We start from the raw sequence: 54,961 nt of genomic DNA, 5'->3' as shown, positions 1-54,961 counted from the left end.
AGAAGCTGATGGAGACGGCGCTGGGCGAGGCGGCTGAACCCTTGCAGGTGCAGGGCTTCGGACTGTTTCTGCACGGGCAATGGCTGATCAAGCCGCCGCTGCCGGACGAGCATTGCGAGGCCGTGAAGCTCCGAGCGGAGAGTCTGATTGCCGGCGACGTTCTCTGCAGCCATCGCCTTTGCGAGCTCGGGTCAGGCGATCCGGATGCTTGGGCGCCTTGGGGCGGCGCCATGCTCGCGACCTTGTCCGGTGAGGCCCACAGCTTCCTGCTGTTCCTGCGCAAGCAGGTTGTCAGCCAGGTTCGTTGGGCAGGCCAGCCGCTGAAGCAGCTGATGCCGCAGTCCGGGGGGGCGCTGGCCTTTGGGCCGCGCACTTCGTTCGATATCTGGACCGAGCAGATCAAGGGCGAGAACACGCCGTGGGAAGCCGAGGAGCGCCAGTGTGGTGCTGAGCTGGCCGGCCTGGTGGTGTCGGTCTACCAGCGTCACAGCACCCGCCAGCTGAAGCAGGAGCTGGGTCTGCTGGGCTCTTGCATGGCGCATCTGAACGACATGGTGCTCATCACGGAAGCGGGGACGAACGACAGCCCCGGCCCGCGCATCGTCTATGTCAATGACGCGTTCGTCCGGACGACGGGCTACTCGCGCGAAGAGGTGCTCGGCAAGACCCCGAGGCTTCTCCAGGGGCCTGCCACCGAGCGCGCGCAGCTCGATCTGGTGCGGATCGCGCTCAGCACCTGGCAGTCCACCTGTGTCGAGGTGATCAATTACCGCAAGAGCGGCGAGCCCTACTGGGTCGAGATGAGCCTCACCCCTATTGCCGACAGCTCCGGCTGGTTCACGCATTGGGTCGCCATCGAACGCGACATCAGCGAGCGCAAGCGCATCGAGCAGGAAGTCCAAAAGCTCGTCTACTTCGATGTGCTCACCGGCCTGCCGAACCGGCGGCTGTTGATGGATCGGCTGCGGATGGCGCAGGCATCGAGCGCCAGATACAAGCGAACCGGGGCGCTGATCTTCATCGACCTGGACCACTTCAAGAATCTGAATGACTCCAGGGGCCATCAGCTGGGCGATGAACTGCTGATGCAGGTGGCACGCCGGCTGGTCGCGCTGGTCCGGGAGGAGGACACGGTGGCCCGTCTGGGCGGCGACGAGTTCGTTGTCATGCTCGAAGAGCTGAGCGAGGATGGCATGGAGGCTGCTGCGGCGGCGCAGGTGGTGTCTGAGAAGATCGTCAGCACACTTGCCGAGCCCTACAGCCTGGCAGGCCAGCGATATCTCTGCAGTGCCAGTCTCGGCGTGTGCCTGTTCCGTGATCACGAGCAGTCGATCGAGGATCTGCTCAAGCGAGCCGACTTCGCGATGTACCAGTCCAAGTCAGCCGGGCGCAATGCGTGGCGCTTCTACGACCCGGCAATGCAGGATGCGGCGCTCGCGCGCGCGTCACTCGAGTCAGACCTGCGCGAAGCCGTGGGTCGGGGTGAGCTGGAGCTGCACTATCAGGCGGTCGTCGACAAGCAGCGTGTGCCTGTGGGCGTCGAAGCCCTGTTGCGATGGCGGCACCCGACGCGTGGCTGGGTGCCGCCGCTGGAGTTCATTCCATTGGCCGAGCAGTCGGGCCTGATCCTGCAAATCGGCCACTGGGTGCTGACGCAAGCCTGCCGGCAGCTCGCCGGCTGGGCCACGCATCCGACCGCCAGCAACTGGACGCTGGCCGTCAACATCAGCAGCTGCCAGATGCGGCAGCCGACCTTTGTGGCCGAAGTCAGCCGCGCACTTCAGGAGTCCGGCGCCAATCCGCGCAAGCTGAAGCTCGAACTGACCGAGAGCCTGTTGCTGCATGATGTTGAAGGCTCGATCAGCAAGATGCGCGAGCTGTGCAAGCTGGGCGTCAAGTTCTCGATCGACGACTTCGGCACGGGCTACTCGTCGCTGACCTATCTGCAGCGCTTGCCGGTCAGTGTGCTGAAGATCGACCGCTCCTTCGTCAAGGAGATTCACCACGCCAGCGGCGACGCGGCGATCTGCAAGACGGTGATCGCACTCGGCAAGACCCTGGGCTTGAAGGTTGTTGCCGAGGGCGTCGAGTCCGACGAGCAGTTCGAGTTGTTGTCCTTGCTGGGATGTGAGTTCTTCCAAGGCTACTTGTTCAGCAAGCCGCAGAACATCAAGCAGATCATGCACAGCTTCATGCCTACCTGACTCCTGAGGAGAAGTTCATGCGCGACAACGGACCCATCACCGGACATGAATATGCATTCCCAGACGGGATGACGCTGGTCTCGACGACCGATCTGAAGGGGCGCATCGTCTACTGCAATGCGGCCTTTGTGGAGGTCAGCGGCTATCAGCGCGCGGAGCTGCTGGGCCAGCCGCACAACATGATCCGACACCCCCACATGCCGGAAGAGGCCTTCCGCGACATGTGGAGCACCATCAGCGGCGGCCAGCCCTGGAGCGCCATCGTCGTGAACCGCAGAAAGGACGGCGGACATTACTGGGTCAAGGCGAACGTGACGCCCCTGTTCGAAGGCAATCAGCCGGTGGGCTTCATGTCCGTCCGCACCAAGCCCGAAGCGGCGGAAGTCAGGGCCGCTGAGGCCGTCTATCAGCTCATGCGCAGCGAAGAGAACGCCGGCTCGGCCTTGAGTCTGAGCCTCAGGCAGGGCCAGCTGCAACGCAATGGCTGGGCCGGCAGGGCACAGCGGCTTATGCCCCGGTTGCTCGCACAGCGGCATGCGCTCATCCCCTTGGCAGTGGCCGGCAGCGCCTACTTGATGGGCGAGTTGTGGTCCCATCAATGGTGGGCCATGCTGGCAGTGGCAATGGCGGCCGTTCTCGGGCATCTGCTGCTGCAAAGGCTGACGCAGCGCCCGCTCGACGAGCTGGTCGACTTCTCGAACCGCATGGCGGCAGGCGACCTGACGCAGCGGCTGATCGGTGATTCTGGCGATGCCATCGGCCGCTTAAAGCGTGCCTTGAACCAGCTCAACGTGAATCTGCAGTCCATCGTCGGCGATGCGCGCAGCGAGGTGCGGAACATCGAGACGGCGATTGAGGAGATCGCGGCCGGCAATGAAGACCTGTCGGGCCGCACCGAGTCGCAGGCGGCCAACCTGGAGCAGACGGCTGCCTCGATGGAGGAGCTCACCGGCACCGTGCGGACCAACTCGGACGGCGCCGCCGCAGCCGCCAATCTGGCCATGCACACCGCTGAAGACACCTCCAAGAGCGCCCAGGCCATGACCGAGATGACGACGACGATGCACACCATCCGGGACGCATCGCGACAGATTTCCGAGATCACGCAGGTCATCGATGCAATCTCGTTCCAGACCAACATCCTGGCGCTCAATGCCGCGGTGGAAGCGGCGCGGGCGGGTGACGCCGGGCGCGGCTTCGCCGTGGTGGCTGCCGAGGTTCGCGCGCTGGCCCAGCGCACGACGGCGGCGGCGAAGGAGATCCGGGTGCTGATCGACAACTCGGAGCGAACCGTGGCATCTGGCGTGTCCCAGGCCGAGCGCGTGTCTTCGATCATTGGCACGACGCTGCAGAACGTGAAGCGCGTGTCCGAGGTCATCAGCGAGATCAGCCTCGGCTCGCATGAGCAGCTGAAGGGCATCTCGCAGGTCAACGAGGCCGTCGCCCAGCTGGATGGCATCACGCAGCAGAACGCGGCGATGGTGGAGCAGCTGTCGGCCTCCGCCGGGGCCTTGCGCCAGCGTGCCGAGCTGCTGGGGGATTCGGTCAAGGTCTTTCATCTGGATGGGCAGGGCCATGCCCTGCCTGATGCTGTTGAGCTCAGGCGCCAAGCCAAGTCGGGGGGCTGAGCCCTGGATTCTCGGACGCGCACTACGGTGGCCCTGAAAGCAGGTGCTGCCATCCGTGCAGGCGCGCCGTAGCTCCGGCCCATGGTGGACTTGCTGCGCAAGGTGGCGTCCCGGGTGGGGTGCGAACTGGCGTTGCAACGCATGCCGCTGGTGCGCGCCTTGGTGGAGCCGGATCAGGGGCACTTCGATTTCGCGGTACTGGTGGCCGGGCACGTGCTCAAGATGCTGTGCTCTTCCGGACGAACGCCCCTCGGGGTACCTCGCCATCGTGGCGGCCATCCGGCTGAGGTCGCATTGCGCGATCCCAAGCCACTCCTAGCTCAGGCGCTGAGCGCGCGACGAGGCCAAGGGTGCGGCCTTCATCGCCCTGGGCTAGCCCTGGAAGAGCGGCATTATGGAGAGATTCAACCGCAAGTAGCGCGACCAGTTGCTCAAGCGGGAATGGTTCGACACGCTGGCCGGGATGAAGGCGCTGATCGAAGCATGGCAGCAGTTCTGCGAGGAGCGCCGGGAGTGCAACGCTCTGGGCGACCGGCCACCAGCTGCGCTTCGCCGCGCCGGGTCCGACACTGCAAACATCAATCCGGGTCCCACCGCCTGTGTGGCTGCGAGTTGCGTACTCAGGTCACTGGGTGTCAACTGCATGAACAGCTTGTGTTCCTGGGAGGTGTCTGGCGAAATCCAGCTGCCGGCCGCGATCGCGAGTCTGGTGCAAGCTTGACGCGCAGTGTCAGATGCTGAAGTGCGAGTGCGCCAGCGCAGCCGGGTCGGCGGCCGCCAGGATCTTGTCGACATGCGTGGCGTAGGGGTTCACCAGCCGCTCTGCCTCTTCCTCCCCTTGACGGGCGTCGAGCTCATGGATCCGCTGGGCGAAGTCGCGACGCAGTGCCTCATCGATATCTGACACGCGCATCGCCAAGCTGAGGCTGGACCGCTCCAGCCGGCTCAGCTTGAGTTCCCTGGCCATGCTGATGGCATTCAGCAGGCGCTCCAGCGGCAAGGCCATGGAGCGCTGGTGCAGCACGTGCAACTCGCCGATCAAGGCCTTCAGGTGCAGCAGCCGGTAGCCGCCGTCCATGGCGATACTCTGCGCTTGCCGCAGGTCGGTCAGCCCCTTGTCGAAATTGCCGCTGCTGCACATCACCTTGCCGGCATTCGTAAGCAGCGCCGCCCGCACGAAGCCGCTGCTGGCACTTCCGGGCTGGCTCATTTCATCCACGATGCGGGCAGACTCAACGGCCAGTCGAAGGATCTCTGTCTGCGGCGGAGTCAGGGGCTCTGCGGCGCGGGCCTCCCGGATGGCGACTGCTGCAAGCAGCAGGCCGTTGTGGACACGCAGGATATCGAGCACCCGGCGCGAGGCTTCGGCGCGAGACAGGGCCTTGAGCAGCACCAGATGGCCGGCGTCCGCCCGGCCGATCTCAGTGAAACCGACGCCGATCAGCACCAGTGCCTGTGTCATGGCTCGGCTGTCCCTGGCGAGCACGGCGCTGTCGAAGCCCTTCAGTGCCAAACCCAGCGACGATTTGTAGAGCCCGAACTCCCGGCAGTAGAGGGCGACGCTGAGGAAGGCCTCGCGCAACTCGTCGGCCGGGCAGGAGCTCTCAATCTGGCCCAGGGCCGTCACGCCCTGTTGAATGGCGCTGGCGACGTCGCCTTGCATCCAGCTTGTTTCCGCGCGGACCATTGAAGCGGGCCTATCGGGTGGGGTCGCCTGCATGCTCAGGCTGGGCTCGGCAAAACTATGGGGGAGGGTCATTGATGCACAGCCTGGTACGGCTCAGGCAGTTCATGGGTGACGAAGGGATGGCAGCGAATCAGTCGGCACTGACGAGTCCTGAAGCAATGGCGAATCGCACCAGCGCGGGCAGGTCTTCGACGCCCAGCTTGGCCATCAGCCGGCTGCGATAGGTCTCGACGGTCTTTGGCGAGAGTCGGATGCTGTTGGCGATGGCAGCACTGGTATGCCCGTGCACGACCAGCTCGAGAATTTGCCGTTCACGCACCGACAGCGTGTCGATGGCCGCGCTCTGTCCAGCCAATGACATGCCTTGCATGGCCAAATCGGCAACGCGAGTGCCGAAGTAGCGCATGCCCGCCTTGACGCTGTCGATCGCTGCGAGCAGTTCACGGGAAGATGAGCCCTTGAGCACATAGCCCATCGCGCCATTGCGCATCGCCTCGGCCACATGCCTGGGCTGGGCCGACATCGTCAGCACGATGGTGCGCAGCGAGATCTTGCGACGCTCAAGTTCCATCAGGAGCACCAGGCCCGATCGGTCCTCGAGGTTGACGTCCAGGAGAAGAATCTGCGGCTGCAGGCTCACGATCTCCCGGATTGCAATGTCCGGGTCTGCCGACTCGCCCACAACCTCGTGGCCTGCCATTTCGAGCACGCTTCGCAGCCCCTCCCGGACAAGGGCATGGTCGTCCATCAGATAGATTCGACTCATGGCTTGGGCTCCCATCGCAAGCTGACTCGAACCCCCTCGCCGGGCGTCGAGTCCACGTCCAGGCGAGCCCCAATGGCTTGAGCCCGCTCACGCATGCCTACCAGCCCAAGGTTGCCTGAACGGCCCATCAGTCCCTTGGTCTGGAAACCGATCCCATCGTCGGTGATTTCCAGCATTAGGCCCGAGCCACTCGCATTCAACGTGACTTGAATCAAGGAAGCCATCGAATGCTCGAGTGCGTTGGCAACGGCCTCCCGGGCGATCATGAAGCAGGCGTATTCGACATCGCTGGGCCAGCGGAGTTGGCCCACCTGATCGTCGAGCAGCAGCATCAAGTCGACTGAGCTCCGCTGCAAGGTTGGATTGGCGATCTCGTTATCCAGTGCGGCTGCCAGGCCTAGGTCTTCCAGGAAGGGTGGGCGCAGATCCTGGAGCACATCGTGGATCAGCGAGGTTGCCTGCTCCAGCAGGGCATCCATGCGTTGGACATTGCGATCACCGGCCATGTCAGCTGCGGCGCCGAGGCTGGCATCGAAGCTGAGGCGCAAGGCGGTGAGCGTCTGTCCCAGATGGTCGTGCAGTGTCAATGCGATGCGGCTTGTGGTGCGCCTCTCCTGCTCCAGCAGTTCATGGGCCAGTTCGGACAGCTGGCGCTGATGACCGAGCAAGGCTTCATGGGCCCGGCGTTGTTCGGAAATGTCCCAGTTCACGCCGAGAAGCGAGGTGGGTGTGCCATTGGCATCGAGCAAGGCCTTGCCCTTGGCAACCATCCAGCGGGTTTCTCCATTGGGCCAGCACAGTTCGAATTCGATGCTGCCGCCCTCACCGCTTGCCAGCGTGGACAACAACCACTTCCTGGTGCGAAGAAACTCGCCATGGCTCAGAGAACATCGGTAGATCTGCTCGGGCAGCAAGGGGGTCGTGGGCGAGTAGCCATACGAGCGATAGGCCTCGGCATCCCACACGGCCGATCCATCAGGAAACATCTCCCAGGTGCCGATGCGCGCTGCCGAGGTTGCCAGCGCCAATCGCTGCTCTGTGCGTTGGCGCCCAAGGGCTGCCAGGTGGTCATCGTGGATGTCGTCGATCGTTCCCGACAGCCGAAAGGGCTGCCCGCTGGCATCCCAGGTCGCCTGCGCGCGTGACTTGACCCAGCGATAGGTGCCGTGTGCGGTCAGCAGGCGCAGGTTGATGTCGAGGCGCTCCCGGGTCTGAAAGTGCGCCTGCAGCGCCTGGTTGACGCGCTCCTTGTCGTCCGGATGGCAGAGGCCGAAGGGCGTGTCGGCGGTGTTAGGCAACGCGGAGACCTCGTAGCCCAGCAGGGTGGCCCAACGCTCCGAGTAGTAGAGCTCGCCCGTGCGGATCTGCCACTCCCATTCACCTTCCGCCGATCCCTGCAATGCACGTGCAAGGCGCGCTTCGCGGAGCGCCAGCGCGGCTTGTTCGCGCACCTGCGATGTGATGTCCTGGTAGGTTGCCAGCAGATGGGGGATGCCATCGAGGTTGACGATCGCGATCGACAGCATCACGTCCCGCGCTTGACCGCCCGCCCCCAGGATGCGTGTTTGGTGCAGGCGCACGGGCTTGCCGGACAGCACCTCGCGGATCAAGGCTGAGCGATCCATGGGCTCTAGCCAGATGGATAACTCATTTGTTGTGCGTCCCATGACCTCGTCCCGGCTGCGCCCCAGCATGTCCAACAGCACCTGATTGACGTCGACAAACTTGCCGTCCGCCAGGGTGCCCAGTGCCATGCCCATCGGTGCGCCGTCGAAGACGGCCCGAAACTTCATCTCGCCCGGCGGTTCCTGCGTGCCGTTCGGATCCAGAGTGCCGGGCGATGCCGGGCTCTGCGCTGAAGTGCTCTCGCACGCATCGGCGCCAAGGACGAAGGCTGAGACCAGGCTCAGGCGTTCGGCACCGGCCAGCAGGCTTTGCCGCAGCAGCGCGACGTGGACCAGGCCCCGGCTCTTGCTGCGCAGCCAGAGCCGGGGAGCGGCCTGCGCCGCATCGAGTTTGGGCAGCGCTGCGCCGGACGGCTCGGCGAGTTGTTCGAAAGTGAGAGCCTTGAATTCGTCATCGCTGTAGCCCAGGGTGTCACTAGCCGCGCGGTTGGCGCCGAGGATGGCGCCGTTCAGGGTCACGACCCAGGCGGGCAAGGGTCCGCCCGAGAACAGCGGGTCCGCGAGCAGTTCGGCCAACTGAACAAAAGAGAGGGGAGGTGATTCAGTCGATGCAGACATCAATCGCTACAAAGCTGTGGCGACCCGGAGGTCCATTTCATCCTGCGTGGCGCTGGCGCAAGCGTGTCCAGTCCGAACGGGCCGGCGGGATCGATGCGCGCTTGATTAAGCACGACAGTCTGCGCCGTTGGAATGAGTATGCCCTGGATGCCGCGGGCTGTGCCGATCAAAAGGACCGTTGCCGGACTGTCCCCTCAGCAACTCTCAAACTTTCCCTACACGCAAGCGGCTTTCGCCGTTGACTCCACGGCCGCCGCACTTCTTGCTGCGCCCGATTGAGCTCAGCAGAGTGACGGCTGGATTGCCGCGAGGACCGAAGCGGCCCAGGGCAGGAGCTACTTGCCGATGCAGAAGCTGCTGAAAATCACGCCCAGCAGTTCGTCGGCTGAGAAGGCGCCGGTGATCTCGCCGAGTGCGTCGTGCGCGAGACGCAGCTCCTCGGCCAACAGGTCCAGTGCTGGCAGGGCTTGCGTGACCAGCTGGTTCGCTAACGCGAGATGTTCGCGCGTTCGCTTGAGTGCCTGCACATGGCGCTCGCGGGCGATGAACTGGCCTTCGGGCGTGGCATGCCAGCCGACCTGCTGCAGCAGGCGCTGGCGCAGCGCAGCCAGCCCGTCGCCGGTCTTGGCCGAGAGCGTTATCGCATCCGCCGGCAGCGCGTGCGGCGCGCCGGCATCGGCCTTGTTGAAGACCTGCAGGATGCGGCTGGCATCGATGCCGGCCAGCCGGGCGTTGATCAGCGCATCTTCGGCTTCGTAGTCGGGCTGGCCCAGGCGGGTCAGGTCGTGCAGGAAGAGCACGACGTCGGCGTCGGCAATCGCGTCCCAGCTGCGCGCCACGCCGATGCGCTCCACCTCATCCTCGGTTTCGCGCAGGCCGGCGGTGTCGCTGATGTGCAGCGGCACGCCTTCGATCTGTATGGTCTGGCTGACCTTGTCGCGCGTGGTGCCGGGGATGGGTGTCACGATGGCCAGCTCAGCGCCGGCCAAGGCGTTGAGCAGCGAGCTCTTGCCCACATTGGGCTGGCCGGCCAGCACCACCTTGATGCCTTCACGCAGCAGCGCGCCCTGGCGGGTGCGGTCCAGCACCGCGTCGAGCTGGGCGGTGAGGCGCTGCAGCTGGCCCAGCGCGTCGGCCTGCTGCAGGAAGTCGATCTCCTCCTCGGGGAAGTCCAGCGTGGCCTCGACCAGCATGCGCAGCTTGATCAGCGCGTCGCGCAGCGTCGTCACCTCGGCCGACAGCGCGCCGGCCAGCGCGCGGCTGGCGCTGCGCGCGGCGGCCTCGGTGCTGGCGTCGATCAGGTCGGCCACCGCCTCGGCCTGGGCCAAGTCGAGCTTGCCGTTGAGGAAGGCGCGTTGCGTGAATTCGCCGGGCTCGGCCAGGCGCAGGTGCTTGAGCGCGCCGGCGGCGGCACCGGCTTCCAGGCAGCGCGCCAGCAGCAGCTGCAGCACCACCGGGCCACCATGGGCCTGCAGCTCCAGCACATGCTCGCCGGTGTAGGAATGCGGCGCCGGGAACAGCAGCGCCAGGCCATGGTCGATTGCTTCGCCATTGGCGGCGCGAAACGGCAGATAGGTGGCTTCTCGGGCTTTCAGCGCGCGGCCGCACAGGGCCATCACCAGCGGGGTCAGGTCTTGCGGTGAGGACACTCGCACGATGCCCACAGCCCCGCGGCCGGGGGCGGTGGCGATGGCGGCGATGGGGTCTTGGTGGCGCGCAAGCATCGCGCGATTCTCGCTGATGCTCGGCAGGTGTATGGCGCGGGGGAGGCCGGGCACAGCGCTCTCGTGAACCTGTGCGTCGGGCCGGTGTCCCGCGCCGCTTGCTGCTGGTGCGGCCGGGAGCTCTCTGCCCCGCATGTGATGCATTTGAGTCCCGGCAGCGCCAAGAAAAAAGCCCCCAAGCAGGGGGAACTGCCAGGGGGCCGTGATCAATTTGGGGGATTTCGCCTAGTGCTTGATGCCCAGCTGCTTGTTGATCATCCATTGCTGGGCGATCGACAGGATGTTGTTGACCAGCCAGTACAGCACCAGACCTGCCGGGAAGAAGAAGAACATGAAGCTGAAGGCCAGCGGCATGATCCACATCAGCTTGGCCTGCATGGGGTCCGGCGGGGTCGGGTTCAGCCAGACCTGCAGCAGGCTGGACAGCGTCATCAAGATCGGCAGCACGAAGAACGGATCCTTGGCCGACAGGTCGGTGATCCACCAGATCCACGGCGCATGGCGCATCTCGACGCTGGACAGCAGCACCCAGTACAGCGCGATGAAGAAGGGCATCTGCAGGAGGATCGGCAGGCAGCTGCCCAGCGGATTGATCTTCTCTTCGCGGTAGATGCGCATCATCTCTTGCTGCATCTGCTGCGGCTTGTCCTTCAGGCGCTCGCGCATCTCCATGATCTTGGGGTTCACCGCCTTCATCTTGCCCATGCTGCGATAGGCGCTGGCGTTGAGCCAGTAGAAGGCTGCCTTCAGCAGCACCACCAGCGCAATGATGGCCCAGCCCCAGTTGCCCAGCAGGGTGTGCAGCTGGTCCAGCAGCCAGAACAGCGGCTTGGACAGGATGGTGAACCAGCCGTAGTCCTTCACCAGCTCCAGGCCCGGAGCCAGCGCGGCCAGCTTCTTCTCTTCCTGCGGTCCGATGAAGAGCTTGTCATCGGCGGTCACGGCAGCACCCGCGGCCACCTGGGCCATTGGGAACACCATGCCGACCGAGTACAGATTGGCATCGACCTTCTTGGCGTAGAACTCGCGCGGGCTCTGCGCGGTGCGCAGCCAGGCGCTGGCGAAGTAGTGCTGGACCATGGACACCCAGCCTTCATTCGCACTCTTCTCGTGCTCGGCCTTGCCCTTTTCGATGTCCTTGAAATCGATCTTCTGGAACTTCGCCTTGTCGGTGTACAGCGCCGGGCCCGTGAAGGTGAAGTAGAAGCTCGACTCGTTGGGCGGCGGGTTGCCGTCACGCACCAGCTGCACATACAGCTGCGGCGTCACAGCGGCCTGGCCGACGTTCTGCACCTCGTGCTTGACGTCGACCGTGTAGTCGCCGCGCTTGAAGGTGTAGGTCTTGACCAGCTTCAGGCCGCCCAGCTCGGGCGACTCGAAGCGCACGGACAGGCTCTGCTCGCCATCCTTCAGCTCGCGGCTGCCTGGCACCAAGGTCATGGGCGTCAGGTGGTTCGGCGCGCCGGCCACACCCACCAGGCCGGTCTGGGCCAGATAGGTGCGCTGCGCGCTGCGGTCCAGCACCACCACATTGCCGCTCGGGTCGGTCTCGTCCTTGTGCTTGAGCAGCTCGACGCGCACCAAGCTGCCGCCCAGGCTGTCCAGCGTGGCCTTGACGACGTCGGTGCTGATGGTGACCTTCTCGCTGGTCACACCGGCGGCGGGTGCCGTCGGGGCGGCGCCACCGGGGGCGGCCGCCACTGCGCCGGGCAGGGCGGCGGGTGCGGGCAGGCCCGCCGGCGCCGAGCCGGCCGCTGCCACGGGCTTGGGTGCCGCCGGGCTGAACATCGACGGGTGGCCATTGTGCTTTTGCCATCCGTCCCACAGCAGGACGAGTGACATGGTGAACACCACCCACAGTACGGTGCGGCGTATATCAGTCATGGGGAAGCTTCAGGATTGGAGGTAGAGGGTCGAGCCTGTCCACCGCAGCCGAGGCGGGTGAACAGGCCGGGCGCATTGTCGGGCACAGGATCATGCCCGCCACAGCTCAGGGGGTTGCAGCGCAGGATTCTCGCTGCAGCCAGATAGGTTCCGGCACAGGCGCCGTGCTTTTCAAGCGCCTGCATGGCATAGGCCGAGCAGGTTGGCGAGTAGCGGCAGCCGGCATTGATCCACGGGCTCAGCAGCAGCTGATAGCCGCGCACCAGCCCCATCAGCAGGCGCTGCGGCAGGGTGCGTTTGATCGGCTTCGGCGCGTCCATGGTGCGGCTCGCTCAGGTGGCGCCGGACGTTGCAGGTGCCGTGCGCCGCAGCAGCTTGGCCACCAGCTCTGCCAACTCAGCGCGCACGGCCGCATTCAAGGCGTCAGAGGCTGCGCTGGGAAACTGCTTGGGCTCGAACGGCGCGCGCAGCCGCACCACCCAGAGGCCGGGCGGCAAAGCAGCGGCAGCCGCCGAGCCGAAGGCCGAGCGGATCTGGCGTTTCATCAGCGAACGGGTCACCGAACGCTTGGCATTGCGCTTGGGCACGACGCAGCCCAGCCACATGCGGTCGGGCGCGAGGGCGACCGACGGCTCGGGCTGTGCGTTTTGCGCTGCGGCCGCAGGCGATCCGTCCACAGGGCTGTGGACTGCCGGTGCATCAGTTGTTGATAACTGTGCTGAGGCTGTGGAAAACCTCTTGCCCGGGACGCTGGGCCTGGCCGTGATGTGATGCACGGCGAAATGGGCGCTGCGGGCGCGGCTGGGGCTGCCCAGCACGCGCTCAAAGTCGGCCGATCGCTGGATGCGGCCGATCATGTCTCGCGATCCGGCTTAGACAGCCAGGCGCTTGCGGCCCTTGGCGCGGCGCGCAGCGATCACGGCGCGGCCGCCACGGGTCTTCATGCGGACCAGGAAGCCGTGGGTACGGGCGCGACGGGTCTTGGATGCTTGGTAAGTACGCTTCATGCTGAACCTCTTCTAGAGCAAAGTGCGCCGCGAGCGCCCTGGAAGGCGTCTTGGCAAATGTGGGCACATCGGTCAGGTGCTGACCCTGTTTGGCCGCCAGCACCGCCCGACCAAAGTCGAGCCGTGCCTGACCGCCACCGATGTGCATCGCGCTGACACGGCACATCGCTTCAGTCTTTCTTGCATTCGCCTGGAGGCATGGGCAGAGCCCATGCGCCCAAGCGCAAGCCGTCCAGCGCCCGGAAAACCCGCGATTACACCAAAGATCTGCACTCGGGTCAAACCCGGGGAATCAGAAACTGGGGATTCCCGGGGCTTGACCCCGCAGAAAAATCTGTGGATAACCTGCTCTTTCGCGGCCGCCGATGGGTACAATTTGGCCGCTCAAGAACAAGTTTTCCACAATGAGCGCAGAGATGTCTGGGGCGGAACTATGGCAGCGCGGCTGTGAGCGGCTGGCGGCTGAAATCCCCGAACAACAATTCAATACCTGGATCCGTCCGCTGCCGCCTGCAGACGTGGCGGAGGCCGCAGGCCAGAGCGGCGAGCACGGGCTGGTGGTGTCGCTGCGCGTGCCCAATCGCTTCAAGCTCGACTGGATCCGCAACCAGTATGCCGGCCGCATCGAGACCATCCTCAGCGAACTGGCGGGCCGCCCGGCCCGGCTGGAGCTGGCGCTGGCGCAGCGAGAGGCTGTGGGCCGCGTCCCTGCCTTGCCGTCCAATCAGCCGATTGCCGTCGGCCAGGTTTTGCACAACGGTCTGCGTCCGGTGTCGCCACCTGTGCCTGCTGCTGCAGGGGAAAAGCCGGCAGTGGCCTCGCCTCAGCCGTCCGGCCCGGCCGCGCTGGGGCCGCCGCCCAGCGCGTCGCGCCACCGCATCAACCCGGCCCTGACCTTCGACACGCTGGTGCCTGGCCGTGCCAACCAGATGGCGCGCACCGCAGCCTTGCATGTGGCCGGTGCGCCGGGCCAGATGTACAACCCGCTGTTCATCTACGGCGGCGTCGGCCTGGGCAAGACCCACCTGATCCACGCGGTGGGCAATGCGCTGCTGAAGGACAAGCCCGATGCGCGCGTGCTGTATCTGCACGCCGAGCAGTTCATCTCGGATGTGGTCAAGAACTACCAGCGCAAGACCTTCGATGAATTGAAGGCCAAGTACCACTCGCTGGATCTGCTGCTGATCGACGATGTGCAGTTCTTCGCCGGCAAGGACCGCACGCAGGAGGAGTTCTTTAACGCCTTCGAGGCCCTGCTGGCCAAGCGCGCACACATCATCATGACCTCGGACACTTATCCGAAGGGCCTGGTGGACATCGACGAGCGCCTGACCAGCCGCTTCGACGCCGGCCTGACGGTGGCGATCGAGCCCCCCGAGCTGGAAATGCGGGTGGCCATCCTGATCAAGAAGGCGGAGGCGGAACAGACGCCCATGCCCGAGGACGTGGCCTTCTTCATCGCCAAGAACGTGCGCGCCAATGTGCGCGAGCTCGAAGGCGCGCTGCGCAAGGTGCTGGCCTACAGCCGCTTCTCGCACAAGGAAATCAACATCCAGCTGGCACGCGAGGCCCTGAAAGACCTCTTGTCGATCCAGAACCGCCAGATCTCGGTGGAGAACATCCAGAAGACGGTGGCCGATTTCTACAAGATCAAGGTCGCCGACATGTACAGCAAGAAGCGCCCGGCCAGCATTGCGCGGCCGCGCCAGATCGCGATGTACCTGGCCAAGGAGCTGACGCAGAAGAGCCTGCCCGAGATCGGCGAGCTGTTCGGCGGCCGCGACCACACTACCGTGCTGCACGCGGTGCGCAAGATTGGCGGCGAGCGTCAGAAGAACACCGAGCTGAACCAGCAGCTGCACGTGCTGGAGCAGACGCTGAAGGGGTGAGCCGCCGCGGGCTGCCCAAGCGCGCCAGCGGCGTGCTGCTGCCGCAAAGACATGGTTTCCACCCCCGGGAATTACCCCATTCCTGGGTGAAAATGCGCGGTGTTTCTCGCGCGCGCGTCATTCCTTGATCGGGCGGGGCTGCAAGCGAGGCGCGTAACGCCCTCAGAACAAGTGGAGAGAGGTTGACATGATTGTGTTGAAAGCCACCCAGGACAAAGTGCTTGCCGCGCTGCAGGCCGTGTCCGGCATCGTGGAGCGCCGCCACACCCTGCCCATCCTGGCCAATGTGCTGATTCGCAAGCAAGGCTCGCAGGTCGAGCTGACCACCAGCGACCTCGAAATCCAGGTGCGCACTACCGCCGAGTTCGATGGCGATGCCGGCAACTTCTCCACCACCGTGGGCGCCCGCAAGCTGATCGACATCCTGCGCTCGATGCCGTCCGACCAGACCGTCAGCCTGACCAGCAACGCCAGCAAGATGACGCTGCAGGGCGGCAAGAGCCGCTTCACACTGCAGACCCTGCCGGCCGATGACTTTCCGCTGGTGCAGGAAGCCGCTGACTTCGGCCCTGCCTTCAGCGTGCCGCAGAAGACGCTGAAGGCCCTGATCAACCAGGTGCACTTCTCGATGGCGGTGCACGACATCCGCTACTACCTGAACGGCATCCTGTTCGTCGCCGAAGGCAAGAACCTGACCCTGGTGGCCACCGACGGCCACCGCCTTGCGCTGGCCCAGGCCACGCTGGAAACCGACATCCCCAAGCAGGAAGTCATCCTGCCGCGCAAGACCGTGCTGGAGCTGATGCGCCTGCTGAAGGACGGCGGCAAGGATGGCTCGGACGATCAGCCCATCGAGATGCGCTTCGCCGGCAATCAGGCCAAGTTCACTTTCTCGGGCATGGAGTTCGTCACCAAGCTGGTCGAAGGCAAGTTCCCCGACTACAACCGCGTGATCCCCAAGAACCACAAGTTCCGCGTGACGATGGGCCGCGCGCCGCTGCTGGCCAGCCTGCAACGCGCTGCCATCCTGACCAGCGAGAAATTCAAGGCCGTGCGCCTGTCCTTCGAGCCGGGCCTGCTGAGCATTGCCTCCAGCAATGCCGAGCAGGAAGAGGCCAAGGAAGAAATCGAGATCGACTACGGCGGCGACCTGATCGAGACCGGCTTCAACGTGACCTACCTGATGGACGCGCTGCAGAACATGAGCCAGGACATGGTCAGCATCGACCTGAACGACAGCTCTGCCAGCGCGCTGATCACCATCCCTGAGCAGACGGGCTTCAAGTACGTCGTCATGCCGATGAGGATCTGAGGCCTGCCTCAGATCCTCATCGGCGGTGCCCCTCCCTGGGCACCCCCCTGCCCCCCGCCGAGCGGGGGGTTCTAGTTTGAAAGTTGTAGTGGCCGCCTCGCGGCCTTGAGACCTGCCCCATGAGCGACAACACCACACCCGATAGCAACCCCGAAGGCCTGACCGACAAGCAGCAAGCCGCTGTGTCAGCGGAAGCCGCATCGGGTGCGGTCTACGGCGCAGACTCGATCCAGATCCTGGAAGGCCTGGAGGCGGTTCGCAAGCGCCCGGGCATGTACATCGGCGACACCTCGGATGGCACCGGCCTGCACCACCTGGTGTTCGAAGTGGTGGACAACTCCATCGACGAATCGCTGGCCGGCCACTGCGACGACATCATCGTCACCATCCACACCGACAACTCGATCAGTGTCATCGACAACGGCCGCGGTATCCCCACCGGCGTCAAGATGGACGACAAGCACGAGCCCAAGCGCAGTGCGGCTGAAATCGCGCTGACCGAGCTGCACGCTGGCGGCAAGTTCAACCAGAACAGCTACAAGGTCTCGGGCGGCCTGCACGGCGTGGGCGTCTCCTGTGTGAACGGCCTGTCCAAGTGGCTGCGCCTGGTGGTGCGCCGCGATGGCAAGGTGCACCAGATCGAGTTCAAGCAAGGCATCCCGCAAGACCGCCTGATCGAAGTGGTGGACGGCTTCGAGACCAGCCCCATGCGCATCGTCGGCGAGACCGACAAGCGCGGCACCGAAGTGCACTTCCTGCCGGATACCGAGATCTTCCAGCAGAACAACGACTTCCACTACGACATCCTGGCCAAGCGCCTGCGCGAGCTCTCGTTCCTGAACAACGGCGTCAAGATCCGCCTGGTCGACGAGCGCAACAACAAGGAAGACAACTTCGCCTATGCCGGCGGCGTGCGCGGCTTTGTTGAGTTCATCAACAAGGGCAAGACCACCCTGCACCCGAACATCTTTCACGCCCAGGGCGACAAGACCTCGGACCAGGGCACCAATATCGGCGTTGAAGTCTCCATGCAGTGGAACGACGGCTTCAACGAGAACGTGCTCTGCTTCACCAACAACATCCCGCAGCGCGACGGCGGCACCCACCTCACCGGCCTGCGCGCCGCCATGACCCGGGTGCTCAACAAGTACATCACCGACAACGACCTGGCCAAGAAGGCCAAGGTTGAAGTGGCCGGCGACGACATGCGCGAAGGCCTGGCCTGTGTGGTGTCCGTCAAGGTGCCTGAGCCCAAGTTCAGCAGCCAGACCAAGGACAAGCTGGTCTCCAGCGAAGTGCGCGGCCCTGTGGAAGACATCGTCGCCAACAAGCTGACTGACTGGCTGCTGGAGAACCCCACCGATGCCAAGATCATCTGCGGCAAGATCCTCGACGCCGCCCGCGCCCGCGAAGCCGCGCGCAAGGCCCGCGAGATGACCCGCCGCAAGGGCGTGCTCGACGGCCTGGGCCTGCCCGGCAAGCTGGCCGACTGCCAGGAAAAAGATCCCGCCCTGTGCGAGATCTACATCGTGGAGGGCGACTCCGCCGGCGGTTCCGCCAAGCAGGGCCGCGACCGGAAGTTCCAGGCCATCCTGCCGCTGCGCGGCAAGATCCTGAATGTCGAGAAGGCGCGCTACGAAAAGCTGCTCACCAGCAATGAAATCCTGACGCTGATCACGGCTCTGGGCACCGGCATCGGCCGCGGCGCCGGCAGCGATGATTTCAACCCCGACAAGCTGCGCTACCACCGCATCATCATCATGACCGACGCGGACGTGGACGGCGCCCACATCCGCACCCTGCTGCTGACCTTCTTCTACCGCCAGACGCCCGAGCTGGTGGAGCGCGGCCACATCTACATCGCGCAGCCGCCGCTCTACAAGGTGAAGGTCGGCAAGCACGAGCAATACCTGAAGGACGCGCACGAGCTGGACGCCTTCCTGCTGAAGGTGGCGCTGCAGGACGCCGAGCTGCACACCGGCAGTGGCGCCGTGCTCAAGGGCGAAGCCTTCGAGACCCTGGCGCGCCAATACGTGCTGGCCGAAAACGTCATCAACCGCCTGGCCAACTGGATGGACTTCGAGGCCCTGCGCCTGCTGGCCACCGGCCTGAGCATCAACCTCGACAACAAGGAAGCCGCCGAAGCCGCTGCCACTGCGCTGCAAGGCGCGCTGCACGACGCCACCGTGACGAGCGAATACGACGCCCGCACCGACAAGCTCTTCCTGCGCATTGCCCGCAAGCACCACGGCAACACCCGCGCCAGCATCATCAATGCCGACTTCGTGCACGGCGCTGATTACCAGGTGCTGTCCGCCGCCGGCACCACCTTCAAGGGCCTGGTGGGCGAAGGTGCACTGGTGCGCAAGGGTGAAGGCGAAAAGGCCAAGGAATCCAAGGTGGCCGATTTCCGCGGTGCCATGGACTGGCTGATGCAGCAAGCCGAAAACTCGGTGGGCCGCCAGCGCTACAAGGGTCTGGGCGAGATGAACCCCGAGCAGCTCTGGGAAACCACCATGGACCCCAATGTGCGCCGCCTGCTGCGTGTGCAGATCGAGGACGCCATCGAGGCCGACAAGGTCTTCACCATGCTTATGGGCGACGAAGTGGAGCCGCGCCGCGACTTCATCGAGAGCAATGCGTTGAGGGCGGGGAATATCGACGTTTGACGTCTTGTAGACGTAGGGCGCCAAGTTAATTGCGACTCGCGCCACAGTTCTGCGACTGGCGGTCGCTAGTTAATGCGACTGGCCTAATCTCCCCACGGGGCTGGTCCCCTCGGACGGCGCAGGTGTAGGTCGGGCTCTCTGTGGTGCGCTGCGCGAGTGAACTGGTCGTGTCTGAGTCGCCGCCCTTACCGTCTTGAAGATCAAAGGCCCAGCACCGCTGGGCCTTTGCTTTTGGGCGCCTGGTAAGCCCCGGGCTTCGCTTGCGTCAAGCTCGTCCAGAATTGCCTTCTGAATTCGAGTCGCTTCTCATACCAATCAGGGAAGCTTGTGATCCTGTGAACCGTTGACCAACAAGCAGGAGTCAATTCGCGAGGTCTGCAAGCACCACAACACATCACCGACCAGTTCAGAGGTCGGCAGTGGCTTATCCGAACGACCGCCATCGCGTCCGGAGCTCGGGACAATCAAATGGTGCGATAGTTCCTCATGGTTCCAGAATGCCACTTCTACATGGACGACTCGGGGTCCCGAGACCCCGATCGCAAACCTACCGCTTCCAACGAGCCTGACTGGTTTGCGCTTGGTGGGCTGCTCATCAATGGCACCGACGAGCAGGCGGCCAAAGAACAGATCGCAGCGTTCCGCGCCCGATGGCCAGAATTGGGGCATGAGCCCTTCCGTTCGTACGACATTCGCCATCGAACCGAACGCTTCCGTTGGCTGGCGAGTTGCCAGGCACGCAGAAAGGATCAGTTCTACACGGAATTGACTGACCTGATTACCGGGTTGCCTATGCATGTGATCGCCTGTGTCGTCGACCGGCCGGGGTACAACGCGCGATATATGCAAGAGTACGGCCCACGTCGCTGGAGACTTTGCCGAACTGCTTTTGGGATCGTGGTCGAACGAGCTGCTAAGGTAGCCCGGCATCGGGACGCTAGGCTAAGAGTGTTTGCCGAACGGAGTGACAAACATACCGAGAAGCAATTTAAAGGCTATTACGACCAGATGCGAGAAGATGGATTGCCGTTCAATCCTCAAAATTCGCAGCAGTATGCTCCGTTGAGCGCAGAGGCGCTACGCGAGACCTTGTTCGAATTCAGAATCAAAACGCAAGACTCGGCACTGATGCAATTCGCCGATCTTGTACTCTGGCCAGTCTGCAAAGCGGGCTACGACAAAGAGAACCTGCCGTACCAATCACTCCTTGCGAGCGGCAAGCTTATCGACACACACTGCACCGAAGAAAACGGCCTTCTTGGCATCAAGTACAGCTGCTTCGCGGTCTAGAAATGCAAAAGCCCGCTTGCGCGGGCTCTTGACGGCCACCGAACTGCCAGGGGGTGACCTCGTAGGCTATGCCTGTCGGCAGTGTCCTACATATCCCGAACTACGGTCAAACATGTGCTTGACCAAACTTCACATTATAAGAAGTGCATCGCTAACCAGTTGATTTAATTGGATTTTCGCCAAATTAACCCTACATGTTTGTAGGTCTTTTTGGAGAGCATGGCAGCGGCGACTGCTACGCTCGCTGTAAGGAACGACCGTTTGCGAGCGTAGCGTTCGCCGCTGCCATGCTGTGTCCAACCTAGCTGACCTGCCCCCAGAACCCGTACCAGTCGATTTGAGGAATCCGCTGGGTTGATGGAGATTACTCCTGGGTCTGTAGTGGCGCCGGAACGGTGCCGCTGGTTTGTTGGCGATCGCATCGAACTGACCCATCGGGGATGCGGACAATAACTTGGACTGGTTATGCAGCGAGCCCCAGGCGCCGCCGATGCTCGGCGGGACTGCGGAAGCCCAGTGAACTCTTGATCCGAACCTTGTTGTACCAGCGGATGTAGGCATCCACCGCCGCGACGAACTCGTCGATGGTTGTCGAGAGCCAATCGCGGGCAAAGAACATCTCGGTCTTGAGCCGACCGAAGAAGCCCTCGCAGGCGGCATTGTCCGGCGAGCATCCCTTGCGTGACATCGAGCGGACCAGCTTGGCGTCAGCGATTCGAGCCAGCCAGCCTGGCCACCGATAGTGGCCGCCACGATCGGAATGCACCACGGGCCGCTCGCCACTGGCAGCGACTTTGTCGATCGCAGCGTCCAGCATCATGTTGACCAACTCGGCGTTGGGCCGCGTGCCGATCGACCAGCTCACGACCATGCCGTCGAAGCAATCGATCATGGGCGAGAGATACACCTTGCCCGCTGGGATCTGGAACTCCGTGATGTCAGTGAGCCACTTCTCGTTCGGCGCGCCGGCGCTGAAATCTCGGTTCAGCACGTTGTCGGGCGCCGGACTGATCTCTCCCATGTAGGAGCCGTACCGGCGGCGTTTGCTCGTCGCGACGACCAAGCACTCCTGCTTCATGAGACGGCGCACGACCTTCTCCGAGACGTTCACGCACTGCTCGCTCAGCGACGCGTGGATTCGCCGGTAGCCGTAGCAGTGGTAGTTGCGCTTCGAAGATGTTGGTCATGGCCTGGCGGACGTCTGCGTACTTGTCGGCGACCTCGAGTCGGGCCCGATGGTAGAAGTAGGAACTGCGCGGCAGGTTCAATCCACAGAGCAATTCCGTTACCGTGTAGGTCGACCTCAGGGCATCAACCAGCAGCGTCTTCTCCCGGTTCGTCAGGGGCTGCTGATCGATGCCCAGCTCTTTTTTTAAGAGTTCATTCGCCTTCTTCAGCAGGTCCCTCTCGAGCTGCAGCCGCCGGATGTCTTGTCGCAGCGTCTCGACCTGCTGTTCCAGGTCAGCTCGATCTGAGCTTGCAGGGGCGTCATGTTTGCGCGTCATGGATGCGGGTGCGTCGTGGCCGAGCAGTTGATTCTTCCACTTGTACAGCGAGCCCCGCGACACTCCGACCTCGTCGGCCACAGCCTGCGCGCTGGCCGGGCGCGTGCAGAAGGCAATCACAGCTGACTGCTTGGCTTCGGGCGCCAACTCATGCGATCGACCGACGACGCGCGTGCGCTGCGGATGAAGCTCTTGAAGCCAGGCGGACAGCAATGACCTGCAGGGGTAGCCCAGCGACCTGATCGTCGCCGCGATGCACTGGCCATGCGCAAGGTAGTACTCGACAGCCCGTTCCTTCTGGGCCTGGGAAAACTTCGCAGGCCGCTTGTAGCCGGCGCGCAGCTCCTGGCTAGATTCGTACTCGCGGTACCAGGTCTTGAGTGCGTTCTTCGTCGGATATCCCAGCTGCCTGATGGTCAAGCGGATGCGCTTGCCCAGTTTGATGTACAGCTGCACGGCTCGAAGCCGGTCCTCGTATGAATACATGAACTACCTCCAGGTAGTCCAAGAAATCGTCCGCATCCCCCCTCGCGACTTCGCTCACCACGGTCTGCCTCCGATCCACGGTAGGCACCCTCGGCAATGCAGCTCCCGGTAAGGCACCGGACCGTTACAGGCAAACACCGCTCTGCTGCTGGCGAAGCAAGGTCGACAGCAATTCGCGGCCGTCGCCACAGTCAACGTATTCACGAGGCTCTGCTCCGCCAAGAGCTGGTTGGGGCTCAGTCAGCCACCTCCCGAACCAGCGCGCGGCATCGAAGGCCACTTCGTCGGAAGACTCCAGCATGATCTGCTCCACTTCGCCAATGAGGCGAGCCAGGCCCAGCAGACGTTCTGCTTCGATGCAGGCCCGTCGGGCGCGACGGGCCGGTGGCCTCGACGAAAGAGACAGCCATTTGCGCAGTTTGGTCTTGGGAACTCCGAGGTCCTGGGCGAGCTGGCGTGTCAGGCTCACAGGAACTCCTGCTTTGACAAGCACGACACGGTCGATGGGCGCCATCGACCAATAGCTCAGGTAGCTCAGTGCCGGCCCGTCAACAGCCCTGGTACGGGTAGGTTGTGTCGAGGGACTGCGAGCTGTCGGTTGGTTCATGGCGCCATGCTGCTCCAGCGGCAGGTACGCCCGCGACGTGTCAGGCAGCCTTCTTGCCTTTGAGGGGGAGTTGAAGCTCCTCCACGTCCAGCGTGAAGTTGAGTGGGACCTGGATAGGAATCTTGCCGGGGTTCTTGCCGTTGTAGACGTCCACGTCGGTCTTCAGCTGAAAGCAATCCCCGACGATCTGCTGGCGGCGCTGCGCGAATGACCGGACGAAGTGCTCTCGGGGCGCCTTGTCGTCGTCAATATCCGCCCACAAGGACATCGTGCGCTCGCCCCTCTTTGAGCGGACCGCATGCTTGGCACGGTACCGCTGACCATCCTCGTTGGTGCGGTACTCCTCTCGGAAGAACTGAGCGATGTCCTGAGCGATGACGTCGACCACCGTGCGAACGCTTGGCCGGTGCAGGCCATTCTTGTACGCCCATGCTGCGACCGCATGCGGGTCGAGAAGCGCGTCGCCGCCCGTTTCGGCCTTGTAGCGCTCGATGTATGCCTTGACTTGGTTTCCTTACGCGGACATGAGAACCTCCAACGCTTGATGGCTATTCGGTGAACGATCCCCAACCATCAACACCCGCTGACGGTAGTACACACGCACGCACCTTCACCTGGTGCTTGCGCAGGAAGTCATGTCGCTCGAGGCGGCGCTGCAGTTGCCCAACCACCAGCCCCGGATGGACCTGGATGCGTTGTGCGAATCGCAGCACCCGTTCTTCCGAGAAGTACGGCTGCACCCGAGCGATGAAGTCATCCAACTCGCCCGTCGGGACACAGAAGTCAGCGCCCGCCGAGTTGGCCCGGCGCTCGTACTCCGGCAGTTCATCCTTCGAGTCACCCACGTCCGTGTCGATGACGGCTTGCTTCTCGGCCTTCCCGTCCTCTTGAAGCACGTGCTCGATTTCGTGGCGAAGCACGAACCAGAAGTTGTCGATCCGGTCAAAGCGCAGCGTCATGCCGATGACAGGCTTGGTGTCATCCAGCCAGAAGCAGGCGCCATCCATCTTGGAGCCTGCCAACGACTCGACAAATACCAGGCGGACACCCGCCTCCGCAAGTAGACGAGGGGCATGTCGTGCCTCCTCCGGTGCAAGCAGCAGTGCGCGAAGCTTCTCTACGGTCGAGACCAGCTTGGCCTTCGAGTAGGCCGGCACAAGCTGCTGGCTGGCAATCGCTCGCACCCGGAACAACCAGGCCAACTGCAATGGATTGGTGTCTGCGTTGGCGTGCGTCTTCTTGGCGTTGTGGCACAGCTGAGGTGCTACGTCGACGCTGGGAATGGCGAAGAACTCGCAGAAGCGCTGCTCCAAAACCTCAACGCTTTCGCTGGCGCGAACCCACCCACGACGGACCATCTCCCGTACGGGAAAGTGCGTGTACAGGCGTGCTTTGCGAGCGACGTTGTCGTTGGGGACGGTCACCTTGGATAGCTGGTACTGGCTCTCCAAGTTCATCCAATAGTCCGGCGACGTGCCGAAAGCCTCCGCGAGGCCCTTGGCCGTTTCGGGAGTGATAGCCCGCTTGCCAGCGATGAGTTCGCTGATAAGCCGTGGCGGGCGATCCAAGATGTCGGCCAGCTCCTGCTGGCTCCATTCCCGCGCTTCCAGCTCTTCCCGCAGGAACTCTCCCGGCGGGAACACTTCAGCAGGTACGCGTGCGTTCATGAGCTCTCCAAGCTTCTAGTGATAGTCAACGATTTCGACGATGCCCACGACTTTGCAGGGGTGGTCGCCTCTGATTTCCAGAATCAGCCGCCATTGCAGATTGAGTCGCACCGAGTGTTGCCCTACCCGGTCTCCTTTGAGCTTCTCGAAGTGGAGGGACTTCAGTTGCATGAAGTCGCGCTCGTCTCTGAAAGCTCGAATCTGCTGCATCCGTTTTCGATACGCCCTGACGACCTCCTGGGCGAAGCCCGCCGTGAATTGGGGGTCAGTCTCAAGGCGGTCCAGGTCGTCATCGTCGAACTCAACTTCCATCGAGGCAGTTTAGGCAAGATGGCATATGTCGTCAAGTCCACCTTTACACTTGATGTAAATGTGGTGCTTTTGGAAATGATGTTATGAATGGTTCAGGGGTTCCGCTGGTCGGCAGCGCGGCGGAGTGAGCTCCCCTAGCGTCAATCGAGGGGTCTCCCACGACACATACAGTGGCGCCCTCTCGCACTGACGAAATCCGCGGCCCTTCATCCAGCGTGCCGAACCATCCCCCATGAGAGCCCGAACTTCAATAGATGTTTCCGCAGTCGTGTTGTGGCCCGGCAGATGCCGGACTGGCGGCGGCAGCATGAAGTGCTCGAACGAGCGGCTTTTTGGGGATAGGGTTTAGGCCAGCCGTGCAGGCCCACTCAGCGGCAGCGCTGTCGCAGTTCCTCCTCCCCGCCGCCTGCTAAGCTCCCAAATCAGCGCCCACGCAGAGGGGCCTGTGCCGTTGGTGATTGCAATTCACGACAGGGAGGCCACAGACATGGGAAGCCCACGCAAGGGAAAGAGTAGTCCTGCCGAGGACTTGATGGATCTGGTGGCGATGCTGCCCTGGTGGGCTGGCGTGCTGCTGGCGCTGGTGTCGTATGTGTGGCTGCACCAGATCGCTGCCGAGCCGTTTACGCCCAAGCTCGCTCCTGGTGCGGCGGGTAGCGGCGTGGTGCAGATCATGGTGAAGGGCTTGGCAACGGGCGGGCAGTACATCCTGCCCTTGATCTGTCTGGCCGGTGCCGCTGTATCCGCCTGGCGCCGCCGCGATCGTCGCCAACTCGCTGCCGACGCGGCCGTCAAGGCCTCGGCTGCCGACGCGCTGGACGGCATGAGCTGGCAGCGCTTCGAGTTGCTGGTGGGCGAGGCTTTCCGCCAGCGCGGCTACCGAGTGCTTGAAAACGGCGGTGGCGGGGCCGACGGTGGCGTGGATCTGCTGCTGAGCAAGAGCGGCGAGAAGTTCCTCGTGCAGTGCAAGCAGTGGCGGGCCTACAAGGTGGGTGTGGATGTGGTGCGTCAGCTCTATGGCGTGATGGCTGCTCGCGGTGCGGCCGGCGGCTTTGTCGTCACCTCAGGCCGCTTCACGCAGGAGGCGCAGGAGTTTTCCCGTGGGCGCAATGTGGTGCTGATGGACGGGGCCGAGCTGCACCGCATGCTGCAGAGCGCCGCTGCGGGATCGACACCGACAGCGGCACAAGTGCAGCCGCAGCCCGCCCCCAAGCCTATGCCGGCCCCAGCGACAGCAGCGCCTGCCGAGCCCCTCTGCCCGAAATGCGGTCAGGCGATGGTGCAGCGCGTGGCCAAGCAGGGTGCCAACACCGGCAAAGCCTTCTGGGGCTGCAGCACCTACCCCGCCTGCCGAGGCACACGCGGGCTTGATTGAAAGCCACTTGCGCCTGGCCTGTCAGGCCTATCATCAACCGCATGATGCCCACTTGGCTTGCTTCTCCTCCTGCCGTTCTTCGCCTGGCCGCCACCGTCGCCGCGGCCGCAGCACTGATGGGGCTGGCTCAGCCCGCCAGCGCCACCCCGCCCCCTGACGACCCCAACCAGTCCGTCGCCGATTCGGCCCGCCGCCAGGCGCGCAGCACGGCCGAGTGGCTGGCGCGTGGCGTGGACGGCTGGTTTGGGGACAGGCCTTTCTCGGACGGCGGCAAGGTCAGTGAAGGCGAGCTGAGCCTGCGGCTGCTGAAGCGCCAGGATGACAGCCTGCAGCATGACCTGCGCTTCAAGGCGCGCTTTCGGCTGCCCAATCTCGAAGAGAACGCCTATGCCTTCATCGGCCGCGATGACCAGCGTGAAGTGGTGAGCGACAAGCCCAACGCCTTTACCAACGAGCAGCTGCTGCTGAAGGGCAATGCGGAAGACCGCTCCTTCTTTGCCGGCGTGGGCGTGCGCCTGCGCAACTCGGTGGACTTGCGACTTGGCCTGCGCGGTGGCTTCAAGCCTTATGCGCAGGCGCGCGTGGGCCGGCAGTTCTGGCTTAGCAGCCGCGATCTGCTGGAGTTGCGCGAGACGCTGTTCATCACCAGTGGCGACAAGCTGGGTTCCACCACGGCCTTGTCCTACGAGCACGCGGTGTCGTCCACGCTGGCCTGGCGCTGGCTCAATGCGGCCACCATCACGCAGCGTTCGCGCAAGTTTGAGTGGTCCAGCAGCCTGGGCGCCTACCAGTCCTTCGGCACGCAGCGCCTGCTGTCACTGGAGGGCCTGGTGCGTGGTGTGCAGAGCTCGGGCGTGCCAGTGGCGGATTACGGCCTGCAGCTGAAATGGGAACAGCCGGTGCACCGCGATTGGCTGATCGGCGAGGCCATCGTCGGCCACTTCTGGCCGCGGCCCGATGCGCTCAGTGAGCGCGGCCGCGCCTGGGCGGTGGGTGCCAGCCTGCGGATGAAGTTCTGAGGCGTTCAGCGGCCGCCGTTGCGCAGCAGCAAGACCTTCTGCGAACCCTGGTGGGTGCCCGCGCTATAGCGCAGCGCAAAGCCGCCGAGGTCCAGATGCCCCAGGCTCTCCAGCCCGCGGATCACGCTGGCACGGCTCAGCGGCTGCGCGGCGCGGCGCAGGCCTTCCACCAGCACGCGAGCGGCCACATAGCCTTCGAGGCTGATGCTGTCGAACTGGCGCTCGCCGTGCTCGCGCATGGCCTGCTGGTAGGCGGCCACCACGGGCAGGCTGGCGTCTTGTGCGTTGGGCACCACCTGGGCGATGGTCAGGCCCTGCATGTCTTTGCCCAACGCCGCCTGCAGCGGCTCCAGCCCGGCGAATGACAGGGTGTAGAAGCGCCCCTTGAAGCCCGCCTTGCGGGCCTGCTTGATGAAGGCGGCGCAGGTGCTGTAGGCGCTGACCAGAAAGATCGCGTCCGGCATTGCCTTGCCGTTCAGCAGGGCCTGCACAGCACCGTCCACCTCGGTGGTGTTGCGCTTCACCGTGGCGGCGGTCAGCATCTGCAGGCCTTCGGCCTGCCCGGCATCGCGCGCGGCCTCCAGGCCTGAGCGGCCGAACAGATCAGCCTGCAGCATCACGCTGAACTGCTGCACGCCGTCCGCCCGCGCGGCCTTCATCAGCTGGCGCGCTTCTTCGCGGTAGCTGGCCCGCACATTAAAGACGGTGGGGTGGTTCTGCGCTTCCCACAGCATGTCGGCGCCGGTGTAGGCGCCCAGAAAGGCAATCTGCGCCCGCTTCACCAGCGGCAGGGCCATCCGACTGGTGGGCGTGCCCACATAGCCGAACAGCGCCAGCACGCGGGCATCGGCAAGCATGGCCTGGGTGTTGGCCTCGGTGCGCTCGGGCTCGTAGCCATCGTCGCGCAGGTCCACCGTGATGCGGCTGCCCTGCACGCGGCCCTCCTGGCGGTTGACCTGCTCGAAGCAGGCCGCGGCACCGGCGTGATAGCGCGTGCCCAGCGCCTGGGCCGGCCCGCTGAGTGCGGCCGATGCGCCGATGCGCAGTTCCTTGGCCGAGCCCCAGACTGGGCCCGCGCCCGGGGCCAGCAGCAGCGTCAGGGTGCTGCGGCGGTTCAAGGCCGGGCTTGAGGTCTGGGGCGGGTTGTTCTTCGGCATGCTCGCCGTCAGTGTTACAGCTTGCTGGCGTTTGGGCAATCGCTGGCCTGGCTTCAGGCCTTGTTCGTGCGCGCCGTCAGCCCCTGCAGCCCGGCGCCGACCAGAATGCCCAGCAGCGCCACGCCGATCTCCCAGCCACCCGCGCCCAGCGCGGCGATGGCCGGCCCCGGGCACACGCCGCTGAGGCCCCAGCCGATGCCGAACAGCGCAGCGCCCAGCAAGGTGTCGCGGTCCAGGCGCGAGGGGCGCAGCTCAAACTCGACGCCCAGCAGCGGCCCGCGGGCCAGGGCCTTGCAGGCCCATTGGTAAGCTGGCAGCGTGACGGCGATGGCGCCGCCCATCACCAGCATCAGGCCCCAGTCCTGGAAGCGCAGAAAGCTCAGCACCACCTCTGGCCGGATCATCGTGGACCAGGCGAGGCCGAAGCCGAACAGCGCGCCGCACAGCAGCACGGCGATGAATTGCGAGGGTGTCATCTTGGTCATGATCAGCGGCCTCCCAAGGCCAGCACCAGATTGGCGGTGATGAAGCCGGTGCCCATGAAGGTCAGGACCGCGACCAGCGAGGGCAGCTGCAGCGACGACAGGCCGCAGATGCCATGCCCCGAGGTGCAGCCGTTCGAGAGCCGCGCGCCATAGCCCACCAGCAGCCCGCCCAGGCCCAGCTGCCACAGTGGCACCCCGGTGCTCAGGCGCTGCTCAGGCCCGAACAGCCACCACCAGACGGCGGCGCCCAGCACAAGGCCCAGCGCCAGCGCCAGCCGCCAGCTGCGGCTTTGCAGCAGGCGCGGCTGCTGGAAGAAGGGCCGCCGCGAGACATAGGACCAGACGGCGCTGAACACTGTGCTCATGCCGCCTATGCGGCCGGTCAGCAGGTAGAGCCCGCCGGTGGCCAGGCCGATCATCAGGCCGCCGGCCAGATAGTGGGCCCAGCCCAGGGGAAAGAGCTGTAGCAGCAGCGCGTCTTGCATCGTCGTGAACCTCTGAGGGCGCAGGTGGAGAGTCAGGCAGCCAGCTTAGCGGAGCCGGCCCGCCTGCTGCGCAATCCGCCAGCGCCAAAGGAAAAAGGGCCGGCTCCCCTGCAGGCGCCGGCCCCCGTTCGCTCTCCCATCAGAAGGGGTAGTGGCGCTCCGTCGTCTGCACCGTCACCCAGCGCAGCTCGGTGAAGGCATCCACGCCCGCCCGGCCACCAAAGCGGCCGAAGCCGCTGCCCTTCACTCCCCCAAACGGCATCTGCGCCTCGTCGTGCACGGTCGGCCCGTTGATGTGGCAGATGCCGGATTCGATGCGTTTGGCCACGTTCATCGCACGTGCAATGTCGCGGCTGAACACCGCGGCCGAGAGGCCGTACTCGTTGTCGTTGGCGCAGGCGATGGCGGCCTCGTCGCCGTCCACGCGGACGATGCACTTCAGCGGGCCGAAGGTCTCCTCGTGGTAGATGCGCATCTCGGGCGTCACATGGTCGAGCACGGTGGCCGGCATCAGCGTGCTGTCGGCGCGGCCGCCGCACAGCAGCTTGGCGCCCTTGGCCAGCGCGTCATCCAGCAGCGCATTGCAGTGCTCCACCGTGCCCATGCCCACCACCGAGCCCAGTACCACCGGCTGCGGGCCGCGCGGGTCCCCCAGCGGCAGGCTCTTGGCTTTCTTCGTGAAGCGGACCGCAAAGCCGTCGGCAACGCTCTTGTCCACGATGATGCGCTCGGTCGACATGCAGATCTGGCCCGAGTTGGCAAAGGCCCCGAAAGCGGCAGCGGCCACCGCGGCGTCGAGATCGGCATCGGCCAGCACCAGCAGCGGCGCCTTGCCGCCCAGCTCCAGCACGCATTGCTTCAGATGCTTGGCACAGGTCTGCGCAATCAGCTTTCCCACGCGGGTAGAGCCGGTGAAGTTGACGCGCCGCACCGCCGGATGCGCCACCATCGCCTCCACGATGGCGCCGGCATCGGCGGGTGCGTTGGTGATGTAGTTCACCACGCCCGGGGGCAGGCCGGCCTCCTGCAGTGCTTCGATGATCAGCTGGTGCGTGCGCGGGCAGTTCTCGCTGCCCTTGAGTACCACGGTGTTGCCGCAGGCCAGCGGCGTGGCGATGGCGCGCACGCCCAGGATTACCGGCGCATTCCAGGGCGCGATGCCCAGTACCACGCCGGCCGGCTGGCGCAGGCCCATGGCCAGCGAGCCTGGCACGTCGGACGGAATCACCTCACCACTGATTTGCGTGGTTAGCGAGGCGGCTTCGCGCAGCATGCCGGCGGCCAGGTGCACATTGAAGCCGGCCCACATCGCCGAGGCGCCGGTCTCGGCCGCCATCGCGGCGATGAAGGCTGGTGTCTTGGCCTCCAGCGCATCGGCGGCCTTGTTCAGCAGCGCGCGGCGCTCGCCGGGGCCGCTGTTGCCCCAGCCCTTGAACGCTTCGGCCGCAGCCTCGACGGCGGCCACCGCATCGCTGGCCGATGCGGCCGGTGCACGCGTGGCCACGCTGCCGTCCAGCGGGTTACGGCGCTCGAAGGTGGCGCCGCCGTGGGCGGAAACGGCCAGGCCGTTGATCAGCATGGTCAGGGCTTCGGACATGGCAGGGCTCTCCTTCGTCATTTCTTTATCGGGATTCTTGGCTGGGGCGGCCCCCAGATAGGCGTGGCGGATCACGCTGGAGCGCGCCAGCAGCGTGGCCGGGCCGCTGGCCACCAGGCGGCCGCGCTCCAGCACATAGCCGCGGTCGGCCACGGCCAGCGCCTTGCGCACGTTCTGCTCCACCATCAGCACGGTGGTGCCCTGGTCGGCGATGCGCCGCGCGATCGCCAGCAGCTCGTCCACCATGCGCGGCGCCAGGCCCAGCGAGGGCTCGTCCAGCATCAGCAGGCGCGGCGCGCTCATCATGGCGCGCGCCACCGCCACCATCTGCTGCTCGCCGCCGCTCATGGTGCCGGCCAGCTGGGCGATGCGCTGCGCCAGCTTGGGAAAGTCTTGCAGCGCCTGCGCCATGCGCTCTGCGCGCTGCGCCTTGGGAACCAGCCATCCGCCCAGCTCCAGGTTCTCGGCCACCGTCATCTGCGGGAAGAGCTGGCGGCCTTCTGGCACCAGCACCAGGCCGCGGCGCACGATGTCCGAGGTCTTGGCCTCGGCGGCGATCGCCTCGCCGTTGAGCACTACCTGACCCTGGCGCGGAATCAGCCCGGCGATGGCCTTCAGCAGCGTGGTCTTGCCGGCACCATTGGGGCCGAGGATCACGGTCAGGCCGGGCTTGGCCTCCAGCGTGATGTCGCGCAGCACCTGGAAGCCGCCATAGCCGGCCGACAGGCCCTTGATCTGCAGATGGGCCAGCGGCTGGCCCAGCCCGAGGCTGAGTTCGTTCATCTTCATGCCACCGGCTCCACCATCTCATCGCCCAGATAGGCCTCGATCACCTCGGCATTGCGCACCACTTCCTCGGGCGTGCCGTCGGCGATCTTGCGGCCCTGGTGCAGCACCAGCACGCGTTCGACATGGCGCAGCAGCGTGGTCACGGCGTGCTCGATCCAGATCACCGTCAGGTCCAGCTCCTCGCGCAGGCGGCGGATCAACTGGGCCATCGCCTCGACCTCGCTCTCGGTCAGCCCGGCAGCCACCTCGTCGAGCAGCAGCACGCGCGGCCGGGTTGCCAGCGCCATGCCGATCTCCAGCAGGCGCTGCTGCGAAGGCGTGATGGCCGCAGCCGGCAGGTCTTTCAGCCGCGCCAGGCCGATCAGATCGAGGATGGCGGCTTCGTCGACCAGCCAGCGTGGACGCTCTTGTGCCGCGCCAGCACGCCGGCCGGCGAACTGCAGGCCGAAGTCCACATTGGCGGCCACGCTGAGCTCGGCAAACACGCGCGGCGTCTGGAAGGTGCGCGCGATGCCATGCCGCGCAAAGCGGTGCGCGCCGGCGCCGGTGAGGCGCTGGCCCTGCGCGAACAGCTCGCCGGCGCTGACCGGAGTGACACCCGACAGCGCGTTGAAGAAGGTGGTCTTGCCGGCGCCGTTGGGACCGATGATGCCGACCAGCTCGCCCGCGCCAAAGGCCGCGCTGACCGCATCGACCGCGGTGAGGCCGCCGAAGCGCACCGTCAGCTCGCGCGCTTCCAGCAGGGGATGCGTCGCCCTCATGCCTGCCTCCTCCGCCACAGCTTTGTGGCAAAGGCCGGCAGGCGCAGCGAAGCCAGGCCACCCGGAAGGTAGAGCACGCACAGGATCAGCAGCAGGCCCAGCGACATCATGTACAGCTGTGGCATCTGCAGGCGCAGGGTCTCGGCAAGCAGGCTGAACACCACCGCGGCAATCAGCGGGCCCCACAGCGTGGCAGCGCCGCCGATCAGCGCGATCAGCACAGTCTGGAAGCCGATGAAGGGGTTGAACACGGTGTGCGGGTCGATATAGGTCCAGCGCACGCTCATCGCGGCGCCCACCGCGCCGGCGAAGGCGGCGGTCAGTGCGAAGCCGGCGATCTTGACCAGCCGCGTGTTGACGCCCAGGGTCTGCGCGCGCTGCTCGTCGGCACCGATGCCGGCCAGCGCCAGGCCGAAGCGGCTGCGGCGGATCAGCATCGCGCTGAGCAGGGCCAGTACCGCCAGGCCCAGCACAGTGAGGTAGACGGTGTCGGCCTCCGGCACCACCGTCAGCACACGGCCCACCGTGCCGCTGACCTGCTTTTCCCAGTAGCTCACCGCATGGCGGATAAGCTCGGTCAGGCCGAAGGTCAGCACCGCGAAATAGGTGCCGCGCAGGTGCAGCACGCCGGCGCCGATCACGACCGCCACGCCGGCCGCCACCACGGCCCCCAGCGCCACCACCGCCAGCCAGGGCAGATGCTCCAGCGTCAGCGCGCTGGCATAGGCACCCAGGCCGAAGAAGGCCGCGGTGGCCAGCGACATATAGCGCGTGCTGCCGCAGAAGCTGCTCCAGCTGCTGGCCAGCGCTGCATACATCAGGCAGGTCAGCGCCATCGAGCTGGCGAATTCGCTGCCGTAGTGCGGCACCGCCAGCGCCCAGCCGGTCAGCGCGATCAGGATCAGGAGGTCGTTTTTCATTTGCGCGTGAACAGGCCGTTGGGCTTCCAGAGCAGCACCGCGATGAAGATCGCGTAGGACAGCAGCGCCTTCAGCGAGGGATTGGTGAAGTGCATGCCCAGCGCCTCGATCACGCCCAGGCCCAGGCCGCCGACCAGCGCGCCGGTCATGCTGCCGAAGCCGCCCAGCGTGATGACGATCAGCGCTGTCACCGTGTAGGGCTCGCCCATCGACGGCGAGATCGTGTAGGTCATTGACAGCAGGCAGCCGGCCACGCCCGAGAGGCCCAGGCCGAGGCCGAACATCAGCGGGTGCAGCTTCTGCGTGTCGATGCCGACCAGCTGCGCGCCGGTGGGCGACTGCATCAGTGCGCGCACGCCCTTGCCCAGCAGCGTCAGGCGCAGCAGCGCGATCAGCGCGCCGCTGATGGCCAGCGCCAGCGCCAGCAGCAGCAGCTTGTTGGCCGCGAACTGCGCGCCGCCGATGGCCACCGGATCGGTCAGGTAGTCATAACCGCGCAAGTCGCCGCCCCACACCGATTGCGCCAGGTTCTGCACCAGGAACATCAGGCCGAAGCTCACCATCAGGCCGCGCGCCTCGAACACGTCCAGATTGGGCGAGCTGCGCGTCAGCTTGGCGAACACGAGCTTGTGGATGGCCAGGCCGGACGCGCCTAGCAGCACGAACGCCAGCGGGATCATCGCCAGCGGCGACAGGCCCAGCGTGGTGTGCGCCGCCCAGGTCAGGAAGGCGCCCAGCATCAGGAACTCGCCATGCGCGATGTTCAGGATGCGCATCAGCCCGTACTGCAGGTTCAGGCCCAGCGCCACCAGCGCGTAGACCCCCCCGGTGATCAGGCCGGAGGCGATCAGCTCCAGCCAGCTGCCCAGACTCATGTGCGGCTCACCAGTTCGGTTTGGCGATCAGCGCGGCGGTGGCGTTGGCCTTGGGCCAGACCACCTCGAACTCGCCCTTCTGCCACTGGCCCACGGTGCCGGGCGTGCCGGTGTTCTCGCTGCCAGCGAAGCGGATCTTTCCGAGGATGGTGTCGTGCTCGGTCTTGGCGATGTAGTCGCGCAGCGCCTTGCGGTCTAGGCCGATCTTGCCTACCGCGGCGGTCAGGATTTCCAGCCCCGCCCAGGTGGCGCCGCTGGCCCAGCGGTCGGGTTCCTTCTGCGCGCCGAACTTCTTCACATGCGCGTCGAAGTAAGCCTTGGCGCCTGGGCTGGTTTTGCTGTTCCACGAGCCCATGCCCAGCACGCCCTCGGCGCCTGCGCCCATCACATTGCGATAGAGCTGGAAGGCGGTGCCCACCGAGGCGTAGAAGAACTTGGGGTTGAAGCCGATCTCCTTGGCCTGGCGGCTGGCGAGGATGGTGTCGGGCGGGTAGGTCAGGCCGATGAAGGCGTCGGGGTTCTTGTCCTTCATCGAGCGCAGCACCGGGCTCAGGTCCTTGACGCCCAGCGGGTAGCTTTTGTCCTCCACCAGGCTGATGCCGCTGCCCTGCAGCGCAACCTTCAGCGCGGCGTAGTTTTCCAGGCCGAACAGGTCGTCCACATAGATGGTGGCGACGCTGCGCACGCCATTGGCCTTCAGCATGTCGACCAGCGCATTCATCATCGGCGCCGGCTGCTGCAGCAGCGAGAAGAAGTAGGGCAGCTTCATCTCGATCAGGCGCCGGCTCAGCGCGGTCGGGCCCAGCAGCGGGTAGCCGAAGCGAGTGGCCAGTGGCGCAACCGCGAAGTTGGCATTGCTCCCCCAGGGGGCGAGGATCAGATTGACCTTGTCGCTGCCCATCAGCTTCTCGTAGCTGCGCACGCAGGTCTCGATGTCGCTGCGGTCGTCGGACGAGACCAGTTCGATCAGTCGGCGTTGGCCTTTGACGTTGAGGCCGCCGGCTGCGTTCTGCTGCTCGGCCCACAGCAGGTAGTTGGGCTCCTGGCTGACCTGGGCGCCGGTGGTCCAGGGGCCTGTGCGGGCCATCGTGTAGCCGATGCGCACCGGCGCCGCCTGGGCACGCACGAGGGCGGGGAAGGCCAGCGCGGCCGGCGCGACGGCGGCGGCCTGGACGAGGGTGCGGCGCTTCAGGCCGGCGGCTTCAGCGGTTTTGCGGCTCATGGGGTTTGTCTCCTGTGTATGTCTGGGCACGGGGCCACGGCCGGCTGTTGCCGCCGGTCGAGCGCATTGTTCGGCGCACCGCGCGGCGCCGCTTGACCCGGCGTGCACGCGCGCTTGCCGTTCTGTGCAGCAGGCATCGGGGCTTTCCCTGCTTCGGTGCAGGCGCGCTTGAGCCGCGAGGGCTGGCGGCATACGCTCGCGCCTTCAGCCGCCACACAGAGCGGCGCGTCAACAAGACACGAAGCCATTGGAGACAACGATGGGCATCAGCATCCGGCAGATGGACACCGAGCAGGTCGCGCCCGCCGAGCGGGGCGGCTTCTGGTCGGACTGGATCGGGCGCCTGTTCCTGGGCCTGCACAACGACAACTATGGCGACCGCGATTTCGACGGCCGTATGTGCAGCGTGCAGGCCGGTGACGTGCTGCTGACCCGGCTGGAGGCCAACCGCCACCGCGTCACCCGCTCGGCCGGCCTGGCGCGCGGCAGCAGCGGCGATGCGGGCTATCTGAAGATCGTCGCGCCTTATGTGGGCTGCGCCGGCGTCGAGCAGAAGGGCCGCGAGGCCTGGGTCACGCCCGACCAATGGAGCGTCTACGACACCACCGACGCCTACGCGGTGGCCAACCCGGTGCGGGTCGAGCACCTGATCGTGATGCTGCCCAAGTCCAGCCTGGCCGAGCGCGGTCTGGCGCTCGACCCATTGATGGCGCGTCGCCTGGGCGGCAGCGGCGGCGTGGCGCGGCTGGCGCTGGAGACCATGCGCAGCGCCTACCGCGAGTTGCCGACGATGAACGAGCCGGCTGCACGCGCGGTGGGCGATGCGATCACGCAGTTCGTGCACCTTGCGATGCTGGATCTGGCCGGCGTGGCCACCGCGCAGAGCCAGCGCGAGGCGCTGCGCGAACGCATCAAGCAGCAGGTGGGTCAGCGCCTGGGCGACCCGGCGCTGACGGTGGACAGTCTGGCGCAGGCACTGAACTGCAGCCGCCGCCAGCTCTACAACGCCTTTGCCGAGGAGGCCGACGGTGTGGCCGGCTACATCCTGCGCCGCCGCCTGGAAGCCTGCCGCGCCGTGCTGGCCGACCGCAGCCAGGATCACCGCTCGATCACCGACATCGCCTTCGGCCTGGGTTTCTCGAACATGGCGCATTTCAGCCGCGTCTTCCGCGCCCACCTGGGCATGCCGCCCAGCGACTTCAGGCGCAGCGCGCTGGCGTCCTGAGGCGGCGCTGACACCGTGGTGAGGCGGCAGCAGCGCCGGCTCATGTGATGATGCGGCCCCATGCGCATCACGCCCTCTCATTCCGCCGGCAGTAGCGCGGCGCTTGTGGCCATGCTGGCCGCCTGCACGCTGGCGCCGCTGATCGCCTTCAATCTCACGCCCAATGCCACGCTGTTCAACCAGTTGGCCGCGCTGGCCGGCTGGGGCGTGGTGCTGATGCTGATGCCAATCGGCACGGCGCAGCGCGGCCAGGGCGGCGGTGCCGGTGCGGCCCAGCTCGCCACGCTGCTCTTGCTGGCCGCGGCGCTGGCATCGCCGCTGTGGACCGGCCTGCCGCTGTCGCTGGCGCTGTGCAGCTCCGCGCTGCTGGCGGCGGCCTGCTGGGTGCTGTCCGCTGCCAGCCGGCTGCGGCCCGCTGATGCGCTGCCCTGGTGGGCGGCCTTCTGCTGGGCCTTGCTGGCCGTCGGCCTGGCCAGCGTGGTGATCAGCCTGATCCAGGTTTTCTTCCCGAACCTGGCGGACGGCACGCTGATCGCGCGCTCCGGCATCGTCGGCCGCGCGGTGGGCAATCTGCGCCAGCCCAACCACCTGTCCAGTTTGATGATGTGGGCCTGCGTGGCCGCGCTGTGGCTGGCCGAGTCCGGCCGGCTGCCGCGCCTGGGCGGCAGCCGGGTGGCGCTGCCGGCTCTGCTGTTCGTCTTCGTGTTTACCATCATCCTGAGCGCCTCGCGCACCGGCATGCTGGGCGTGCTGGTGCTGGCGGCCTGGGGTGCGCTGGACCGCAAGCTGTCGCGCGCGGCGCGTCTGGCGCTGCTGGCCACGCCGCTAATGCTGGCCGCCGCCTGGGGGCTGATGTGGGCCTGGGCGCATCTGGGCGCGCATGCCTTCGGCGCCGAATCGCGCTTGGTCGAAGGCGCCGGCTCGCCCTCGCGCATGGCCATCCTGCGCAACAGCTGGGCGCTGCTGATGGCGCATCCTTGGACGGGCGTGGGCTGGGGCGAGTTCAACCTCGCCTGGACGATGACGCCCTTCCCCGACCGGCCGATTGCGTTCTTCGACCACAGCCATAACCTGCCGATGCAGCTGCTGGTCGAGCTGGGCTGGCCGCTGGGCGTGCTGGTGCTGGGTCTGCTGTCGCTATCGCTGTGGCGGGTCTGGCGTGCCAGCGTGCGGGCACAGGGCGAGCCGGCGGTGCTGCTGCGCAGCGCCTTCATGCTGGTGCTGACGATCGGCCTGCACAGCCTGCTGGAGTACCCACTCTGGTATGCCTACTTCCTGCTGCCCACTGCCTTTGCGCTGGGCCTGGGGTTGGCGCCGCAGGCGGAGGCGGGTGCGGCCGCGCGGCGTGTCGGGCAGGCTCCGTCGGCGCCGCTGTGGCGTGCGGCCGGCCTGCTGCTGGCGGCGGGCAGCGTATTCGCGGCCTGGGACTATCTGCGCGTGGTTGAGATCTACTCGCCGCCCGCCAATGCCAAGCCGCTGACTCAGCGCATCGAGCGCGGCCAGCGCAGCCTGTTCTTCTCGACCCAGGCCGACTATGCGGCGGCCACAAGCTTCGGCCCGGGCACCGAGGCTCTGGCGGCCACCCGGCGCACGGCGCACAACCTGATCGATGTGCGGCTGATGATGAGCTGGGCGCAGTCGCTGCAGGCCAGCGGCGATGTGGACCGCGCGCGCCATGTGGCGCAGCGCCTGCGCGAGTTCCGGCCGACCGGCGCGGGCGCCGACTGGCTCAAGCTGTGTGATGCGGTGGATATGGCCGATGTGGCCAAGCCGCGCCCTCTGCAATGTGAGCCGCCGCAGCGCGTCTACCGTTGGCAGGAGATGCGCTGAAGCCGCGCAGGCATCGAGTTCGAGCGGCTCTTACTTGATCGGGCCGTCCAGCGTGCCCGGCGCGGCGCCGGCCCACAGGCGCTTCAGGCGTGCCAGCTCGACGTCGTAGAGCCTGTTGACGCGCACCAGCTCGGCCTTCTGGTTGTCGATCAGCACGCGCTGCGCCTCGGTGGCCGCATCGTTGGCATCCAGCTGCTGCTTGAGCTTGGCCGGCAGCGCCTTGCCCTTGTAGAACTCGGCCTCGTCGAGCAGGGGCTTGCGTTCCTTGGCGAGTTCCTCGATGCGGCGCTCGGAGATCTGCATCGACTTCTTCACATCGTCCAGCGCCGCGTCGCGTGCCAGCTGGTGCGCGGGCTCGTCGCGGAAGCGCATCATCAGGTTGCGGTCGCGCCGCACCGCGTCCTGCTGGGCGGCGCGTTCAGCGGCCAGCTTGCGCTGGCGCGCCTCATGGGCGGCGCGCTCCTCTGGGGACATGGCCGGCGGCACAACAGCACGCAGCGAGCCGTCCGGGTTCAGGATGCGCTGTTCGCGCTCGTTGCACTCGTGGATCAGGCGGTCCGAGGTCAGACGCCGACCGTCTGCCGTGGTGCAGGTGAAGATCGTGCCGCCGCTGGCTGCCCAGGCCGGGAGGCTGGCACTGGACGCGGCAGCCAGGCACAGGGCCTGGACCATGGGGCGGCAGATCTGAGCTCGCATCACACTCCGTAGCGTTCGCGATAGGCCTGCACGGCGGCCGAGTGGCTGGCGGCGGCGGGGTTGCTGGTGGTTTGCAGATACTGCAGCAAGTCGGCCAGCCCGGCAATCGAGACAACCGGCAAGCCCAGTTGCTGTGTGACGTACTGCACCGCCGACCAGGCCATGTCGACACCGCCTTCTGCGGCCTTTTCCTGACGGTCCAGCGCGATGGTCACGCCGCAGGGCGTGGCGCCAGCGGCGGTGATCATCGCGATCGACTCGCGCACCGAGGTGCCGGCGGAGATCACGTCGTCGATAATCAGCACGCGGCCGCGCACTGGCGCGCCGACCAGCGTGCCGCCTTCGCCGTGGTCCTTGGCTTCCTTGCGGTTGTAGGCGAAGGGCTTGTTGTGGCCCAGGCGCGCCAGCTCGATGGACAGCGCCGCGGCCAGGGTGATGCCCTTGTAGGCCGGGCCGAAGATCATGTCGAACTGCAGGCCCGAGGCCAGCAGGCGCTGCGCATAGAACTGCGCCAGCCGACCCAGCTTGGCGCCGTCGTCAAACAGGCCGGCGTTGAAGAAGTAGGGGCTGAGCCGTCCAGCCTTGGTCTTGAACTCGCCGAAACGCAGCACGCCCGCGTCGACCGCAAAGGCAACAAAGTCCTGGGCCAGGGGGTCGGGCGATACAGCGGTGTTCATGGGCGTCGGGCAGAAGCAGATCAGGGTGCGCCGCATTGTAGGCGGCGCACCCTGGGCCGTTTCCGGTCTGACCCAACCCTCTTTTGGGGGTCAGGTCTTGCGGGGCTGCAGCGGCCTTTCTTTAGAACAGCGCCTTGAACTGCACGCCGACGGTGCGGGGGTCGTTGATGAAGCCGGTCAGGTTGTTGAAGGCGATGGCGCCGTTGACCACCACCTTGTTGGTGATGTTGCGGCCAAAGCCGGCGACTTCGTACTTGCCGTTATTCCAGACATAGCCCACGCGCAGGCCGCCTTCAAGCAGCGACTTGCCGGTGAATTCCACCGAGGGCAGCAGGAAGAAGTTGATCTTGGAGCGGTAGGCCCAGTCGGTATAGACGTAGACCTCGCTGCCGTCGGCCAAGGGCATGCCGTAACGGGCCGTCACGTTGGCGATCCACTTCGGCGCGTTGGGCAGCGGGTTGCCATAGAGGCTATAGCGACCCTGTGCATCAGGCTTGCCAATCGGGATGGCGCCGCTGCCGGGGCGAACGTCGAACAGGTTGGGATCCTTGATCTTGGTGTCGTTGTAGCTGGCCGCCAGGGTCAACAGCAGGTTGTCAGTGGGCAGCAGGTCCAGGTTGATCTCGAAGCCCTGGCCGGTAGCCTTGCTGGCATTCAGCAGGGTGTTGGTGTTGCTGGTCGAACCCACGGCGGTCAGTTGCTGATCGGTGACCTTGTAGGAGAAGACATTCGCCGACAGGCGGGCACGGCGGTCCCAGAAGTCGGACTTCACACCGGCTTCATAGGAAGTGACGTTTTCCGGGCGTGCCTTGCTCAGAGGACCGAAGCCGTCTGCCGGGTAGATCGACGCGGCGCGGAAGCCGGTGGCGACGCGCGCATAGAGGTTGGTGCCCTTGCTCAGCGCGTAGGTGCCCGAGACATCCCAGCTCACCTTGTTGTCGTCGGTGCTGGCAGCGGTGCCATTGCCGGTGTTGACGGTGCCGGACAGCAGAGCCAGGTCTTTCTTGTCCTGCGTGTAGCGCAGGCCGGCGCGCATATTGAGCTGCGGGCTGAGCTGGTAGTTGACCGAGCCGAACAGCGCCCAGGCCTTGTTGGTCTGGCGGGTCACGACGGTCGAGCTGGCCGGCGGGGCGAGGTAGTCCACCTGCACCATGTCATAGCGCTCGTCGAACAGGTACAGGCCGCCCTGCCAGCGCAGCGGGCCGGTGGCTGTCGATTCGGCGCGCAGTTCCTGACTCAGCTGGCGGTGGCCCTTGAGGGCGTCCGAGGTCTCGACCGGGAAGAACACCTCACCTTCCTTGTCATAGGGCGGCAGCTTGAAGTTGCTGGGGATGACGCGCAGGATGTGGCCGCCGTCCACGTCGGCGCGGCTGAAGGGCTGCACGGTCTCGATGGCTGTGATCGAGTTCAGGTTGAAGCCGTTGAAGGCCCACTTCAGCTTGGCACTGCCGCCGGTCGCGTGCAGTGTCTGGGTGTTGAGGCCGTCGAAATAGACCTTGGCGGGGTCGAAACCAGCCACCAGCTCGCTGTTGCTGCCCGGCTTGATGATGCTGGAGCGGAACATGCGCGGCGAGCCCTTGAGTTCGCGGTTGTGCAGGTTGAACAGCGCGCTGAAGTCCTTGCTCGGCTCGTAGAGGGCCTGGAGGCGCACGGCGCGGTCGTTGTAGCCCTCGGTCTCCTTGGTCGCCGCGTTGGGCACCTGGTTCTTGACCCAGTCGTCGCGTTGCTGGACCTGAGCCGAAATGCGGGCGGCCCAGTCGCCGCCCATCGGCAGGTTGAAGGCGCCTTCCACATTGGCTGTGCCGTAGGTGCCGTAGGAGACGTTGAAATAACCCTCCTGCTTCTTGGACGGCTTGACCGACTCGAACTTGATGACACCGGCCGGCGTGTTGCGGCCGAACAGCGTGCCCTGCGGACCGGCGATCACTTCGACGTTCTTCAGGTCGAAGGCCGGAAAGCCCTTCAGGATGGGGTTCTCCTGCACAACGTCGTCATAGATCAGCGAGACGGGCTGCGAGGCGTTGAGGCGGAAATCGGTGTTGCCCAGCCCGCGGATGTAGGCGCGCGGGAAGGCGCGGCCAAACGACGATTCGATGTTCAGACTCGGCACGCGGCCGGACAGGAAGCGGATGTCCTGGCCGCTGGAGTTCAGCACATCGAGCTTCTCGCCACTGAGCGTGGAGACGGCGTTGGGCACGTCCTTGATGTTCTCGGCGCGGCGCTCGGAGGTGACGACCACGGTTTCCAGCTGGCTCTTGTCAGCAGGTTTGCTCTCCTGGGCCAAGGCCTGAGTGGCGGGCCAGGCGGACAGCGCCATGGCGATGGCCAGGGCGACGGTGTGCGGACGGGGACGGGCGGGGCTGGACGGGCTGGGCATGGGACGGCTCCTAATGTGAGGCGCAAAAGTGACTGCAAACAGGCAGCAAACGTTTGCTAGCCTGATGCTGAGAATCTAGCAATTGACGTGCCGGGCTGCTACCCCAAGCCCGGATGAGACGCCGGGTTGTTGCCTTGGCGCCTCTCGCACTTGCGGTTTCGGCAGCGCTGCGATACTGCGGCCCCGCCCTGCGAACCCTCTGAACCCAGCACCATGCGATTCATCACCGCCAATCTCAACGGCATCCGTTCCGCTGCCACCAAGGGTTTCTTCGACTGGCTGCCGACGCAGCAGGCCGATGTTCTGGGTGTGCAGGAGGTGAAGGCGCAGGACGAGCATGTGGACGGCGTGTTCTGCAGCCCGGCCGACCTGAAGGGCCATTTCCACTACGCGCAGAAGAAGGGCTATTCGGGCGTGGGGCTCTATACCCGCGAGACTCCCAGCGACATCATCACCGGCATCGGAGTGCAGGAGTTCGATGACGAGGGCCGCTATATCGAGAAGCGCTTCGACAAGCCGGGCCGCAAGCTCAGCTTGATCAGCTGCTACTTTCCCAGCGGCAGCAGCGGCCCCGAGCGCCAGGAGGCCAAATTCCGTTTTCTGGACGCGATGTTCCCGCACCTGATGGCGCTGAAGGCCGAGCGCGAGTTCATCCTCGTGGCTGACGTCAACATTGCCCACAAGGAAGCCGACCTGAAGAACTGGAAGGGCAACCTGAAGAACTCAGGCTTCCTGCCCGAGGAGCGCGCCTGGCTGGATCAGCTGTTCGGCTCTGAGCAGGGCGGCTTGGTGGATGTCTACCGCCAGCTGCACCCCGACACGACGGACGAGTGCTACACATGGTGGAGCAACCGCGGCCAGGCCTATGCCAAGAACGTGGGCTGGCGCCTCGACTATCACTTCGCCACCCCCAAGCTGGCCGCGCTGGCCAGCAGCGCTTCCATCTACAAGGCACAGAAGTTCAGCGACCACGCGCCGCTGACGGTGGACTACGACTTCAAGATTTGAGGGCGTGCCGCCACCTGGGCGGCGGCCTTCACTGACCGACGCTCAGCAGGCTCTCATCCCAGGCCGGGTGCCGGTCGAAGCCCAGCAGGTTGGCGGTGGTGGCCGCGATATTGGACAGGCCGGCCTTGGGCGTCTGCTGCAGGCCCAAGCTCAGGCCCGGGATGTTCTGATACAGGATCAGCGGCACCGGGTTGAGCGTATGGGCGGTCTTGGCCTTGAAGCTGCCGTCCTTGTTCTGCGAAGGCTGCTGGGTCTTCTTGTCCAGCTCATACATCTCATCGGCATTGCCGTGGTCGGCGGTGATCAGCGCCACGCCGCCGGCGGCGTCCACCGCCTTCAGCAGGCGGCCCAGGGCCAGGTCCACCGCCTCCACCGCCATCGTGGCGGCGCGGAAGTTGCCGGTGTGGCCGACCATGTCGCCATTGGCGAAGTTGCAGCGCAGCACCTTGAACTTGCCGCTCTGCAGCGCCGCGATCATCGCGTCGGTAATCTCGGCGGCCTTCATCCAGGGGCGCTCCTCGTAGGGCACCACATCGCTGGGCACTTCGAGGTAAGTCTCGCCGTCGAACTTGCCTGAGCGGTTGCCGTTCCAGAAGTAGGTCACATGGCCGAACTTCTGGGTTTCCGAGCAGGCGAACTGGGTGATGCCCATCTTGCTGAACCATTCGCCCGAGGTGTTCTTGATCGCGGGCGGCGCCACCAGAAAGCGCGCCGGCAGCTTCAGGTCGCCGTCGTACTGCAGCATGCCGGCGTAGGTGACCTTGGGCGTGCGCTGACGGTCGAACTTGTCGAAGGCGGCATTCTCGAAGGCGAGCGTGATCTCGAGGGCACGGTCGCCGCGGAAGTTGAACAGCACGACGGCATCGCCGTCTTCGATCGTGCCAATCGGCTGGCCGTTTTCAGCGATCACGAATTCCGGCAGGTCTTGATCGATCACACCCGGGTGCTGTTCACGCAGGCCCTGGATGGCGGCGGTGGCATTGGCGAACTGCTGGCCCTGGCCCAGCACATGGGTCTTCCAGCCCTTTTCCACCATCGGCCAGTTGGCGTCATAGCGGTCCATCGTGATGTTCTGGCGACCGCCGCCGGAGGCGATGCGCGCATCGAAGCCATCGACGCTCAGCTCGGCCAGGAGGGCCTCGAAGGGCACGACATAGTCCAGCGCACTGGTCTCCGGCACATCGCGGCCGTCGATCAGCGCATGCACGCGCACTGTCTTGACGCCTTCCTGCTTGGCGCGCAGCACCATGGCCTTGAGGTGGTCGATGTGGCTGTGCACATTGCCGTCGGACAGCAGGCCGATGAAATGGATGCGGCCGTTGCCCGCCTTGGCCGAGGCCACGATTTCCTGCCAGGCCTGGCCCTGCCAGAGCGCGCCCGAGGCGATCGAGTCGGCCACCAGTGCCGCGCCCTGGGCATAGACCTGCCCGGCGCCCAGCGCGTTGTGGCCCACCTCGGAGTTGCCCATATCGTCGTCCGAGGGCATGCCGACGGCGGTGCCATGGGCGCGCAGCTCGATGTTCGGGTACCGGGCGAACAGGCGATCCAGCGTCGGCTTGTTGGCGGCTGCAATGGCACTGCCCACGCCGGTCTTGGAAATGCCGTAGCCGTCCATGACGATCAGCACGACGGGGCCGATGGAGGCGGCGGTCTTGGAGAGGGCTTGTTGTGTTTGCAGCATGGGGGTCACTTGGGAAATGGAGTGAGCGCGCGTCGCAGCAGACGGCCCAAACGGCAAGCTCCGGCGTCATCAGACGCATCAGAACCCGCTGCGACAAGCGCGCTATTGTCCAAGATGGCGTGGACGGTGCCATCGCTGGGCTGAACCGCTGTGCTGGGCCCTCACAAGGTCTCGGCCAGCAGGTCGAACACCATTCGGATGCGGCGGGACGTGCGCAGTTCGCGGTGGGTGACCAGCCAGATCGGGAACTGAACCGGGGGAACGTCGTCGAGCACGCGGACCACATCGGGGCATTGGCTGGCAATCTCGTCCATCATGGCGCCAATGCCCAGGCCCTGGCGCACCATGGCCCAGCCAGTGCAGGAATTCTCGGCGTAGCAGCTGAAGGCCTGATCAGTGAGTGGCAGGCCATGGGCTTGCAGATAGCCGAGGTAGCGATCCTGGCGGTCGGCTCCGATGAAGCGAGCCGTCTTGGCCTCAGCGGCTGCGCGTGGGTGGCCGTTGCGGCGCACCCAGTCCTGCGAGGCATAGAAGCTCGCGGTGGTTTCGCGCAGCAGGCGGCCAATCAGCTCGGGCTCGCTCGGCCGCACATGGCGCACGGCAATGTCGGCTTCGCGTCGGCGCAAGTCGGACAGCTCGTTGGTGGTGACGATCTCGATCCGCAGTCCGGGCGCCTGCTCCAGCAAGGGGCGCAGCAGCGGGGGCAGCAGCCAGGCCGCCACCATGTCGCTGGCCGAGATGCTGACCACGCCATCAATGGCCTTGGAGTGGCCGTTGGCGGCAAGACTCAGCTCCTCCGCCGCAGCCCCCATGCTGCGTGCGTACTCCAGCAGCGCCAGGCCGGTCGCGGTGGGCTGCAGGGACCGGCCGATGCGCTCGAACAGGGCCACGCCCAGGTGCTGTTCGATGGCGGCGACCTGCCGACTCAGTGTCGGTTGCGAGAGGCCAAGCTGCCGCGCCGCGGCCGACATCGAGCCGGCGTCGGCGGCATGAAGAAAGGCACGAAGCTGATTCCAGTCGATTTGATCCATACAAAAACGTATTTGAAAGATTCAAAAACAACGCCAATGTGATCATTCTTGCATGGATAGCATCGGCATCAGCAAAGGGCCGGCGTTGCGCCGGCGCCAGCCGTCTTGTTCAACTTCGTCGCCGATTGCCACCATGCATCCACCCCATCCTCTTCCCAAGCCCCACCCTCGATCACTGCTGCGCCATGGGCTGGCGGCCGCACTGCTGGGGCTCTTGGCTTCGCTCGCCGCCTGCGGTGGTGGTGGCGGCAAGGACAGCGCAGGGCCTGACCCCGTCACGCAGACACTGTCGGTCAGCGTGAGCGGCACCGGTGCGGTGACCAGCTCCTCGGGCACCATCCAGTGCGGCAATGGCGGTACAGCCTGCAGCACCAACATCCCCACCAACACCGACATCACGCTCACCGCTACGCCGGCCGCCGGCCATGCATTGCAGGCCTGGGGCGGTGCGTGCAGCGGCAGCGCAGCCACTTGCACCGTGGGCATGAAGGAGGCGCGACAGGTGACGGCCAGTTTCGTGGCCGTGCCCACCCGTCACAAAGTGACCGTCAGCACCAGCGGGCTGGGCACGGTCACCTCGCAACCTGCGGGTATCTTGTGCGGCCGCACCTGCATTCTGGAGCTTGATGCCGGCACCCAAGTGGTGCTGACGGCGACGCCGGACGACGGCCAGCGGCTGGAGTCCTGGGGCGGTGCCTGCGCCGGCACCAGCGGCAACCGCTGCACGCTGACCATGAGCGAGGCACGCACGGTCAGTGCCAGCTTCGTCGCGCAGACGGCCAACCTGGCCTTGTCGCTGACGGTCAGCGGCCAGGGCACGGTGAACTCTCAGCCGGTGGGCCTCAGCTGCAGCGGGGGCAACAGCGGCAACTGCAGTGCCAGCTTTGCGCCCGGCACCCAGGTCGTGCTGAGCGCCGTGCCGGCCCAGGGGCAGGTGCTGCAGGCCTGGGGCGGTGCCTGCAGTGGCAGCGCCGGCAGCTGCACGGTCGGCATGAGCGAGGCACGCCAGGTCAGTGCGCAGTTCGTCGCGGCCAGCGCACCGGTGCGTGCCTGGGGCGCGGCTGCGCTGCTGGAGAACAGCAACGACTTCAACGTCGCCGATACCAACACCTTCGCAGACACGCTCGCCTTGACGGCCATCGACAGCGCCGGCAATGCACTGGTGCTGTGGGAGCAGTCGGACGGCACGCCGGGCGGCAGCACGCGCAAGGTGTTCTCGCGCCGCTATGTGGCCGAGCAGGGCTGGCAGGCGCCAGTGGTGGTGCCTGGCCTGAGCACGTCCAGCAGCTCGGTGGACCTCGTTACCGGTGTGCTGCTGATGGACGATGCCGGCAACGCCACCTGGATCCGCCACAACTTCGAGACGCGGCGCTTCAGCGCGACCGCCAGCTGGTCGGCCACGGCCTTCCTGCCAGCCAACAGCAGCGGCGGCACGCTCGGCGACGCGAAGATCGACGCCAGCGGCCAGGTGCACCTGCTAGGCGTCGGTGGCAATGTGCTTTACAGCCGGCTGGCGGCCGGCAGCAGCCAGTGGGCCGCCTGGACCAACATCAGCCAAACCAGCGAGACCACGCGCAGCCCCCATCTGGCGCTGAGCAGCGGTGGCACGATGATGGCCGTCTGGCGCGAGCGCAATGCGGGCGATGCTAATGACAGCATGAAGGCCGCGCGCTTCAGCGGCGGCAGCTGGCAGGCGCCGGTGCGCATCGAAGAGCTGTTCACGCCGGTTCGCGACAGCGCGCCCCGCGTGGTCATGGACGCGAACGGCAATGCCATGGCTGCCTGGCACCAGGCCAACTCGTTGTTCGTGAACCGGTTCAGCGCGGCCAGCAACAGCTGGGGCTCGGCGACCGAGATCGATGCCGGCCAGGTGGAGAGCACCTTCAACGCACGTATCCGGCTGGCCATGGCACCCGACGGCCGCGCGGTGCTGGCCTGGGACTCGGGCATCTTTGCCGTCAAGGCCCTGAGTGTCACGGCGGCCGGCGGGCTCGGCGCCCCCAGCCAGGTCAACAGCTACAGCGCTGGCCACTTCCTGGGCATCGACCGCGACGGCCGCGCCCTGCTGGTGTACCGCGCCCCGACGCAGTGGCCCAACCCGACCGACGCGACGCAGAACCTCTACGTCCGCGAATTGCCGGCGAGTGGCGTGTGGAGCGCGCAGGCGCTGCTGGAGACCGGCGCCGGCGAGGTCAAGGCTGGCGTGCCCTGCGCCATGAACGCGGCAGGTGCAGCTGTCTGCGCCTGGGCGCAGAACGACGTGGCCAACAGCACCGCGCGCAACAGCCTTTGGGTCAACCTGCGCCGCTGAACGCCGCTGGCGCGGCGCCGCCCTGACCGGCGCGCCGCGCCAGTCCCGGCTGCACGGCGATGCTCAGCTGGGGTCAGGCCAGGGTGAACACGCAGTGGCAGCCGTTCTGCCTGGCGCACAAGCTCGAGAAGCTTGCCCGGTGCGAGTGGCGAGGATGAGGGAAGTGCCTGGGCTTGGCACCAGCGCCCCTGGCGCACCCAATGCGGGTTCAGCCCGACTCAAGGAGCTTCAAAGACGCGCACAATGAGCGCTATTTACTCCATTCGTCCAAGTCACCTCGCAGCAGCCGCATGCACCCGGCCTGCGGCTACGCGGGTGACCTTTGGACAGGTTCTCATGAACATGCGCGTGGCTCTCTGTCCGCTGGTTGCTCTAGCCACTCTCGTACTCGGGGGCTGCGCTACGCCCTCTGCAACCACGTCTGCGGTTGAGCGTCTTCCTGAGGATATTTCTGAATCAGCGGAGTGGCGGGTCTTCGTTGGCATTGCGTCGCGATCGCGGTTCGAGCCGTTCTCAGTTCCGCTACTTGCTCAGGCATGTCAGAACGCCGTCGCCGCTCGTCCGCCGGAACTCTCTCTGGCAATGAAGTATGACGTCTGCATTGACGCCGCAGCCAGGACGCTAGAGCCCGGCAACTTCTATATCAACGATGTAGAAGCGAAGGCACTGATTGCTTCGCGTCCAAAGCCAGAGGCCCCGGTCGTCAAGCGCGTCCGCGCAGATGTGCTTCTTGTCTCCATTCAAACCTTTAGCCCAAGTGCGTATGCGGCAATAAGTTCGCAATTACGCGGACTCGCACTTGATCAACGCATTCGCAACGTCATCATTGACCTTCGCGGATGTGGTGGTGGCGTACTTCAGGACGTTGAAGAAACAGGCTCACTGTTCATGAATGGAGGACTGCTCGGTTACACACGCGGTAGCGCGGACACTCCATTGAGGGCAGTGGTTTCACCAGGACGGGAGCGCTCCATTCCCGCATGGTTGGCCGCAGACTTGCAGCAAGCCCGACTCGCGATCCTAGTAGATGGGAAGACCGCCTCCGGCGCAGAGTTATTCGCGCAGGGCCTACGTCTGAATCGCTCAGCAGATCTAATGGGATCTAGGACGGCAGGGACGGCAGCCAACTATGCACTCCAGAGGCTCACGCGCAAGGATCGAGTGCTCAAAATGTGGGTCGGGACTCTGCACGACACCCAGGATCGCACATGGGAAGGCATTGGCTTGGAAGTCGATGTTGGACTGGTCGCCTTGGGTGGTGAAGCGCCAAGTAATGGAATCGATGGCTGGGTCACGGCTGCAATGAAACACCTTGCGCCCTAAAGCCATGAGGCCCAACCAACGCGTGGTGTTGCAGTAGGGTTATCGAGTTCGCCAGCCCGCTGGTCTGACCTGTCAGTACTACCGTGCACGCCCGCCCGTCAAATGCTGCTTGCGTGTTTCATGTTGGGGCAAGCTCATGGCCGGTCAGTGTCCACTTGGGCACGTGGTGAGGATCAACTCGATCACCTCTTGTCATGACGCACCCAAAGATTCGTGCGTTCGTGCTGGCCAGCGCCACCACGGTCCTTCGCCAGCCAACGCGCTCCTTGAGTTGAACGAACCCAAGGCTGATTGAGTCCTTCGCTTGTGTGCCGTCATCAGGGCCAATTTGAGCCCCAGGATTGGCAGGGCACGCAAAGACACGTGGCCGCGCTTCTGGATGTCACCGCACCTGATCTAGCCGCTGGATGAGTTTAGGCTGGGGCCAGGCAGCCGAGGCGCTCGGGGGCGGTTTTAGCGCGCGCCAATCAGGCTGGCCACGCGCTCGTCGGTCAGGCGCATCGGCATTGACTGTGCCGACAGCAGGGCCACCACCGCATGCTCGTCGCGGGCGCTATCACGCATAAGTGGCGTCAGGCGCGGCTCGCCGGAGGCGTTGGTGAGCGTGGCCACCAGGGGGCGGTAGGCCTTCTCGCCGTTGCGCACCACCAGGCCCAGCTCGCCCGAGGCCAGGCGCACCAGGCTGCCGGGCGGGAAGATGCCGAAGGCCTTGATCAGCGCGGCCGCCAGGGGGCTGGAGTCGGCCATCTGGTGCAGCTCGCGACCGGCTTGCTGGGCGCTCATGGCGGGCCGGTTGGCCCGGGCGCTGAGCCGCGCCGTGTAGACATCGGCAAAGCGCAGCATCTCAGCCAGCTCGCCGACCTCGCTGCTGCCATTCGGGTAGCCCGAGCCATCGGGCAGTTCGTGGTGCGTCAGCACGGCGTCGAGCCAGAGCTCGTCGGTGATGCCCGCTTCACGCAGCATCTCCACGCCGCGGGTCGGGTGCTCGTTGATGGTCTCGCGCTGCTTGGCCGTCAGGGGCGAGACCTGGGTGGACAGCCTGGCCTGCAGGTCGACCATTGCCACATTCATCGACAAGGCGGCCTGAAAGGCGCGGCGCTGGTCGGCGGGCGACCAGCCGAGATAGCGTGCGGCCGCATGGCAAGCCGTGGCGGCATGGATGGAATGGTTGACGCCGTAATGGCCGTCGCCGGACTCGGGCTGGCGCACCACCTGGGACAGCGCCACATCAGGGGCCTGATCGATCAGCGAGAGCAGCAGGTCGGTGGAGCTGTGGAGCGCGGCGGCCATCTGCGCCGTCGGCGCGGTGAGTGCCTGTCTCACATCCTGGCTTGTGCGCAGCCAGTCAGAGGGCAGGCGGGCGAGGCGCTGCTCCGGGGTTTCGCGCTTGGTCGGCTGCTGCACCGCACCGGCCAGCTCCTCGATCTCGACCAGGGCGCCGCGCTGAAACAGCTCGTCCAGCTGGGCTTCGTCCATGATGATCTGGCCGCGCGCCAGCAGCAGCAGGCGGCTCGCATCGCGCACGCTGAAGGGCAGCGGCTCGCCGAGCACGATGCGATTCTTGACGGACGAGAGGGAGCAAAAGCGCATCAGGGCTGGGAAGGTCTACGGTTAGCCGGAACACTCTACATCGGTTCCCTGATGGCGCACTTGAGTCCGATCGTCGCAAATTCGGTGCCGACGCAACAACTGTGTCGACGATTGGGCGCCTCTCGCCCGGGCCCAGGGGAATCTGTTGCGGGTCTGTCGGGATCCGGCCTCGCAATGCGTTTGTGGGCATGCTGAAAAGTCCCCGTGATGAGCCCGCAGGGCGTAGGTCTTGCCAGCTGGGTCAAAATCGGACGAAATGCGGCAGGGGCCACGGCCCTGCCTATCCACCCCCACTTTCCCTCCGATCATCAACGCCACGGGTTTCTTCCATGCCTGCATACCGTTCCAAGACCACCACCGCCGGACGAAACATGGCCGGCGCCCGCGCGCTGTGGCGCGCCACGGGCATGAAGGATGACGACTTCAGCAAGCCCATCATTGCTGTCGTCAACTCCTTCACCCAGTTCGTGCCCGGCCATGTGCATCTGAAGGACCTGGGCCAGCTGGTGGCGCGCGAGATCGAGGCGGCCGGTGGCGTGGCCAAGGAATTCAACACCATCGCGGTGGATGACGGCATCGCGATGGGCCATGACGGCATGCTGTATTCGCTGCCCAGCCGCGATGTGATTGCCGACTCGGTCGAGTACATGGTCAATGCCCACTGCGCCGATGCGATGGTGTGCATCTCCAACTGCGACAAGATCACCCCGGGCATGCTGATGGCCGCGATGCGGCTGAACATTCCGGTGGTGTTCGTCTCTGGCGGCCCGATGGAAGCCGGCAAGGTGCGGCTGGCGGTGCCGGGCACGCAGACCGTGCAGATCAAGAAGCTCGACCTGGTCGATGCGATGGTGATGGCCGCCGACAGCAAGGTCAGCGATGCCGACCTGGCCGAGATCGAGCGCTCGGCCTGCCCCACCTGCGGCAGCTGCTCGGGCATGTTCACCGCCAACTCGATGAACTGCCTGACCGAGGCGCTGGGCCTGTCCCTGCCCGGCAATGGCACGGTGCTGGCCACGCATGGCGACCGTGAGCAGCTCTTCAAGCGCGCCGGCCACCTGGCCGTCGAGCTCTGCAAGCGCTACTACGAGCAGGAGGATGAGACCGTGCTGCCGCGTTCGATGGGGCTGAAGGCCTTCGAGAACGCGATCACGCTGGACATCGCGATGGGCGGCTCCACCAACACCATCCTGCACCTGCTGGCCATCGCGCAGGAGGCCGGTATCGACTTCACGATGAAGGACATCGACCGTGTCTCGCGTGTGGTGCCGCAGCTGTGCAAGGTGGCGCCCAATACCGACAAGTACCACATCGAGGACGTGCACCGCGCCGGCGGCATCATGGCCATCCTGGGTGAGCTGGACCGCGCCGGCAAGCTGCACACCGATGTGCCCACCGTGCACAGCAAGACCATGAAGGACGCGCTGGACCAGTGGGATATCGCCCGCGCGCCTAGCGAAGCGGTCCAGACCTTCTACATGGCTGGTCCGGGCGGCATTCCGACCCAGGTGGCCTTCAGCCAGAGCAGCCGCTGGCCTAGCCTCGACACCGATCGCGCCAAGGGCTGCATCCGGTCCCTGGAGCACGCTTACTCGCAGGAGGGCGGCCTGGCCGTGCTGTACGGCAATATTGCCCTGGACGGCTGCGTGGTGAAGACCGCCGGCGTTGATGACGAGCTGCTGGTGTTCGAAGGCCCGGCCCATGTGGTCGAGAGCCAGGACGAGGCCGTGGCCAACATCCTGGACGACAAGGTCAAGGCCGGCGATGTGGTGGTGGTGCGTTACGAAGGCCCCAAGGGCGGGCCCGGCATGCAGGAGATGCTCTACCCGACCAGCTACATCAAGAGCAAGGGCCTGGGCAAGGCCTGCGCGCTGCTGACTGACGGCCGCTTCTCGGGCGGCACCTCGGGCCTGTCGATCGGCCACTGCTCGCCCGAGGCGGCAGCCGGCGGCGCGATCGGCCTGGTGAAGAACGGCGACCGCGTCCGCATCGACATCCCGAACCGCAGCATCGATGTGCTGGTGTCCGACGACGAGCTGGCGCGTCGCCGCGCTGAGCAGAATGCCAAGGGTTGGAAGCCGGCGCTGCCGCGCCCGCGCAAGGTCTCGGCTGCGCTGAAGGCCTATGCCAAGCTGGTGATGTCGGCCGACAAGGGCGCCGTGCGCGACCTGTCGCAGCTGGAAGACTGAGCGGCAATCCCGCCGCTGACGCTGCCGGGACGCTTCAGCGCGCTGGGCTGTACAAGCTCTGGCGCGCTGCGGCGCAGGCCGGCGCTGCCGCAATCTGCGGCAGCGGCAGGCGGGTGTTCTCGGGGTCGGCCAGTGCCTCACGCAGCGCGGCTTCGTTGAGCAGGCAGGCCGACGGCGCCATGTCCAGCAGGGCCTGAAGCCGCTTGCGCGCCTCGCGGGGCGCCATCACGAGCCAGCTCAAGGGTTTGGCTTCAGCCACCACACCTGGCGTGTTGAAGCCGGGTCCGAGGCAGCCATCGCCGCCGGGCAGGAAGCTGGTGCAGAGACTGTCCTGCATCGGCCCGGTCGCCTGTCCTGGTGTGCTGTGGGCGGGTAGCGCGCCCAGCGCGGCGGCGGCACCCAGCAGCAATGGCAGCAGGTGCTCGCGGCGCTGGCGGCTTGATGTCTTGAACATGGCGTACTCCTCAGGCCCGCATCAAGGGTGTGGCGGGGGCGCGTGGGCTGGCATCGGCAACCAGTATCGCCCAGCCCGGCCAGGCGGCAGCGCATCGGGGATGGGTGCGCAGGGCCAGCGTTGCGCCAGGGCAGCCAGCAAATCCGACCGGGGCATGGCTGCGCCGTGCTCCTGCAGCAGGAGCGCCAGCCGGCGGCTCAGGACCGGCGCGGCCAGCGAGGTGCCGGCGCGCGCAGGCTCACAGGGATCGACGGCGGGCGCAAGCGCCTCGGTCGAAAGAAAGCTCACCGGCCCCAGCCAGTCCTGCAGCGTGCCGCGGCGCAAGGTGCCGGGTCCGCAGACATCGGGCCCGCGGCCATCGGCACCGCCGCCGGCACTGTGCGGCCACAGCGTGTAGCGCTGCAGCTCCGGCTCGTACTGATAGGCACCGACAACGATGGCCTGGCGGCAGCTGGCCAGCGTGCTCTGCGTGCCGGTCTCGGCGATCAGCTTGGCTGGCGTGGGCTCGGCAAAGCTCTTGGCCAGGCGCGCCGGTTGGCGGCCCAGGTCGGGCAGGTCGTCGCGCGCCACCCAGGCGCCGATCTGCAGCGGCCGCTGGCCGTGATTGCGCAGCGTGATGCGCCAGCGTCCCCACAGGCAGTCGCCGTCTTCGCCCGGCCGGGACGCCTTGCGCGCGCCGATGCCCAGCCAGGCGTGCAGGCGCGGGCTGGCGCCTGAGGGTCTGTCGGCCGTGCATAGCTGCAGCTGCGCCTGAGGCGTCGTGCCAGCCTGAGTTTGCAGCAGACGCGCAGCGTGGGAGTCAGCCGAGCGCAGCCGGGTTGTCGGGCCACCCGAGGGGCCGACCTCGATCTCCAGCGCGTTGTTGTCCGTAGCGTCCAGGCCATCGATCCAGAACTCGGCAAAGTTCGGGCTCGGATCGTCGTAGGGCATGCTGATCCACAGTGATTGCTCGCTCGCCGCACCGTCTTGGGCCGGCGGCAGCATGAACTTGGCATGGGCGCGCG

43 protein-coding genes and 1 pseudogene are annotated in these 54,961 nt (G+C 65.7%); 14 read left to right on the top strand and 30 right to left on the bottom strand.

Features of this window, described 5'->3' with window-relative positions; translation table 11 throughout:
- A partial coding sequence (locus tag ACIQ67_RS07015; protein ID WP_397533645.1) for a putative bifunctional diguanylate cyclase/phosphodiesterase occupies positions 1-2,204 on the top strand: 2,204 nt, incomplete at its 5' end.
- 17 nt (positions 2,205-2,221) lie between these two features.
- Positions 2,222-3,832: a methyl-accepting chemotaxis protein gene (locus ACIQ67_RS07010; protein WP_397533644.1), complete on the top strand. Its 1,611-nt coding sequence runs from the start codon at positions 2,222-2,224 to the stop codon at positions 3,830-3,832.
- Between the two features lie 730 nt (positions 3,833-4,562).
- Here the strand turns inward: ACIQ67_RS07010 and ACIQ67_RS07005 are convergent.
- From ACIQ67_RS07005 to rpmH, 8 genes are all read right to left on the bottom strand, one after another.
- On the bottom strand, positions 4,563-5,495 hold the full coding sequence (locus ACIQ67_RS07005; RefSeq protein ID WP_397533643.1) for a hypothetical protein: 933 nt from the start codon (positions 5,493-5,495) through the stop codon (positions 4,563-4,565).
- A 154-nt stretch (positions 5,496-5,649) separates the two neighbouring features.
- The gene (locus ACIQ67_RS07000; protein WP_397533642.1) at positions 5,650-6,285 is read right to left on the bottom strand and encodes a response regulator transcription factor; all 636 of its coding nucleotides are present in this window, start codon (positions 6,283-6,285) and stop codon (positions 5,650-5,652) included.
- A complete protein-coding gene (locus ACIQ67_RS06995; protein WP_397533641.1) occupies positions 6,282-8,486 on the bottom strand; it encodes a PAS domain-containing protein in 2,205 nt (734 codons plus the stop codon). Before ACIQ67_RS06995 ends, ACIQ67_RS07000 begins: the two co-directional genes overlap by 4 nt.
- 377 nt (positions 8,487-8,863) lie before the next feature.
- Positions 8,864-10,252 (bottom strand): tRNA uridine-5-carboxymethylaminomethyl(34) synthesis GTPase MnmE, encoded by a 1,389-nt coding sequence (gene mnmE / locus ACIQ67_RS06990; protein WP_397533640.1) that lies wholly within the window; start codon positions 10,250-10,252, stop codon positions 8,864-8,866.
- A 225-nt stretch (positions 10,253-10,477) separates the two neighbouring features.
- The gene (yidC, locus tag ACIQ67_RS06985; protein WP_397533639.1) at positions 10,478-12,136 is read right to left on the bottom strand and encodes a membrane protein insertase YidC; all 1,659 of its coding nucleotides are present in this window, start codon (positions 12,134-12,136) and stop codon (positions 10,478-10,480) included.
- Positions 12,133-12,456 carry a membrane protein insertion efficiency factor YidD gene (yidD, locus tag ACIQ67_RS06980; RefSeq protein ID WP_397533638.1) on the bottom strand — a complete coding sequence of 108 codons (324 nt, stop codon included), beginning with the start codon at positions 12,454-12,456 and terminating at the stop codon, positions 12,133-12,135. The genes yidC and yidD overlap by 4 nt, the downstream gene beginning before the upstream one ends.
- A 12-nt stretch (positions 12,457-12,468) precedes the next feature.
- Positions 12,469-12,993: a ribonuclease P protein component gene (locus ACIQ67_RS06975; RefSeq protein ID WP_397533637.1), complete on the bottom strand. Its 525-nt coding sequence runs from the start codon at positions 12,991-12,993 to the stop codon at positions 12,469-12,471.
- Positions 12,994-13,008: 15 nt separating this feature from the next.
- A complete protein-coding gene (gene rpmH / locus ACIQ67_RS06970) occupies positions 13,009-13,143 on the bottom strand; it encodes a 50S ribosomal protein L34 (RefSeq protein WP_054021782.1) in 135 nt (44 codons plus the stop codon).
- A 404-nt stretch (positions 13,144-13,547) separates the two neighbouring features.
- Between rpmH and dnaA the strand changes: the two genes are divergently transcribed.
- From dnaA to ACIQ67_RS06950, 4 genes are all read left to right on the top strand, one after another.
- Positions 13,548-15,032: a chromosomal replication initiator protein DnaA gene (gene dnaA / locus ACIQ67_RS06965; protein WP_397533636.1), complete on the top strand. Its 1,485-nt coding sequence runs from the start codon at positions 13,548-13,550 to the stop codon at positions 15,030-15,032.
- Between the two features lie 187 nt (positions 15,033-15,219).
- A complete protein-coding gene (gene dnaN, locus ACIQ67_RS06960; RefSeq protein WP_397533635.1) occupies positions 15,220-16,344 on the top strand; it encodes a DNA polymerase III subunit beta in 1,125 nt (374 codons plus the stop codon).
- A 119-nt stretch (positions 16,345-16,463) separates the two neighbouring features.
- Complete coding sequence (gene gyrB, locus ACIQ67_RS06955) at positions 16,464-19,013, top strand: DNA topoisomerase (ATP-hydrolyzing) subunit B (RefSeq protein WP_397533634.1); 2,550 nt, start codon at positions 16,464-16,466, stop codon at positions 19,011-19,013.
- A 510-nt stretch (positions 19,014-19,523) separates the two neighbouring features.
- On the top strand, positions 19,524-20,303 hold the full coding sequence (locus ACIQ67_RS06950; protein ID WP_397533633.1) for a DUF3800 domain-containing protein: 780 nt from the start codon (positions 19,524-19,526) through the stop codon (positions 20,301-20,303).
- A 463-nt stretch (positions 20,304-20,766) separates the two neighbouring features.
- Here ACIQ67_RS06950 and ACIQ67_RS06945 read toward each other — a convergent pair.
- The 5 genes from ACIQ67_RS06945 to ACIQ67_RS06925 form a co-directional block, all read right to left on the bottom strand.
- Positions 20,767-22,294 (bottom strand): IS3 family transposase gene (locus tag ACIQ67_RS06945; protein ID WP_397533632.1). Its coding sequence is split into 2 segments (ribosomal slippage): positions 20,767-21,468 and positions 21,470-22,294, totalling 1,527 coding nucleotides; the frame shifts between segments, so codons are not numbered across the junction.
- Positions 22,295-22,418: 124 nt separating this feature from the next.
- Complete coding sequence (locus ACIQ67_RS06940) at positions 22,419-22,763, bottom strand: antitoxin Xre/MbcA/ParS toxin-binding domain-containing protein (RefSeq protein WP_397533631.1); 345 nt, start codon at positions 22,761-22,763, stop codon at positions 22,419-22,421.
- A gap of 178 nt (positions 22,764-22,941) precedes the next feature.
- The gene (locus tag ACIQ67_RS06935) at positions 22,942-23,289 is read right to left on the bottom strand and encodes a hypothetical protein (RefSeq protein WP_397533630.1); all 348 of its coding nucleotides are present in this window, start codon (positions 23,287-23,289) and stop codon (positions 22,942-22,944) included.
- Positions 23,290-23,449: 160 nt separating this feature from the next.
- Positions 23,450-24,568: a HigA family addiction module antitoxin gene (locus ACIQ67_RS06930; protein ID WP_397533629.1), complete on the bottom strand. Its 1,119-nt coding sequence runs from the start codon at positions 24,566-24,568 to the stop codon at positions 23,450-23,452.
- A gap of 15 nt (positions 24,569-24,583) precedes the next feature.
- Complete coding sequence (locus tag ACIQ67_RS06925) at positions 24,584-24,880, bottom strand: type II toxin-antitoxin system RelE/ParE family toxin (protein WP_397533628.1); 297 nt, start codon at positions 24,878-24,880, stop codon at positions 24,584-24,586.
- Between the two features lie 487 nt (positions 24,881-25,367).
- Here ACIQ67_RS06925 and ACIQ67_RS06920 point away from each other — a divergent pair, with 487 nt between their 5' ends.
- Together ACIQ67_RS06920 and ACIQ67_RS06915 are read left to right on the top strand one after the other, a co-directional pair.
- Positions 25,368-26,255: a restriction endonuclease gene (locus tag ACIQ67_RS06920; RefSeq protein ID WP_397533627.1), complete on the top strand. Its 888-nt coding sequence runs from the start codon at positions 25,368-25,370 to the stop codon at positions 26,253-26,255.
- 44 nt (positions 26,256-26,299) lie between these two features.
- The gene (locus ACIQ67_RS06915) at positions 26,300-27,274 is read left to right on the top strand and encodes a hypothetical protein (RefSeq protein WP_397533626.1); all 975 of its coding nucleotides are present in this window, start codon (positions 26,300-26,302) and stop codon (positions 27,272-27,274) included.
- Between the two features lie 5 nt (positions 27,275-27,279).
- Here ACIQ67_RS06915 and ACIQ67_RS06910 read toward each other — a convergent pair whose 3' ends face one another.
- From ACIQ67_RS06910 to ACIQ67_RS06870, 9 genes and pseudogenes are all read right to left on the bottom strand, one after another.
- Entirely contained in the window at positions 27,280-28,431 is a 1,152-nt protein-coding gene (locus ACIQ67_RS06910; RefSeq protein WP_397533625.1) for an ABC transporter substrate-binding protein, read from the bottom strand.
- Between the two features lie 53 nt (positions 28,432-28,484).
- A complete protein-coding gene (locus tag ACIQ67_RS06905; RefSeq protein WP_397533624.1) occupies positions 28,485-28,916 on the bottom strand; it encodes a YeeE/YedE family protein in 432 nt (143 codons plus the stop codon).
- 2 nt (positions 28,917-28,918) lie between these two features.
- Positions 28,919-29,401, bottom strand: coding sequence for a YeeE/YedE family protein (locus tag ACIQ67_RS06900; RefSeq protein ID WP_397533623.1), 483 nt, complete (start codon positions 29,399-29,401; stop codon positions 28,919-28,921).
- Positions 29,402-29,540: 139 nt separating this feature from the next.
- Positions 29,541-30,998, bottom strand: a complete 1,458-nt coding sequence (locus tag ACIQ67_RS06895; protein ID WP_397533646.1) for an aldehyde dehydrogenase — start codon at positions 30,996-30,998, stop codon at positions 29,541-29,543.
- 276 nt (positions 30,999-31,274) lie between these two features.
- A pseudogene (locus tag ACIQ67_RS06890) lies at positions 31,275-31,781 on the bottom strand (ABC transporter ATP-binding protein); the annotation flags it as partial.
- A gap of 2 nt (positions 31,782-31,783) precedes the next feature.
- Positions 31,784-32,548 carry an ABC transporter ATP-binding protein gene (locus ACIQ67_RS06885; protein WP_397533622.1) on the bottom strand — a complete coding sequence of 255 codons (765 nt, stop codon included), beginning with the start codon at positions 32,546-32,548 and terminating at the stop codon, positions 31,784-31,786.
- Entirely contained in the window at positions 32,545-33,468 is a 924-nt protein-coding gene (locus ACIQ67_RS06880; RefSeq protein WP_397533621.1) for a branched-chain amino acid ABC transporter permease, read from the bottom strand. Before ACIQ67_RS06880 ends, ACIQ67_RS06885 begins: the two co-directional genes overlap by 4 nt.
- Entirely contained in the window at positions 33,465-34,343 is an 879-nt protein-coding gene (locus ACIQ67_RS06875; protein ID WP_397533620.1) for a branched-chain amino acid ABC transporter permease, read from the bottom strand. The genes ACIQ67_RS06880 and ACIQ67_RS06875 overlap by 4 nt, the downstream gene beginning before the upstream one ends.
- Before the next feature lie 7 nt (positions 34,344-34,350).
- Positions 34,351-35,565 carry an amino acid ABC transporter substrate-binding protein gene (locus ACIQ67_RS06870; protein WP_397533619.1) on the bottom strand — a complete coding sequence of 405 codons (1,215 nt, stop codon included), beginning with the start codon at positions 35,563-35,565 and terminating at the stop codon, positions 34,351-34,353.
- A gap of 259 nt (positions 35,566-35,824) precedes the next feature.
- Here ACIQ67_RS06870 and ACIQ67_RS06865 point away from each other — a divergent pair, with 259 nt between their 5' ends.
- Both ACIQ67_RS06865 and ACIQ67_RS06860 read left to right on the top strand, forming a co-directional pair.
- Positions 35,825-36,790: a helix-turn-helix domain-containing protein gene (locus ACIQ67_RS06865; RefSeq protein ID WP_397533618.1), complete on the top strand. Its 966-nt coding sequence runs from the start codon at positions 35,825-35,827 to the stop codon at positions 36,788-36,790.
- Between the two features lie 60 nt (positions 36,791-36,850).
- Positions 36,851-38,620, top strand: a complete 1,770-nt coding sequence (locus tag ACIQ67_RS06860) for a Wzy polymerase domain-containing protein (RefSeq protein WP_397533617.1) — start codon at positions 36,851-36,853, stop codon at positions 38,618-38,620.
- Between the two features lie 30 nt (positions 38,621-38,650).
- On the opposite strand, the gene ACIQ67_RS06855 is transcribed toward ACIQ67_RS06860, so the two are convergent.
- The 3 genes from ACIQ67_RS06855 to ACIQ67_RS06845 form a co-directional block, all read right to left on the bottom strand.
- Entirely contained in the window at positions 38,651-39,292 is a 642-nt protein-coding gene (locus ACIQ67_RS06855; protein ID WP_397533616.1) for a hypothetical protein, read from the bottom strand.
- A 23-nt stretch (positions 39,293-39,315) separates the two neighbouring features.
- Positions 39,316-39,993, bottom strand: coding sequence for an orotate phosphoribosyltransferase (gene pyrE, locus ACIQ67_RS06850; RefSeq protein ID WP_397533615.1), 678 nt, complete (start codon positions 39,991-39,993; stop codon positions 39,316-39,318).
- Positions 39,994-40,114: 121 nt separating this feature from the next.
- Positions 40,115-42,370 carry a TonB-dependent receptor gene (locus ACIQ67_RS06845; RefSeq protein WP_397533614.1) on the bottom strand — a complete coding sequence of 752 codons (2,256 nt, stop codon included), beginning with the start codon at positions 42,368-42,370 and terminating at the stop codon, positions 40,115-40,117.
- 213 nt (positions 42,371-42,583) lie between these two features.
- Between ACIQ67_RS06845 and ACIQ67_RS06840 the strand changes: the two genes are divergently transcribed.
- Positions 42,584-43,378, top strand: coding sequence for an exodeoxyribonuclease III (locus ACIQ67_RS06840; protein ID WP_397533613.1), 795 nt, complete (start codon positions 42,584-42,586; stop codon positions 43,376-43,378).
- A gap of 28 nt (positions 43,379-43,406) precedes the next feature.
- On the opposite strand, the gene gpmI is transcribed toward ACIQ67_RS06840, so the two are convergent.
- Entirely contained in the window at positions 43,407-45,059 is a 1,653-nt protein-coding gene (gene gpmI, locus ACIQ67_RS06835) for a 2,3-bisphosphoglycerate-independent phosphoglycerate mutase (RefSeq protein ID WP_397533612.1), read from the bottom strand.
- A gap of 161 nt (positions 45,060-45,220) precedes the next feature.
- Entirely contained in the window at positions 45,221-46,090 is an 870-nt protein-coding gene (locus ACIQ67_RS06830; protein ID WP_397533611.1) for a LysR family transcriptional regulator, read from the bottom strand.
- Positions 46,091-46,223: 133 nt separating this feature from the next.
- Here ACIQ67_RS06830 and ACIQ67_RS06825 point away from each other — a divergent pair, with 133 nt between their 5' ends.
- The gene (locus ACIQ67_RS06825; RefSeq protein WP_397533610.1) at positions 46,224-48,401 is read left to right on the top strand and encodes a hypothetical protein; all 2,178 of its coding nucleotides are present in this window, start codon (positions 46,224-46,226) and stop codon (positions 48,399-48,401) included.
- Between the two features lie 582 nt (positions 48,402-48,983).
- Entirely contained in the window at positions 48,984-49,724 is a 741-nt protein-coding gene (locus ACIQ67_RS06820; protein WP_397533609.1) for a S41 family peptidase, read from the top strand.
- A gap of 453 nt (positions 49,725-50,177) precedes the next feature.
- Here the strand turns inward: ACIQ67_RS06820 and ACIQ67_RS06815 are convergent, their stop codons facing one another.
- Positions 50,178-51,314: an HD-GYP domain-containing protein gene (locus ACIQ67_RS06815; protein ID WP_397533608.1), complete on the bottom strand. Its 1,137-nt coding sequence runs from the start codon at positions 51,312-51,314 to the stop codon at positions 50,178-50,180.
- 329 nt (positions 51,315-51,643) lie between these two features.
- On the opposite strand from ACIQ67_RS06815, the gene ilvD reads away from it, so the two are divergent.
- Positions 51,644-53,503 carry a dihydroxy-acid dehydratase gene (gene ilvD, locus ACIQ67_RS06810; RefSeq protein ID WP_397533607.1) on the top strand — a complete coding sequence of 620 codons (1,860 nt, stop codon included), beginning with the start codon at positions 51,644-51,646 and terminating at the stop codon, positions 53,501-53,503.
- 34 nt (positions 53,504-53,537) lie between these two features.
- Here the strand turns inward: ilvD and ACIQ67_RS06805 are convergent, their stop codons facing one another.
- Entirely contained in the window at positions 53,538-53,957 is a 420-nt protein-coding gene (locus ACIQ67_RS06805) for a hypothetical protein (protein ID WP_397533606.1), read from the bottom strand.
- A gap of 21 nt (positions 53,958-53,978) precedes the next feature.
- A partial coding sequence (locus ACIQ67_RS06800) for a hypothetical protein (protein ID WP_397533605.1) occupies positions 53,979-54,961 on the bottom strand: 983 nt, incomplete at its 5' end.

Source organism: Roseateles sp. (assembly GCF_044373315.1).
In the GTDB taxonomy this organism is placed as follows: domain Bacteria; phylum Pseudomonadota; class Gammaproteobacteria; order Burkholderiales; family Burkholderiaceae_C; genus JACDQM01.
This window is presented reverse-complemented; position numbering and strand designations above follow the sequence as displayed.

Excerpts from the sequence above, each read along its gene's own strand:
- ACIQ67_RS06910 (WP_397533625.1), bottom strand. The coding sequence starts at position 28,431 with ATGCCGAAGAACAACCCGCCCCAGACCTCAAGCCCGGCCTTGAACCGC.
- yidD (WP_397533638.1), bottom strand. The coding sequence starts at position 12,456 with ATGGACGCGCCGAAGCCGATCAAACGCACCCTGCCGCAGCGCCTGCTG.
- ACIQ67_RS06905 (WP_397533624.1), bottom strand. The coding sequence starts at position 28,916 with ATGACCAAGATGACACCCTCGCAATTCATCGCCGTGCTGCTGTGCGGC.
- ACIQ67_RS06875 (WP_397533620.1), bottom strand. The coding sequence starts at position 34,343 with ATGAGTCTGGGCAGCTGGCTGGAGCTGATCGCCTCCGGCCTGATCACC.
- ilvD (WP_397533607.1), top strand. The coding sequence starts at position 51,644 with ATGCCTGCATACCGTTCCAAGACCACCACCGCCGGACGAAACATGGCC.
- gpmI (WP_397533612.1), bottom strand. The coding sequence starts at position 45,059 with ATGCTGCAAACACAACAAGCCCTCTCCAAGACCGCCGCCTCCATCGGC.
- ACIQ67_RS06870 (WP_397533619.1), bottom strand. The coding sequence starts at position 35,565 with ATGAGCCGCAAAACCGCTGAAGCCGCCGGCCTGAAGCGCCGCACCCTC.
- ACIQ67_RS07005 (WP_397533643.1), bottom strand. The coding sequence starts at position 5,495 with ATGCAAGGCGACGTCGCCAGCGCCATTCAACAGGGCGTGACGGCCCTG.
- ACIQ67_RS07000 (WP_397533642.1), bottom strand. The coding sequence starts at position 6,285 with ATGAGTCGAATCTATCTGATGGACGACCATGCCCTTGTCCGGGAGGGG.
- ACIQ67_RS06830 (WP_397533611.1), bottom strand. The coding sequence starts at position 46,090 with ATGGATCAAATCGACTGGAATCAGCTTCGTGCCTTTCTTCATGCCGCC.
- ACIQ67_RS06805 (WP_397533606.1), bottom strand. The coding sequence starts at position 53,957 with ATGTTCAAGACATCAAGCCGCCAGCGCCGCGAGCACCTGCTGCCATTG.
- ACIQ67_RS06855 (WP_397533616.1), bottom strand. The coding sequence starts at position 39,292 with ATGGTCCAGGCCCTGTGCCTGGCTGCCGCGTCCAGTGCCAGCCTCCCG.
- ACIQ67_RS06815 (WP_397533608.1), bottom strand. The coding sequence starts at position 51,314 with ATGCGCTTTTGCTCCCTCTCGTCCGTCAAGAATCGCATCGTGCTCGGC.
- ACIQ67_RS06820 (WP_397533609.1), top strand. The coding sequence starts at position 48,984 with ATGAAGTATGACGTCTGCATTGACGCCGCAGCCAGGACGCTAGAGCCC.
- ACIQ67_RS06920 (WP_397533627.1), top strand. The coding sequence starts at position 25,368 with ATGGGAAGCCCACGCAAGGGAAAGAGTAGTCCTGCCGAGGACTTGATG.
- rpmH (WP_054021782.1), bottom strand. The coding sequence starts at position 13,143 with ATGAAGCGTACTTACCAAGCATCCAAGACCCGTCGCGCCCGTACCCAC.
- ACIQ67_RS06925 (WP_397533628.1), bottom strand. The coding sequence starts at position 24,880 with ATGGAAGTTGAGTTCGACGATGACGACCTGGACCGCCTTGAGACTGAC.
- ACIQ67_RS06860 (WP_397533617.1), top strand. The coding sequence starts at position 36,851 with ATGCGCATCACGCCCTCTCATTCCGCCGGCAGTAGCGCGGCGCTTGTG.
- ACIQ67_RS06950 (WP_397533633.1), top strand. The coding sequence starts at position 19,524 with ATGGACGACTCGGGGTCCCGAGACCCCGATCGCAAACCTACCGCTTCC.
- yidC (WP_397533639.1), bottom strand. The coding sequence starts at position 12,136 with ATGACTGATATACGCCGCACCGTACTGTGGGTGGTGTTCACCATGTCA.
- dnaN (WP_397533635.1), top strand. The coding sequence starts at position 15,220 with ATGATTGTGTTGAAAGCCACCCAGGACAAAGTGCTTGCCGCGCTGCAG.
- ACIQ67_RS06895 (WP_397533646.1), bottom strand. The coding sequence starts at position 30,998 with ATGTCCGAAGCCCTGACCATGCTGATCAACGGCCTGGCCGTTTCCGCC.
- ACIQ67_RS06845 (WP_397533614.1), bottom strand. The coding sequence starts at position 42,370 with ATGCCCAGCCCGTCCAGCCCCGCCCGTCCCCGTCCGCACACCGTCGCC.
- ACIQ67_RS07010 (WP_397533644.1), top strand. The coding sequence starts at position 2,222 with ATGCGCGACAACGGACCCATCACCGGACATGAATATGCATTCCCAGAC.
- mnmE (WP_397533640.1), bottom strand. The coding sequence starts at position 10,252 with ATGCTTGCGCGCCACCAAGACCCCATCGCCGCCATCGCCACCGCCCCC.
- ACIQ67_RS06915 (WP_397533626.1), top strand. The coding sequence starts at position 26,300 with ATGCCCACTTGGCTTGCTTCTCCTCCTGCCGTTCTTCGCCTGGCCGCC.
- ACIQ67_RS06930 (WP_397533629.1), bottom strand. The coding sequence starts at position 24,568 with ATGAACGCACGCGTACCTGCTGAAGTGTTCCCGCCGGGAGAGTTCCTG.
- pyrE (WP_397533615.1), bottom strand. The coding sequence starts at position 39,993 with ATGAACACCGCTGTATCGCCCGACCCCCTGGCCCAGGACTTTGTTGCC.
- ACIQ67_RS06900 (WP_397533623.1), bottom strand. The coding sequence starts at position 29,401 with ATGCAAGACGCGCTGCTGCTACAGCTCTTTCCCCTGGGCTGGGCCCAC.
- ACIQ67_RS06865 (WP_397533618.1), top strand. The coding sequence starts at position 35,825 with ATGGGCATCAGCATCCGGCAGATGGACACCGAGCAGGTCGCGCCCGCC.
- ACIQ67_RS06840 (WP_397533613.1), top strand. The coding sequence starts at position 42,584 with ATGCGATTCATCACCGCCAATCTCAACGGCATCCGTTCCGCTGCCACC.
- gyrB (WP_397533634.1), top strand. The coding sequence starts at position 16,464 with ATGAGCGACAACACCACACCCGATAGCAACCCCGAAGGCCTGACCGAC.
- ACIQ67_RS06885 (WP_397533622.1), bottom strand. The coding sequence starts at position 32,548 with ATGAGGGCGACGCATCCCCTGCTGGAAGCGCGCGAGCTGACGGTGCGC.
- ACIQ67_RS06880 (WP_397533621.1), bottom strand. The coding sequence starts at position 33,468 with ATGAAAAACGACCTCCTGATCCTGATCGCGCTGACCGGCTGGGCGCTG.
- ACIQ67_RS06825 (WP_397533610.1), top strand. The coding sequence starts at position 46,224 with ATGCATCCACCCCATCCTCTTCCCAAGCCCCACCCTCGATCACTGCTG.
- dnaA (WP_397533636.1), top strand. The coding sequence starts at position 13,548 with ATGAGCGCAGAGATGTCTGGGGCGGAACTATGGCAGCGCGGCTGTGAG.
- ACIQ67_RS06975 (WP_397533637.1), bottom strand. The coding sequence starts at position 12,993 with ATGATCGGCCGCATCCAGCGATCGGCCGACTTTGAGCGCGTGCTGGGC.